Consider the following 54053-nt stretch of genomic DNA (forward strand, 5'->3'; position numbering starts at 1 on the left):
GCTAGCGCGTCTACCAATTCCGCCACCTGGGCAATTTAAATTTTCTTAAGCAAAGAAGCACCAAAATATTTGGTGCCCAGGAGAAGACTCGAACTTCCACGCCCGTGAGGACACTAGCACCTGAAGCTAGCGCGTCTACCAATTCCGCCACCTGGGCTTTGCTTTATTCTTCAATTTAAGGTAGAGTTGACTACCTGAACTGCGAAGAAGCAGCTATTATATATTTTAAAAAAAGAATGTCAACTATCAAAATGAACAAAAATACTAAATCTTTAAATTTACGAGAAAAAGACCCGTATTTGGAGCGGGAGAAACAACGTTACGCTCATCCGTTGCCCAGCCGTGAATGGGTCATTGAATTATTGGAACAAAAAGGTGTGCCGACTAAAATTGAAGCGTTGGCACATGAATTGTCGATTACAGAAGATGAATATGAATTCTTCGAGCGTCGTCTGAAAGCGATGGCGCGCGATGGTCAGGTGTTGATCAATCGACGTGGTGCGGTATGTGCGGCAGAAAAATTGGCATTGGTTAAATGCCGTGTTGAAGCGCATAAAGACGGTTTTGGTTTTGCTGTGCCGCTAACGCCGACGGGCGAAGGTGATTTCGTTTTGTATGAGCGTCAGATGCGCGGCGTGATGCACGGGGATATTGTTACCGTGCGTCCTGCCGGTATCGACCGCAGAGGCCGTCGTGAAGGTACGGTTTTAGATGTGGTGGAGCGTGCGCAGTCTAAAGTGGTCGGCCGTTTTTATATGGATCGCGGTGTGGCTATTTTAGAGGCAGAAGACAAGCGTTTGAGCCAAAGTATCGTGTTAGAGCCTGAAAGCGTGGCGCACTTTAAACCGCAATCTGGTCAAGTGATTGTGGCTGAAATTGAGACGTATCCTGAAGCGCATCGTCCTGCAGTAGCTAAGCTGATTGAAGTGTTGGGCGATTATGCCGACAGCGGTATGGAAATCGAAATCGCTGTACGCAAGCACCATTTGCCTCATCAATTCAGCGAAGCATGTGCCAAAGCTGCGAAGAAAATTCCTGATCATGTGCGTAAAGCCGACTTGAAAGGGCGCGTGGACTTACGCGATTTGCCTCTGGTAACCATTGACGGTGAAACTGCACGGGACTTTGACGATGCGGTTTTTGCTGAAAAAGTCGGCCGCAATTACCGTTTGGTGGTGGCGATTGCTGACGTCAGTCATTATGTCCGCCCTGATGATGCGATTGATGTGGATGCTCAGGAACGCAGTACCAGCGTGTATTTCCCACGCCGCGTGATTCCGATGCTGCCGGAGAAGTTGTCCAACGGTATCTGCTCGCTCAATCCTGATGTTGAACGCCTGTGTATGGTGTGCGATATGGTGATTACCTATGCCGGCAATATCAAGGAATACCGTTTCTATCCGGCAGTAATGCGTTCGCATGCGCGACTGACTTACAATCAAGTTTGGGATTGGATTTCAGACGGCCAGGATCATCCGTTTAAGCAGCAAATCGATACTCTGTATAAGTTATTTAAAATCTTGCAGAAAAAACGTTTTGAGCGTGGCGCGGTTGAGTTTGAGAGCGTTGAAACCCAGATGATTTTTGACGACAACGGTAAAATCGACAAGATCGTTCCCGTTGTCCGCAATGATGCACACAAATTGATTGAAGAATGTATGTTGGCGGCGAATGTTTGCGCGGCAGAATTTTTGCTGAAGAACAAACATACGGCTTTATTCCGCAATCACTTGGGTCCGACTCCCGAAAAATTGGCTACTTTACGCGAGCAGCTTGGTTTGCAGGGGCTGAATTTGGGTGGCGGCGATAATCCGACGCCGAAAGACTATGCTGCGCTTGCCGAACAATTTAAAAACCGTCCGGACGCGGAATTGTTACAAGTGATGATGTTGCGTTCTATGCAGCAGGCGGTTTATGAGCCGCATTGCGACGGTCACTTTGGTTTGGCTTATAGCGCATATACACACTTTACTTCGCCTATCCGCCGTTATCCCGATTTGACGGTACATCGTGCCATTAAGGCTGTGTTGAACGGACAAACTTACCAGCCCAATAAAACCTGGCAGGCTTTGGGTGTACATACCTCTTTCTGCGAGCGCCGTGCCGATGATGCCAGTCGCGATGTGGAAAACTGGCTGAAAACTTATTATATGCGCGACAAAGTTGGCGAAGTCTTCAGTGGTAAGATTTCGGGCATGACCAGTTTCGGCATTTTTGTAACCTTGGACGATATTCATATCGACGGTTTGGTACACATCAGCGATTTAGGAGAGGATTATTTCAACTTCCGTCCTGAAATTATGGCAATTGAGGGTGAACGCAGCGGTGTCCGTTTCAACATGGGCGATACGGTCACTGTAAAAGTTGCTCGTGCCGATTTGGATACCAGCAAGATTGATTTGACCTTAATCAGCGGCGGTTCAGTCGGTAAGAAACGCGGCGGAAGAAAAGCGAAATCTGTGAGTAAGCCGACAGCTGCTGACAAGCCTGTCGAAAAGCGTAAGCGTAAACTTTCGGCTAAAGAAATTGATGAAGAGTTGGCTGCTCCCGCGAAGGCAAAGAAGGCCAAGGTAAAAAGTAAACCTGCTTCCAAACCGGCCAAGCCAAGCAAACCTAAAGCCGCAGGTAAGAAAAAAGCGCAGGCGAAAACAGCCTCTGTTAAGGCCGGGCGTAAAAATAACGCTCAAGGCAAAAGCGTGAAGATTAAAGTGAAGAAAGCTGCTAAGAAATAAGCAGCATTCAATTCAGGCCGTCTGAAAGGTTTCAGACGGCCTGAATTTGTGATTTCATGAATAAAACTTAAGGATAAATAAGATGATAAAACTATACGGTATTCCCAATTGCGATACGGTTAAAAAAGCGCGTAGTTGGTTGGCGGAAAATGGAATTGAGTTTGAGTTTGTAGATTTTAAGAAAAACGCCCCAACTCCTGATTTGATTGATGGCTGGCTGGAGCAGGCAGCTTTGGAAATTTTGCTTAATAAAAGAGGTACGACTTGGCGCAAGCTGGATAAAGATGCGCAAGAATCTGCCGCCACAAAAGAAGGTGCGATTGCTTTGATGGTGGAGAATCCCAGCATCATCAAGCGGCCTGTGTTGGTCAAAGAAGGGCAGGTTCATGTCGGATTTTCAGTAGAAGCGTATCAGGAAATGTTCGGATAAGGCATTTTTAGGTTTTTAGGCCGTCTGAAAAAGCAAGCCTTGAAAAAATACGTTACAATACGCGCTTTGAGCCTGTTTTCAGGATTTTAAGATTTTTGCGGCAGCATTTTGCGTCTGCCACGCCAAACTTTTCTTTCGGATAAATATGTTCCATATTGTTGAAAAATATAAAACACCCGCCCAGATTGTTTTAGGTATCATCGGTCTGACTTTTATCGGATTCGGTGCCAATAATTTGTCTTCGCCGGGTTCTGATTACATTGTTAAAGTCGGGGATGAGAAAGTCAGCGAACACGCTTTACAGATTGCGATACAAAACGAGCAGGCTGCCGGCAATAATGCGCCTTCGCGTGATGCTATATTCCAATCTTTATTGCAAAGAGCTTACCTGAAGCAGGGTGCCAAGCTGATGGGCATCGCTGTGTCTCAGGAACAAATCAAGCAAGTTATCGTGGATGATCCGAATTTCCATGATGCTTCCGGCAAATTCAGTCAGGATTTGCTCAAGAAGTATTTGGATCAGCGCAAAATGACGGAGGATCAGTTTGTTGAAGACATCCGCGAACAGTTCCAATTGCAAAATCTGTTGAATTTGGTGCAAAACGGTGCGTTGGTCAGCGATGCGCAAGCGCGTCAGTTAATTAACCTGACTCAAGCAACGCGTACCATCCGTTCATTTACGTTCAGCCCTGAAGCATTTGCGGCACAAGTAAAAGTAGATGATGCGGCTTTGCAAAAGTATTATGAAGCGCATAAGAAAGATTACTTGATTCCTCAAGCCGTTAAGCTGGAATATGTGGCTTTGAACATTAAGGATTTGGCTGACAAACAAACCGTCAGTGCGGAAGAAGTACAAAAAGCTTACGACAGCAAAAGCGTAGATTTATCGCCAAGAGCCGAAATTGCGCATATTTTCATTCCGGTTATGCCTAACGGAGATGAAGCAAGCAATGCGGAAATTAAAGCCGAAGTGGACAAAATGGCTGCGGAGCTTAAAGCACATCCGGATTCGTTTGCCGAGCTGGCGGCCAAGTACTCCAAAGATTTGTCCAGCAGCAACAAAGGCGGCAATTTGGGCTACCTGAGCAAAAGCGGCGGCAGCGGCTTTGGACCTGAATTCGATAAAGCGGCATTTGCATTGGGTAAAGGCGAAGTCAGCGATACCGTAAAATCATCTTTGGGTTATCACGTCATTAAAGTCTTGAATGTCGAAGCTGAGCCGACTTTGGAGCAAGCCAAAGCGCGTATCGAAGCAGCCTTGAAACTGAAAAAAGCAGCTTCTGCCTTTAATGCCGCTAAAGAAAAATTGGGTGAAGATGCCTTCAATGATCCATCTTCTTTGGCAAAAGCAGCCGCCAATTCAGGTTTGAAAGTGGAAAACCTGGATGAATGGGTAACCAAAGCGGGTGCGAAGGAAGCCGGCTTGCCTGAAGCATTGATTAATGCCGCGTTTAGTGATGATGTACTGAAGAAAAAACACAATTCTGAAGTGATCGCCATCAACAACGATACCGTTTGGGTCATTCGTGCGAAAGAAGTGCGCGAAGAGAAAATCGCACCATTTGCGGAAGTCAAAGACACTGTCCGTGCAGCATATCAGCGCTCTGAAGCCGCCAAACTGGCAGAGAAAAAAGCCCAGGAAACTTTGGCCGCATTGAAAGCCGGTAAAGCTGCCGACGTTCAATGGTCGCCTGTTTCTCAATTGAGCGCGCAAGATGCACGTAAAACTATGTCTCCGGAGGCTTATGCAGCTTTGCTGAAAGCGCGTCCTGTCGGCGGCAAACCTGCGTATACATTGTTGGAAGGTATGCCTGCGCCGGTGATTATGGAAGTTCAGAGCGTTTCTGCTCCTGAAAACGCCGATTCACAGATTCCGGCTGCCAAACAGGCTTTAGTTCAGCAGCTTTCTGCCAATGTGTTCGATAATTTACTCCAGTATTTGGGTAAGAAAATTGATCGTACACAAGGTGCACAGCAAGTTAATAATGCTGCCGAATAAGCAGAGTATTTGAGTAGGGCAGCCGGATGAATTCCGGCTGTTTTCTTATTTTTATCTATCTTTTTAAAGGCCGTCTGAAATCATGAGTAAAAATCCTGATGCCTTTGTCCGCTTGATTAATGCATTAAAAATCCTGCCCAATGTCGGCCCGAAATCCGCACAACGCATGGCTTACCAGCTTTTACAGTACAAACGCGAAGAAGCGCAGGAGTTGGTGGATGCTTTGCAGTTTGCCTTGAGGCAGGTGCAGCATTGTCGGCTGTGTAACACATTTTGCGAAGGCGATTTGTGTGAAATTTGTGCGGACGAAAAACGTGAGAAAAGCCGTTTGATGATTGTGCATATGCCGGCGGATGTTTCCAGTATGGAGGCGGCTAATTGCCATGATGGCCTGTATTTTGTTTTGATGGGGCAAGTCAGTCCGGCGCAGGGCATGGATATTTCGGCAGTGGCATTAGATAAGCTGGTTGCCCGTTTGCAGGCGAGTAATATTGAGGAAATTATCATTGCCACCAACTTCACAGCCGAAGGCGACGCGACAGCGTATGTATTGGCGGAATTGTTTAAAAATCTTCCTTATAAAGTCAGCCGGTTGGCAAGGGGAATCCCTTTGGGCGGCGAGATGGAATATGTGGATGCCGGTACTTTGGCACAGGCTGTTTACGATAGAAGGAATATCCAATCTTAAATGGCAATGCAATATAAAAAGGCCGTCTGAAAGTCTTTCAGACGGCCTTTTCATTGATTAAATCAGATTATTTGCAGCTGACGCCTTGAATTTGAGGCGTATCACCGTTGCCAACTTTGAATGCGCATTTGGTTGCGCTGCTGCCGGATACGGTAACAACACCGTTTCCGCTGTTGAGGCTGACAGGTTCTTTTACGCCCATGCCAACAGCAGTAGCTGCCAGTTTTTGAACATCGGCGTCGGAGTAAGCGGTATTGTTTGAACTGATTTTGATTTCTTTGGCGGCATATGCATTGAGGCTGAATGACAAACCTACAGCTACGGATACGAGAGCCAAGAATTTTTTGCTGTTCATTAGTGTATTTCCTTTTTGATGGTGACAAAGTGTGTCACAGCTTCAGAATAAGGGCGATTGGCAGATTGTGCAAGTTTTTCGGCGGAATTTACGGGAAGATACATGGTTTTACACACACTTTATCCCTGGATACCACATCAGTCGAGCAATCGGACGACCTGTCGGTTTTACGGTACAATAAGCCTTTTTTGACAAACGAATGAGGCATTTTTGAATGGCTTCTTTAGAAACTTGGATAGGCCTGCGCTATTTGCGTGCGAAAAAACGCAACGGCTTTATGTCATTTATTACCATGATTTCAATCGCCGGTATCGCCTTGGGCGTAACGGCGCTGATTGTGGTGCTATCCGTAATGAATGGATTTCAGAAAGAGATACGAGGTCAATTGTTGAACGTCGCACCTCATGCAGAAATCGGCTATTACGATGTCGGCAGTGCGCCGGGTTGGCAGAATTTGCGCGAATTTGTAAAAGGCAAAAAGGAAGTATTGGCTAGCGCGCCTTATGTTTCCGATCAAGCTTTGCTTGCCAATGCAGGAGAAGTACGCGGTGTACAGATACGCGGTATCTTGCCGTCTGAAGAAAAAAATGTCGTTGATTACGGCAAGGATATGCCGGCCGGCAGTTTTGATGATTTGAAGCCGGGCGAGTTTGATATTATTTTGGGTCAAGGGCTTGCTGAAGCATTGGGCACGGAGATTGGTGGCAAGGTTACAGTGATTACGCCAGAGGGTAATGTCACGCCTGCCGGCGTAGTGCCGCGCTTGAAGCAGTTTAATGTAGTCGGTGTGGTAAAAACAGGTGTTTATGAAGTCGATAACACATTGGCCATGACGCATATCAAGGATGCACAAGTCTTGTATCGACTGGGAGAAAATGTCGGTGGGCTGCGTTTGCGACTGGCTGATCCTCAGAATGCGCCGTCTTTCATTGCCAAGTTGATTCCTGATGCTAAAAAAGATGAAGTATGGGTGCGCGACTGGACGTTTAACAACCGCAGCTATTTTGAAGCCGTTGAGTTGGAAAAACGCATGATGTTCATCATTTTGACACTGATTATCGCAGTTGCTGCGTTTAACCTTGTCTCTTCTTTAGTAATGGCAGTAACGGAAAAACAAGCCGATATTGCGATTTTGCGCACGTTGGGTTTATCCCCGAGCGGCGTCATGAAGATTTTCTTGGTGCAGGGTGCTTTTGCGGGATTCTTCGGTACGCTTGTGGGCGTGGTATGCGGTGTATTGCTGGGTTGGAATGTCGGCAAGATTGTCGCATTTTTTGAAGACTTGTTTGGCGTGCATTTGATTAACTCACAGGTTTATTTCATCGATTACCTGCCTAGCGATGTGAACTTAAAGGACGTCGCCGTTATTGCCTGCATTTCGCTTGGTTTGGCATTTATTGCCACACTGTATCCGAGCTGGCGTGCTGCAAAAACCCAACCTGCGGAGGCTTTGCGTTATGAGTAAGACAATTTTGAAATGTACCAGCGTTGGCAAAAGCTATAATGATGGCGCATTGAATGTACAAGTGTTGAATCATTTGGATTTTGAAGTTGCCGAAGCGGAAAGCGTGAGTATTATTGGTTCGTCAGGCAGCGGTAAATCTACGTTGCTGCACCTTCTTGGTGGCTTGGATATGCCGTCTGAAGGCAAGGTAATACTGATGGATCAGGATTTGGGTGGTTTGAGCCAAAAACAATTGGGCGAATTGCGCAACCGTTATTTGGGCTTTGTGTATCAGTTCCACCATCTATTGCCTGAGTTTTCTGCTTTGGAAAATGTCATGATGCCGCTTTTAATCGGTAAAATGCCCAAGGCGATGGCTGAGGAGAAGGCTGTCAATATGCTGAAAAAGGTTGGCTTGGACAAACGTATGCTGCACCGTCCGAGCGAACTTTCCGGCGGTGAGCGTCAGCGTGCGGCGATTGCCCGTGCTTTGGTTAATGAGCCGAAATGCCTGTTGGCAGATGAACCGACGGGGAACCTTGACCGTAAAAATGCGCAAAATGTGCTGGACATGATGCTGGATTTGAAACGCGAATTAAACACCAGCCTGATTGTGGTGACCCATGATGACGAGCTGGCTGAGCGTTTCGACCGGGTAATGACCATGAAAGACGGCAGCCTGCAAGTGCTGCAATAAGGTTATTATTTCAGGAAAATATTTTATGCTTTGAACGGTATAATAGAGGCCGTCTGAAAATAGGTTTTCATTTATGGAAACGCTGTTTTTCAGACGGCCTTTCTTTTGTCCGTATCAATCAAGCATAAACCATGAATCCAACCGACTCTATCCTTTCCTCTGCCGCAGATGCGGCCATAGCGTTTTTCCGCCGCCACGAAGTACAGGGAGCATCCGTTATTGAGCCTTATGTGGTTCGACTGTTTGCAGCCTTGCAAAACGGGCATTCGTTTATTTACTTGGATAAAGCGGATGTTGATGCCTTAAGCAACTTGCCGAATTTGGTCGGCAATGAGGATAAACCGCTTATCCTGCAAGGCCGGAAATTGTTTTTAGGGCGGATGTGGCAGTTGGAGCATGATTTGGCTGTTGAAATTAAACGGCTGGCCAGTGCCGAGGCGGAAGAAGTGAATTTTATGGCGGCTTCAAAAAGCCTGAGCGATTGGTTTGATACTAAAGACAGCAAAGAGCAACGGGATGCTGCGGCTTTGGCCTTGCTGCAAAACTTTATGCTGATTACCGGCGGGCCGGGTACGGGGAAGACGACGACCGTCGCAAAGCTTTTGGGTCTGATTTGCAATAACAGTACGAAGCTGCCCCGTATCGCGTTGGCGGCACCGACGGGCAAAGCGGCTGCGCATATGGCACGGGCTTTGCAGCGTGCTTTGGACGGTTTTGATTTGTCTCCGAGCATTAAAGCGCATTTGGAAAACTTGGAAGGGCAGACCGTCCATCGATTGTTGAAACTGCGGCCGCCGCAAATGCGCCCTGCGTTCAATCATGAACATCCGCTTGCATTGGATGTTTTGGTAGTAGATGAGGCTTCGATGTTGGATTTGCCACTGGTGTTGGATTTATTGCGCGCCGTGCCGACCGGCTGTCGTCTGGTATTGCTTGGCGATGAAAACCAGTTGCCGTCGGTTGGGTTAGGAGCCGTATTGGCGGCATTGTCACGTCCGACGGCTTTGGATAAAGAAACCGCTGAAAAGCTGGAAGTGTACCTGCCCAATCATGGCTTTGAGATTAAAGAGCGACCACAGGCTTTATCGCAAAACAATGCCAAATTGACGTTCAGCCACCGTTTCGGTGCAGACAGCGGTATCGGCTGTTTGGCAAGGGCGGTGGTGTCCGGGGAAAAGCAAACTGCGGTCGAACAGTTTGATAAGTTCCCCAAAGAATTGGAAATGAAATCAGGCCGTCTGAAAGAGCAGGTCGCTTTGCTGTATCAAAAGCAACAGGATTATTGGCAGGCTATGGCAAAGAATAATGTTGCACTCGCCTATGGTCATGCGGCCGATGTGGTGGTATTGGCGGCTTGGCGGCAGGATGCTGATTATTTGAATCAGGCTTATCAAGAATACTTGCAACGGCAAGGCAAGGTTTCGGGCGAAACGCCTTGGTTTGCCGGACAAATCATCATGATTACGCACAATGATTACATGCTGGAAGTATTTAACGGCGACATCGGTCTGATTATGAAAGATGAAGAATCGTTGAATGGTTTGTCTGCATTTTTTCCTGAGAAAGATGGATTCAAAAAAATTGCCATCAGCCGTTTGCCTGATTTTGAATCGGCTTTTGCCATGACGGTGCATAAGAGCCAAGGTTCGGAATATCGGGAAGTATGGCTTTTACCGCCGTCAGTACCTGCAACGACGGAGAGTGAAGAAGAGGCCCGAGGTTTGGATAAGGCTTTGCTTTACACAGCCATTACCCGTGCGCGTGAACGTTTTGTATTTTGGGGAAATGCGGAGGAATTATGTAAAGCTGTGGAATGCCATCAAAAACGCAGGACAGCATTGGCCGATGCCTTGAAATGGCAGTTTGAACAGCCTGATGAGCAGGCTTCCGTTTGACCTGAATCAAGAGGCCGTCTGAAAGAGGATAAAGCGTTTAAATCTGCTTGACTGATTACACTAATTTACATACGATAAAAATAATTAGTAAATAAAATGAATAATTTATACGAAATTCATAATTTTGTACGCTTTATCGAATACTTCACTTTCAATACCTTCTTTTGGAGAGTCGGCATGAAATTTCAAACCAAACTGATTGCAACCTGTATTTTATTGGCTTCATCATCTTATTCTTTGGCAGAGAATGCTGATGGCGGACGTGATGCGGCGGCTTTGGCCACCACCAACGATTACGTCAATTCCGGCAGTATTATTCGAAAAGACGACGATAAAATCAGTATTTTCAATGATTTGTTGACTGTAAATGGTGGTTTGCGCGTGCGTGCGGATACCAAAGACATCAATGCCAACAACAGCGGCATCAATCCTACGCCTGAAGATACCAATGCCAACTTCAATGCGGAGTTTTGGTTACGCGCAAAACTGTATAAAGATTGGAAATTGGTTGCGCAAATCGAGCCGAATATCGATTTGGAAACCGGTAAGTTCAACGGCGATCATGATGTGCCGGTGAATAAACTGTATGCCGAAGGCACTTTGTACAACAATATTAAAGCGCGTGTCGGTAAATTTGGCGCGTTCTCTTCATACGGTCGCGTATGGGATACTGAAGTAACCGGCGGTGAAATCTTCTTCGACAATAAAACCCTGCCTACCAAAATCTATGCAGGCCGCCGCACTGGCAATTTGAACGACAACGCATGGGGCATTGGCGGCCGCCGCAGACATTTTGCCGCGGTTCAAAGCGTGTTGCCTGTGAATGAGAATATCAACGTCGGCGCAACCGTCAGCTACATGAAAGACATCGATGTACGCGGTGCGAAGAAAAATGCAGTCTTCGGGGAAATTGGTACGGACATCAAATTTAATGACGATTGGCATTGGATGGCTGCAGTCAGCAAGTCCAATATCAAAGCCTATAATGATGCCGGCCAAAAAATCAAAAATGATGGCGTGTTCACTGAAGTGCGCTATAAATCAGCCGACTGGAACGTCCGCAATTCTTACGACGTATTCTTGAACTACCGCCGTGTCGGTTCGTTGTCCGGTGTCTCTTCCGTTGAGGATTACAGCAAAAACGTCCAAGGCGTGCAAATCGGTGCGACCTATATTCCTTGGAAAAACTGGAAACTTAAAGGCTTTTATTTGGCCGGCAAACAGGTTACGCCTACCGTCGGCACAGATAAGCAGGACGTAAACGTTATTCGTGGTCAGTTAGAATATAAATTTTAATCATCACAAATAAAAAACAGGCAGGATGTCCTGCCTGTTTTTGGTTTTCAGACGGCATGGATATAGGGCCGTCTGAAACAATGGATGAAACGCTTTACCAGCTATCGCGCTTCATACGGTCAAGCTGGCGGCGGTCGCGTTTGGTTGGGCGTCCGTCCGGATAAGCGGCACTGATGCGGCTGGCTTGGTCGAGCTGTTTTTGAGCTTCGCGTTCGGCAGCCGTTTTTATGTCTTCTTCGTAGAGTAAACGCGCTTCCGGTGCCGGGCGGCGTTGATGATTGAGCGCGGCAACTTTGAATTTGTAGGGTAGGGAGTTCAAAGTCATGTCGATGGTGTCGCCGGCAGAAATATTTTTGCTGTTTTTCACCTTCGAGCCGTTTACCAAAACCCTGCCCAGCTCAATATGTTTTTGTGCCAGCGCGCGGGTCTTGAAAAAGCGCGCGGCCCAAAGCCATTTGTCCAAGCGCATGGACGAATTGTCATGATCGTTTTTCATAGCCTGTTTGAAATGATTGAACTGAATTGAAGTTTATCATAAGATACGGCACTTCATTCATTTAGTGCAGATATACTATTTTTCTTTGTTAAAGGCCGTCTGAAAGATTTTTTATTGCAAAAGATGGCAGTTTCCCTTTGAGAAATGCTGTCAAATACGTCTGATTAGCGTATCATGTCAGCAACCGTTACCGAGAGCTTTGTTTTATGAAACCCGTTTTTTTGGACTTCGAACAACCCATCGCCGAATTAACCAATAAAATCGATGAGTTGCGATTCGTACAAGACGAATCTGCCGTTGATATTTCCGACGAGATTGCCAGACTGCAAAAGAAAAGCAGTGAGTTGACCAAGTCGATTTTCAGCAAGCTGACTCCGGCTCAAATTTCACAAGTGTCCCGCCATCCGCAACGACCTTATACTTTGGACTACATCAACGGTATTTTTACCGATTTTGAAGAGTTGCACGGCGACCGCCATTATTCTGACGATCATGCCATTGTCGGCGGTTTGGCGCGTTTCAACGGCCAAAGCGTGATGGTTATCGGTCATCAAAAAGGCCGCGATACCAAAGAAAAAATCCGCCGTAATTTCGGTATGCCGCGTCCTGAGGGTTACCGTAAAGCACTGCGCTTGATGCAGACTGCCGAAAAATTCAATATTCCGGTCATGACCTTTGTCGATACCCCGGGTGCGTATCCTGGCATTGGCGCGGAAGAACGCGGCCAGTCTGAAGCCATCGGCCGTAATTTATACGAACTGACCCGCCTGCATGTGCCGGTATTGTGCACCATTATTGGCGAAGGCGGTTCGGGTGGTGCGTTGGCAGTGGCTGTCGGCGACTACGTCAATATGCTGCAATACTCGACTTATTCGGTGATTTCTCCCGAAGGTTGTGCCTCTATTCTTTGGAAAACTGCTGAAAAAGCAGCAGATGCCGCGCAGGCATTGGGTATTACCGCCAAACGCCTGCAAGAATTGGATGTCATCGACAAAGTGATTGATGAGCCTTTGGGCGGTGCACACCGTGATTTTGAAACCACGATGAAAAACGTTAAAACTGTTTTGGAACAGCAATTAAGCGAAGCGCAAAGCATGACCATGCCTGACTTGCTTTCTCGCCGTTTCGACCGCATCATGGCTTACGGTAAATTTACCGATAAATAAGTTTGACTGCTGAAAAAGCAAGCAGATGTCGCTGCTTGCTTTTTTTGTGTTCTATTTTTGAGTCATTCACAATTTCAGGCCGTCTGAAATGTCGCAAGTATCCCCTGATTCCCTATTTAAAAGTTTTCAAGCAGCTTTTCCTGATTTGCCGAACCATACTGTTTTTGAAGTTGGCTTGAGTGGCGGATTGGATTCTGTCGTCCTGCTGCATCTTTTGCATCAGATGCGCGAATTTCGCCATTTTGATTTGCGTGCCGTCCATGTTCATCATGGTTTAAGCACCAATGCCGACAGTTGGGCTAAATTTTGCCAGGATTATTGTCAACGTCTGAATGTTGCCTTGCGGGTATGCCGTGTCAATGTGGAAAAACAAGGAAAAGGTTTGGAAGCGGCGGCTAGGGCTGCACGATATAAGGCATTTTCAGACGGCCTGAAGAAAATTATTGTTTTGGCACATCACCGCAATGATCAAATCGAAACATTTATGCTGTCGGCTGTGCGCGGTGGCGGATTGCGCGGTATGGCGGCCATGCCGGTATGGCGTGATTTAAATGAAGAGATTCAAATTTGGCGACCGCTTTTGGCATTTTCCCGTCAGGAACTGGCTGAGTATGCGCAACAATGGGGATTATCTTTTGTTGAAGACGAAAGTAATGAAGACTCCGGCTATTTACGCAATTGGATGAGAAATCAGGCTTTACCGCAATGGCAGCAGCGTATTCCGAATTTTGAGCGGCAAATTTGTGCCAATGTTCGATTATTGCAGGAAGATTTGCAGCTTTTAGATGAATTGATTGAGTCTGAATATCAGCGCATCAGTCCAAACGGAATATTCAGCATCAGTCTGTGGCGGAAATGTACGCCGCTTTTGCGTCGTCGGCTGCTTTGGTATTTTTTGCGAAAACAAACAGAATCATTGCCTTCTTATCACAGTATTGCCGATTTTGCCCGAGTATTGGAAACCGCTGATCAGGCGCAGTTGAATTTGCCAGATGGGGAACTGGTCGCATATCGAGACAAGCTGTTTGTTTGTCAGGAAAGTGAGTTTCAAAAACTGCCTTGGTGTAATGGCAGGGAAGTTCAAGGCCGTCTGAAAGATATTTTACTCGAAAATGGTTTTGTTTTATTACCGTTTAAGGGAGGTTTGTCGGAAGAGGAGTTGGAGAAGCCGGCGGTACTTAGAAGTGTGGCCAAAAGTGATGTGATTCAGTCGGGAGGGAGGGAAAAATCAGTCGAAAAACTATTGCAAGAGTGTCATATTGTGCCACTCGTCCGTAAATATTGGCCGATTATCCTAAGTATGGGCAACAAGTGCCTTGCAGTTGTTAATCTTCGGGTGGGAAGCGATGTTCAAATAGGGGAAGGCTATCTGCCTGTTCATGAAAAGTTGGTCAAATATATAGCAGAAAAGCAAAGAGACTAACTGTAAATTTAGTAAGTATTAGTAATTTAACTACTTGTGCTAAGTGTATATATAATAAGCAATACAGCTTATGTTAGAGCATCTGCACGAATAAACTTTTGCGATTATAATGTAATCTTGTGGAACTATTTCAAAGCGATGCTGTCTTTATTGTGCACAGCACGCTTTACTATTTTTGGTTTAAAGCAGTAAAACGATTAAAGGTTGGGTATGAACGATCGCCAAATAGATCAAGTTTTGGTAGAGCGCGCGCAGAAAGGTGACCATAAGGCATTCGAGATGCTGATGTCCAAGTATCAGCGTCGGCTAAACAGACTGATTTCCCGTTTCATTCAGGATGAGCACGAAGTACACGATGTAACCCAAGAGGCAATGATTAGGGCTTATCGTGCATTGGCAAATTTTCGTGGAGAAAGTGCATTTTATACATGGCTGTACCGTATCGGTATCAATACGGCAAAGAATTTTCTGACCACTTCGGGTCGCCAGTTTTTTGTCAGCTCGGAAGCAGCCAATGAGGAGGGAGATGTTCTCGATTTAACCGATCAGATTGCGGATTATCATACGCCGGAAGCTGAAATGATGAATCGGGAAATCTTGCAGACCGTCGAAGCAAGCATTGCGCAACTGCCAGACGATATGCGTCAAGCCATTACGCTTAGGGAAATGGATGGCTTGTCTTACGAAGAAATAGCTCGGGTAGTGGATTGTCCGATAGGTACTGTACGTTCGCGTATTTTCAGAGCGCGTGAACTGATTGCAAAAGATTTGCGGCCGCTGTTGGATACTTCTGAAGATCAAAGGTGGTAATAAAAATGAACGACAAAACAAATAAAGCATTGGAGTATGTGTCTGCATTGATGGACGGTGAAGCATTGACTGATGAGATGCTGGATGCCGTATTGGCAGACGAGGAAGCTATGCGCGCTTGGCATGAGTACCACATTATCGGCGACTGTATCCGTCAGGGTGCGGCGGCGAGTGTTGCCGGTGAAGCCATGCAAAGCAAAGCATTTACAGTGCCTCAAGCCGAAGCTGAAGGCAAACAGGAAAAATATGCTCAGCGTGAAGCGGCCAATAGCGGCTTCTTCAAATTTTTCGCGGCCGCTGCCAGCGTGTGTGCGATTGCTGTTGCAGTATGGCAATTTACACCGCAATCTTCTCGTGACGCTATGCCGGTTGCAGAGAAGTCTAATACTCAGCCTGCCCAAAATATCATTCCAGTGAGCGGTACGCCTAGTGATAAAGCAGCTTCAGAGCTTGGCGAGACTGTTGTGCCGAATGCGGCAAAAGACGGCAAAATTGAAAACCGTCCGACTGTCCGTACCGAGCAAAAAAATGAGCAGCAGACTGTTGTGCAGTAAAAAATGAAATCATGCAAAACCCTTGCTTTATTGTAAGGGTTTTTTATTTTCGTAGCAAAACCGTCAGGCCGTCTGAAAGCATAGCTTCAATGAAGTCAAAACAGTTATAATGCGCCTCATGAAACTGATTACCTCTGCTCAAAACGAACAGCTCAAACATTTATTCCGTCTGCTGACGCAGGCCAAAGCAAGGCGTGAAAGCGGTGAAACCGTATTGGAAGGCGTACATCTGCTGCAAACTTATTTACAAAGCGGCGGTACGCCCAAACAGGTTTACCTGCCTGAAAAGAAACAGCAACATCCTGAAATTCAAGAAATTACGGCGCAGTTGGATGAGGGATTGATTACTTGGGTTGGTAACGAAGCACTGTCTAAAATCACCAGCCTGACCGATGCCGATGATGTGATGACTTGGATTGATATTCCGAAACAGGCAGGCTTGCCTTCAGACGGTGATTGCGTGGTATTGGAGCGGGTACAAGACCCAGGCAATGCAGGCACGATTTTACGCAGCGCGGCGGCGGCCGGAGTCAAGAAAATCGTGTGCGGCAATGATTCCGTGGATATCTGGTCGCCCAAAGTGTTGCGGGCGGGGATGGGCGCGCATTTTCTGCTGTCTATTTTCAGCCGAGTGGAATTATCCGCTTGGATGGAAAGGTATCAGCATCAAATTTGGGCAACTGCCTTGGGCGGTCGCAATATCGGGTTGTATGAAATGGACCTCAGTCAACCTTGTGCTTGGGTGTTTGGCAACGAAGGCAGCGGCGTGAGCGAAACGGTAAAAGAGAAGGCTGATGCCTGTGTCAAAATCCCCATGTTGGGACAAACGGAATCTCTGAATGTCGCGATGGCGGCAACGGTTTGTCTGTTTGAACAAATGCGGCAGCGTATCCATGCCCAGGCCGTCTGAAAACAATAATACGATTTTATTTTAAGGAACAAAAATGCAAATACTGACTTTTGATGAAGCGGCACGCAGCCGGTTGATGGAATTGCTGGATGCCAAATCCGAAGCCCACAACACCATGCGTTGTGATGAGGTTCAAGGTTTTATGATGGCTTTATTAAGCGGTCCGGATGCTTTGAACCCGACCAACTGGCTGCCTGAGATTTTAGGTGAAGAATCTTTGTTTGATGCCAAAGAGCGCACTGAAATCGAGCGTTTGGTCATGGCAATGGCCGCCGATATGCGCATGAAGCTTAACGAGAAAATTCTGCCTGATTTGTGGTTTTATGAAGATGAAGCCGGCAATCCGGATTTCTACACTTGGTGTAACGCCTATCTTTACGCACTGGATATTGTGCCTACCGATTGGTTTGAAGCAGTCGATCAGGAAGAGTTTGAAGATTTGTTCTATCCGATCATGGCTTTGGGCGGCATCTACGACGAAGAGGAAAACGGCGAAGTTATCTTGCATCTGAATGAAAAAGAGCTGACCCAGTTGGAATCTGATTTGTCGCATGTCCTGCTTGATATTTACTGGTACTGGCAGGCCATCATCAATAAGCCGCAAACCGTACGCCGCGAAGGCGAAAAAGTAGGTCGCAACGATCCTTGCCCGTGTGGCAGCGGTAAAAAATACAAAGCCTGCTGCGGCAAATAAACAGTGAAATGAAAAGGCCGTCTGAATGCTTGAAATTCAGACGGCCTTTAATGTTTTGTCTTAGAACAACGAGGCCAACCAAACAAACAGGATGGTCAGTGCGATGGTCAAGGCGCAGCCGATTTTGGCTACGGTGCCGATGATGAAGCCGATAAACGTACCGATACCGACTTTGCCTGCCTGCCAAGTGTCTTTGCGTGCCATAAATTCGCCGATGGCCGCACCGGTCAACGGGCCGAGCAACAAGCCGGGAATGGAAAAGAATGCGCCGACGATGCCGCCGATAAATGCACCCCAAACTGCGGTTTTGCTTGCGCCGGTATATTTTGCACCCAATGCGCCCGCCACATAGTCCATTGCAGTACCGAATACGGCAACGATAGCCAAAAAGGTCAGCGTACCCGAGCCAAACACTTGATAATCGCCGGCATAACCCAACAGCCATGCACCACCAAACATCAAACCCAATCCGGGCAAGGCAGGATAAATAGTGCCTAAAATACCGACAACAATGGCGATCAAGCCGAGAACGATGAGAACAGCAGTCATGAGGTTCCTTTTGAATTTAAGAGTGTAATAATGGCAGTATTATGGGCACGTTTTGTTATATTTTCATGAGAGATTGTGCAATAAAATGAAAAATTATCCAGAGGAGCGCTCAATTAAAATCGATGGATAAATATTTGAGCGAATTATTGTGAATCACGCTCTGAATGATTGAATAAATTTCTATTCAAATATAAAAGCAGGCCTACCAATACGGCTAAGTACACTGCAACCCAATACGCATTAGTATAACCAATAGCCTTTGCCAGCTGCAGGGCGACGAAACCGGCCGCGTAACTGCCGAGCAGAACCACGGAAAATTGCAGGCTGCTGTCGAGTGCGGCGGTGGCACGGTTGGATTTGTCCATCACCAACGCCAGTATCACCGGCAACAGCAGCGTGTAGCTCAGGCTTAGGGCAATGATTTGAACGGGCGGCAGCCAAGGGTGGATGCGGGCGAGCGCGTCGATGGCGGTCATGGACGCCAAAAGCGGCAGTTGCAGCGCGTAGAGTAGGAAAACGAGTTTGCGGCGTGGATAATTGCGCGAAAACCAGCCCGACAGCGGAGTCACAATCAGGCAGGCAACAGGAATGCCCACCGCCAGAATCCCGCCCGTCTGCTTCGGGTTGAAGCCCAAATCCGCCAGCCTGGGCACAAAAGTTGCCGCCATAAACGCATACGGTGCGGCAACGGCAAACAGCAAAACCAGCCACAGCCAGCCTGTTTCAGGTTGCTGCCAAAAAGAAACCAGCCGTGCTGCCAACGCCGTCCAACTGCCTTGCGCAGTCGGACTTTCCGGCTCGCGGTAGTACAAGAGTTGCAGCAGCATCAGCAGGCTGAACGCCAGCATAAAGCCGGCCGCCGCCGTCTGTCCGTATTCCTGATACAGCCACAATACCAGCGCGCCGCCGATCATCTTGCCGCCGCGTGCCGCCATCGTTTGAATCACGCCGCCGAAACCGCGTTCGCGGTGCGGCAGGACGATGCACGACAAACCCAGCATCGCGCAGCCGTACACCGCCGACATCGCCGAGAGCAGTACGCAGCAGGTCAAAAGCAGCGGGAAGTTCTGCGTGATGTCGGTACAGGCCATCAGCCCGAACACCGCCGAAAGCCCAAGCGTCGCCGCCAGCAGCCAGCCGCGAAACCGTCCGAACCGCCCCGCCGGCCGCCGCTCCATCAGCGCGGCAAACAATACCTTCGCCGCTTCGATACCGCCGATCAAATGAATCCAGCTTAGTTGGTTTAGGCTGTAACCGTGGTTTTTCAAAATGGCCACCAGCGCGACCAGATAAAAACCGGTCAGCGTGAATTTGTAGGTGCTGCCGCCGATAAGCAGCAGCCAGTCGCGTGAGTTTGGGGAAGTCTGATTGTCGGACATCACATGATTCTTTTGAAGATGAGGCAAATAAAGGGACAAGGCCGTCTGAACATATTGGTTGACAATACTTGATTTGTATTTAAATAGGTTTAGTATCTTTTCAGACGGCCTTCAACGCTTCTTCTGCGCGAAGCAGGGCGGTTGTTTCATCTGCTTCGACGATGTAGTTCACGCCCAGCGCGGGGCCGAGTTTGGACGATTGTTCGCGGAAGAACGCCAGTTGCGCCGCGTCGGGTTCGATAAGGAGCATGGCGGCGCAGCGTTCGGACAGTTGCGGCCGATGTGCCTTTATCCATTCGATGTAAGTTTTGCGGTCGGCAATGCGCTGTTCATCGCTTACCTGCCGCCGCATCGGGGTGCAGGCGGTGGCAAAGCGGGGGTTTTGGTTTAACAGGGTTTCGAATTCGGTCAGCCAGTCGGAAAAGTCGGCGACGTGGGTTAGGTCGGTCAGGTAGATGGTGCCTTCGGGCAGGGTTTTGGCAGGGGTGAAGTAGTGCATGGGATTCCTTTGGGTGTTTTGGAGGAATAAACGGTAGGTCGGGCATAAATGTCCGACCTATGTTTTTTCAGACGGCCTTCATCATTTCAGCTTCATTTAAAACTTCCATTCCGCGCTCACGCCCACGCTTCTGGGGCGTTGGTAGAGCGCGTCTTGGCGGTCGGCGCTGGAAATGAATATGGGTTGGCGGCGGTTGAACACGTTGTCGGCGTAGAGCGAGACGCGGCCTTGTTTGAAGTTGTAGGCGGTGTAGAGGTTGACTTGGTTGTATGCGCTGATTTTGCCTGATTCGGCATTGTCGGCAGCGGAGTAGTAGCCGCCGTAGAAACGCACGTCGCCGCCGGCTTCCCAGCCTTTGTCGTTCAGGTATTTCACGCCGATGTTGGCGGTGTATTTGGGCGCGCGGCCGAGTTTGTTGCCTTCGATGCCGCTGTCGGGATAGCTTTTGATTTTGGTGTTGAGCAGCCCCAGTCCGGTAGTAAGTTTCAGGCTGTCGGTCGCCTGCCAGTCGGCGGCGAGTTCCGCGCCGTAGGTATGGACTTTTTTGGCGTTGCGGATGACGACGGAGTTGGTGCCGAGATAGAAGGGGAGCTGCATGTCGCGGTAGTGGTTCAGAAACAGGTTGCCGGAGAGTTGCAGGCGGCGGTCGGCGCTGCGCCAGCGGGTGTACCACTCGTAGTTGTTCACATATTCGGGTTCATAAGTGTAGGTTACGACAGGACGACCGAAGGTGATGCCCGCGCCGCCGGGGTTGTAGCCGCGTGCGGCTTTGATGCCGTTGAGCCATTGGTCGGTGGGTTTGAAGGCGATATCGATTTTAGGCAGGAACACGGTCTGGCCTTTGTCTAAATCAAGGTGCAGTGCGCCGCTGCCGCCGCTTCGTTTGTGCGTTTCTTTTTCAATGCGGGCGGAGGCCGTGATGTCCCATTTTTCGCTGGGGCTGTATGTGGTTTCGGCAAATAGGGCGCGCACGCTGTTGCGGTCGTCAAAGGTGTTGCGGCCGCCGATGCTGCGGATATCCACCCATTCATCTTGTTTGCTGCGGAAGTAGTGCAGCCCGGCAAGGCCTTTCAGACGGCCTTTGTTTGAAAAATGCAATACCGGCTCCCATTGCAGCTCGTGGCCTTTGAGCTCGGCGGGCACGCCTTGCGGGCTGACGGTCATCGGCAGATGCAGCCGCTCGTTGTGGTAGCGGCCGTAAACCAGTTTGTTTTCCAGTTTCAGATAGTCGTTAAGCTGCCACGATACGTCCCAGATGCCCGATGTCGAGCCGGTTACGAACACGGGCTTTTCTTTTAAGAAACGGCGGCTGGCAGTGTTGCCCATGATTTCGTTTTGCGGCGCGCGCGAACGGATGTGGTTCAGCGTCAGGCGGCTGTAAAAATCGGGATGGTTTTCGGGCGTGAGCAGGAGTTTGAAGCGCACGTTGTTGTTTTCCACGCGGCGCGGGTTGCCGGTCGGCTCATAGGACACGAACGGCTCGTAGCTTTCGCGCTGCTGCCGTTCCGCGTTCAAGCGGAAGGCAAGGTTGTTTTTCACAATCGGACCGGACACTACGCCGGCGATGTTGCGCGTTTTCTGGTTGCCTAAACCCAAGCGCAGCGCGCCTTCCCATTCGTCGGTCGGGTCTTTGGAACGCATCACCACCGCGCCAGCCACCGCGTTCTGCCCGCGCACATGGCTTTGCGGCCCGCGTAAGACTTCCACCTGCTGCATGTCCCACAGCGACTGCGTGCCGAAGGCGTATTCGTTGTAAGTGGCGGAGCGGCCGTCTATAGAGAGGTTCAGGCGCGGCCGCGTGCCCGCAAAGAACGCCACCGCACCGACGGCGGGGCCGGAGCCGTCCACGCCGCGCACGGTCGGTAAATCGTTGCCGCTGCCCAAGTCCACCGTGTTCACAGTCTGTTTGAGCAGGTCGGTTGCGGAAAGATTGTGGCCGCTGCGGTCGATGTTCGGCGTGGTGAAAACGCGGTTGGATGTGGCGGTTTCAAAGCCGCTGCGGTTGGTGCGTTCGCCGGTGACGACAACTTCTTCCAACTGCACCTGTTCCGCATCTTGCATCGCATCGGCGGCATAAATCCATTCGGAGGCAAAAGCGGTGGCAATCAATAGGGGGAGGCGGCGGAGGATGTGTTTCTGCATTTCCTTATCCTTTCAGACGGCATACGTCGGGGTGGATTGAACATCAGGAAATCCAATTGCTCCGTCAGTATGCAAATATTTGTGTTTACATATTTACATAAAACAAACTATTAATGTAAAGTATAAGAAATAAGAAACAGGAATGCAAGTGTTTATCATTCACTTTACTTCCCTCTTATCTTGTGAATCGTCCAAAAAAATCCCTCTCCTATTTTTGGGAGAAGGTTGGAGGAGGCAGATTCTGTAATCTTCATGAATTTGGCCTGCCAAGCATCCGATAGCCCTCATTCGTAGGGCGGAGCGGAGGGATAAGGAAAGAGGTCGTCTGAAGGCCGCCATATTGCCATTGCCGCCGTGGGGAAATATGATGAGTATCCGACTTGCGGATAACTTTAGTGAAAACCCTTTATTAACAAAATCAAAACCTTCCTACCGTCATGACTGCCAGCAAACAACAAACTATCGCCGACACCGCCCGCCGCTCATTCCGCGAACATGGCTTTTCCGCCGTATCCGTAGGCAGCATCTGCGCTGAGGCCGCCGTCAGCCGCGTTACTTTTTACAAATATTACAGCGGTAAAAACGCACTCTTGCAGGCAATCGTTACCGAGCAGAAAAACCGCGTCCGTGCCGAATTTGAAAATCTGCTTGCACGGCAATGCAGCCTGCGCGAAGCCGCCGAGGCTGTGTTTGCCCTGCAAAAACAATCGTTTGAAGAACTCTATTCCGCCGCTTTCCTGCGCGACATCGAAGAGAACACCGATTTGGAGCTGGAGCGGTTTTTCCACGAATTGAACGAAGAAAAATACGCCTTTATGCGCGCTTTTTTCCACACCCTGCAACAACGCCGCCTGATTCAGCCCGATTTGCCGGTGGAACTCATCGACCTGTTCATCCGTCAGGCGGATATATTGATGCGCCATCCGCAACTGGCCAAGCTTTATGCCGCCGCGCCGCAAAAGCTGCCGCAAGACGTATTGGGATTGCTGCTGCACGGTTTGTCAGGGAAAGAATAGATAAAAAAGAATAGAAAAAATCTCAAATATGAATATTCAGACGGCCTTTCAGTAAATAGCTACCGAAAGGCCGTCTGAATGTCTAAACGCGGTTACATACCGCAGGTTTTGGGTTTGTTTGCCAAAATATTGATGACTTTGCGTTCGGCTTTTTGCGGTTCGATTTTGATTTCGCTTTCGTCTTCTTCGCTGCCGTCGGAGAAACGTTCCGGCATTTTTTCGCTGTCAAACGCCAAGTCGCCGCCGTGTTTCAGGTTTTGACCGCGTTCCAAGCCGACAAAGTCGAAGAGTTCGGTATCGGCCAAATGCGAAGGAACGACGTTTTGTAGGGCGGAGAACATGGACTCGATACGGCCGGGGAAGCGTTTGTCCCAATCGCGCAGCATGTCGCCGATGACTTGGCGTTGCAGGTTGGGCTGAGAGCCGCAGAGGTTGCATGGAATAATTGGGAATTGCTTCATCTCGGCATATTTGATCAAGTCCTTCTCTTTGACATACGCCAGAGGACGGATGACGATGTGTTCGCCGTTGTCGCTTACCAGTTTGGGCGGCATGGCTTTGAGTTTGCCGCCGTAAAACATATTCAGGAACATGGTGGCAAGAATGTCGTCGCGGTGGTGTCCCAAGGCGATTTTTGTGCAGCCCAATTCTTTTGCAGTGCGATATAGAATACCGCGGCGCAGGCGGCTGCACAGCGAACAAGTCGTTTTGCCTTCGTCCAATACGCGTTTAACGGTGGAATAAGTGTCTTCTTCAACAATTTTGTAGGGAACGCCGATGCTTTCGAGATAGGTCGGCAATACCTCTTCGGGGAAGCCCGGCTGTTTTTGGTCGAGATTGACGGCGACCAGTTCAAAATCAATTGGCGCGCTGGCTTGAAGCTGGCGCAGAATGTCTAAAAGGGCGTAGCTGTCTTTGCCGCCGGAAAGGCAGACCATGATTTTGTCGCCCGGCTCAATCATATTGAAATCGTTAATGGCATCGCCAACGGCGTGGCGCAGGCGTTTGCTGAGTTTGTTGTTTTCTAATTCTTGCTTGGTTTTTTTGGACATGGCTGTTTGTGCTTTGAAATAATAGAAAAATTTAAGGGCGGTATTGTACCGCAAAAGAATAAAGGCCGTCTGAAAAACTGCGCTTGCTTGGTTGAAGCTGCGTTTTCAGACGGCCTGATATTTGTGCTTTATTTGATTTGAAGGGCGGTAATTTTGATTTCAACCTTCCAGTCAGGCGAAGCCAGTTTCGCCTCTACGCAGGCGCGGGCGGGAGCGCGTTCAGGGGCTGTCCATGCGTCCCAGGCTTCGTTCATGGCGGCGTAGTCGTTCATATCGGGTAGATAGATGGTGGCTTCTAAAATATGGGCTTTGTCGGATTGGCATTGTGCGAGCCATGAATCGATTTGCGCCAAAACATTTTCAGTTTGCGCTTTGGCATCGGCTTCAGGATTTTCGGGAACCATGCCGGAGAGGAAAACCAAGCCGTTGGCTACGACGGCTTCCGAATAGCGTTTGCTTGCACCAAGATAGCGGATGTCCATGTTGTCTCCTGATTTCAAAAAGAAGGTATGGTAACATTGTGACTGTTTACGTTCCACATTTAAGAGGGGCCGTCTGAAAAGGATGGCGGGAAACAACCCATGAGTAAAGCAGAATATCCGGTTACGCAGGCAGTACGCTTTTTACGCAGTAAAAAAATCGATTTTGTCCCTTATGTTTACGCGTATGAAGAACATGGCGGTACGGCGCGTTTTGCCGAGTGCACGGGCAAGCCTGAGCATCAAGTCATCAAAACAATCGTCCTGCAGGATGAACACAAAAAAGGCTTGGTTGTGTTAATGCACGGCGACAAACATATTTCCACCCGCAATCTGGCGCGTGAACTGGACTTGAAACACATCGAGCCGGCAACGGCGGATCAGGCGGCGAAATGGACAGGATATTTGGTCGGCGGGACATCGCCGTTCGGTATGAAAACCGCGTTGCCGGTTTATGTGGAAGAAAGCATTTGGGCTTTGGACGAGATTTTTATCAATGGCGGCAAACGTGGGTTTATCGTGGGCATAAAACCTGAAAACCTGCGGACGCTCAATCCGAAAGATGTTCATGTTGCAGTCGATTCATAAAGGATAGGAATACAGATGGAACAATTAAATTTATACGAAATCTTGGGTGTATCTCAGGATGCAGATATCAACGTTATCCGCGAGGCTTACGGCAAATTGGTTGCCAATCCGGATATTCAGAAAGATGCGGAGCGTTTTAAAGCCATCGGACAGGCGTTTGAAGTATTGTCTCATCCGGAAAAACGTTTGGCTTATGATGCGGCGATGCAGTATGAGCCTCAGGAAGTCCAAGACAACGGCTTCAATGATACGGCGGCCAATCACACGGCAAACTATAATACAGGGAACAATAATATGGGGGGCAATATGGTCAATACGTCCAAATCCGAAGTGAAAAACTATGTTTTTATTGCCTATGTCACATATGCGTTGGGCTTGTTTATTTGGTTTACACCCGTCGTCGGTGTGATTTTGGCGTTTATCAAACGCGATGAAGCGCAAGGCAGCATTTACGCCAGCCATATTGATTATCTGATTAAGACATTTTGGGTGTCTTTGATTGGTATGGTTTTAGGGATGCTGACCATACTTATCTTAATCGGTTGGCTGATTTTGGCAGCAACCGGTATTTGGCTCATTTATCGCGTAGTCGTCGGACTGATCAAACTGAATGAAGATAAGCCTGTTTCCACTCAAGGATGGTTTTAAAGCATGGCATATTTATTGACAAGTATCGTTTGCAGCGTGTTGGTTTCCGTATTGCTGAAAGTGGCGCGCAAGCAAAAAATCAATATCGAGCAGGCGGTAGCAGTGAATTATATCGTTGCCGTCACTTTGACCATGCTGGTGTTAAAACCTGATTTAAGCAATCCGCAGGTATTTTTGCCGACTTGGTGGCTTTTTGCGGCCTTGGGCATCTTGCTGCCAACTGTGTTTGTCATTATGGGCAAATCCGTAGATGCGGCAGGTATCGTCAAATCGGATGCGGCACAGCGCTTATCGCTGTTTTTGCCCATTATCGCTTCATTCACGCTTTTTCATGAACAACTGACCGAAGGCCGTCTGATTGGTTTGGTATTGGCATTTACAGCATTGTTTTTCTTGCTTTGGAAAAACGATGGCGGTAAGAAATCCGGCGGTTTCGGCACGCAAGTGATGCTGCTTTTGGGCGTTTGGTGTGGCTACGGCATCATTGATATTCTGTTCAAACAAGTGGCGAAAAGCGGTACCGCGTTTGCCGGTAATTTGCTGGTAGCATTTTGTTTGGCCGGTATCTTGATGTTTGGCTACCTGTTTGCCAAAGGAAGCAAATGGACCAAAGAGGGTATAGTGGGTGGTATGATTTTGGGTTGCCTGAATTTTTTGAATATTGTTACCTACATCTCGGCACACCAAATCATGAAGGATAATCCGACCTTGGTGTTTGCCGGTATGAACATCGGCGTAATTGTTTTGGGTACGCTGATTGGTGCGGCAATGTTTAAAGAAAAAATCAGCAGCATTAATGCAGCCGGTATCAGTATTGCTATTTGCTCGATAGCCTGTCTGTTTTATTGGCCGCAAATTCGAAGCTTGGTAGGTTAAAAATACTTATGCCGTCTGAAAAATTTCAGACGGCCTTATTTTTATTATAAAATAGCCATTCATGCGCCGATTTGGCCGTATGGGAATTATTTTGCGCTTACGGGCGTTTCTATGTTAAACAATAAGTTGAACTCACACAATAATATCGATAGTTACATCATGAAACATATTAAAAAACACATTCAATGCGCCGTTCTCGGCATGCTGGTATTGTCCGGTTGCCAATCGTATCAGGAAGATCAAAGCCGCCGCAGTAAAATGGCACAATTTGCGCTTAACCATCCCGTGGCCGCCCAAGTCATCGGTATGGAGGATGAAGGCTTAATCAATATGACCAGTAATGCCACGCGCTTTGCCGAGCGTACAGGTTTGGATGACAAAGCAAACGGCGACAGCAGGGGAACACAGGTCAATGCCGTACGCCAAGCATTATGGCAGGCGGCAATTGCTTCTAAATTCGACAGCATTATTGCCGAAAAAGCAGGTAATGCGCGCCTGACGGATATGGAGTTGCGTGAAGGTAAAGACGACTACTTCAGCCGTTACCTTGCCGACCAGGCAGTCGATCAACGTAACAACCGTATCGGCCGCAGTATCGGCAGTGCCAAGCCCGACAGCGATATGAAGACGCTGGCGGCAAGCATTTTGTTCTACTACAACAAAGTAGGATTATGGACGGCTTCCGAAGTGAACAACCGTTGGCGCATCAAACAGGAAAAACTTTCAGACGGCCAATATGCCGAGGCATTGAAAAATATCGCCAAATTGGATCAAAACGGTATGACCGAGCAGGAACGTAATAGTTATAAAACCGGTACGCTCAGCGAAATCAAACGTTCGGTCAAAGCCATACGTCAAGTCGAAGACTGATTTTAAGACTTCATTATTGAAAGGCAATTGTTATGAATTTCCCTCCGCGTTATGTCTCAAACACCCGTATGCGCCGTATGCGTAAAGACGATTTTTCACGCCGTCTGATGCGCGAGCATACTTTGACGGCAGATGATTTAATCTATCCGGTTTTTGTATTGGAAGGTCAGAACCAGGAAGAGGCAGTGCCGTCTATGCCCGGCGTCAAACGCCAAAGTTTGGATAAATTGTTGTTTACCGCTGAAGAAGCACTGAATCTCGGTATTCCTATGCTGGCTTTGTTTCCCGTGGTAACGCAAAACAAAACCGAATTTGCGGAGGAGGCTTATAACCCGGAAGGCTTGGTACCGACAGTAGTGCGAACCCTGCGCGAGAAATTCCCAGAGCTGGGGATTATGACCGACGTTGCCTTAGACCCTTATACAATTCACGGCCAAGACGGTTTAACCGATGAAAATGGCTATGTCCTCAACGATGAAACCATTGAAGTTTTGGTAAAACAGGCTTTGTGCCATGCCGATGCAGGCGCACAAGTCATTGCCCCGTCAGACATGATGGACGGACGTATTCTTGCCATCCGTGAAGCCTTGGAAGATGCCGGACACATCCATACACGCATTATGGCGTATTCGGCAAAATATGCTTCAGCATTCTACGGCCCGTTCCGCGATGCCGTCGGCAGCTCTGGCAATTTGGGTAAGGCAGACAAGAAAACCTACCAAATGGACCCTGCAAATACTAACGAAGCCTTGCACGAAGTCGCATTGGATATTCAAGAAGGCGCAGACATGGTAATGGTAAAACCGGGTTTGCCATATCTGGATGTCGTCCGCCGAGTTAAAGACGAGTTTGGCGTACCGACTTATGCTTACCAAGTTTCCGGCGAATATGCCATGCTTCAAGCTGCCATTCAAAATGGCTGGTTGGATGGTGAGAAAACCATTTTGGAAAGCTTATTGGCATTCAAACGCGCCGGCGCCGATGGTATTTTGACTTACTACGCGATTGAAGCGGCAAAATTGTTGAAGAAGTAAAATAAAGAAATAAATTAAAAAGCGGCAAACAGTGTTTATCCTGTTTTGCCGCTTTTTTGTATTATTTAATTTTGGGATAATTACTTAAATTCTTCTATTTTTTCTGGTTATCGATTTCTTTTTGTAGTATCCTGTTACAAAAAATGTTACTGACACAGGTCCTCCAGTCCATCCTTTCCATTTCCTACCTAGAAAAAATCTTAGGTTTCATCCTGTCATCTATCCGGATCTGACTGAATTGAAGACTGTTCGATTTTTCCTACTTAAAGACAAAGCCTTTAAAAAACTTTGATCAAAATCTGCTTGATGGTTGATTATCTACCAAGACTGTATTAGAAACAAAAATAATTCCTCTTATATCTGATTTTCAATTTTTATGTGGCTAAGCAGGATTTAGAAGCCAACACTCTAAGGTCTAGTATCCTTTATTCAAAATATGAAATAGGTCATCTCTTAAAACGATTCCATCATCTTCTATTAAATAAGCGATATGTTCCCAGAATGTTAACTCTTGTTCAATGGGCTCTTCCAAATCTGCCACTTTATTCATCAGATCTGTTGCAATTTCCTCTGCTTGATAAGCCTGACTCTTATAGAATTTTGATTTTAAAAGAAAGACGGCAGACATAAATAGAGAATAGGAAGAAACAAAAGCCTGTAAAGAATGATTGACAAAAATTCTTGGCTTTTGAAATACTTCTACTCCTTCCGGATTGCAAATTAAGAAGATCTGGTTCTTTTGGCTAATCACAAAATAGCCTAAAAAACACTGTCCGAAAAGAGTATATCTGTCAAGCTCTTTCCTTATTTCCAATAGCTCATTGCCTGCTTTTACAAAAGAGAATCCCATCTTGGAATAATCCTCTAAATAAGCAAAGAGATTGAAACGAATCTCATCAAAGCTGAGTTTTCTCTTTTTTACGGAGGTGTGAACTCCTTGTTCCTTCAATGAATCATCTATATTTACTTTCATCTGTTTATCCTATTTTCTAGGCTATTTTTACCAAGCATTTTTAACTTTCAAACCTTGATGATTGCCTTTTTTCTTAGTTATATGAAAAGGCTTACTTATTTTAAGACTTTCTCTTTTTTGTATCTCTAAGAACTCATATACGAGGATGTATTTCAAGAAAATATGGGTATACAAGCATATGGATAGACACCATAACTCGTTTTGCAAGCCGCTTCTTCGAATGGAATCCAGATAGCCTTATAAAGGAAATGACAGATGCAACAGAGCATAAACCCATTATAAAAAAGGATAATTCCTATATTTTTTCAATTTATTATCAATATAAGTGGATTGAATTCTTAGTTTTCTTTAGAGTTTGAATAAGGTTTATTTTGGAAATCTGAAGAGTTTTGTATATTAAACAAAGGCCGTCTGAAAAAAACAGTCTACTGATTTTTCAGACGGCCTTATATGATTTAAACCATCAGTGATGGCTGCAACCGCCGTGGGTTTCACGCAAAGCTTCGGCTGCTTGTTCGTCTGCGTGGTAGCTGGAGCGGACCATTGCACCGATGGCGGCATTGGTAAAGCCCAATTCGTATGCTTCTTTTTCAAAAACTTTAAATTGGTCAGGCGTTACATAGCGTAGGACGGGCAGGTGGCCGTCTGAAGGTTGCAGATATTGGCCGATGGTAATCATCTCGATATTGTTGGCACGCATATCGCGCATGATTTCGCGTACGTCCTCGTCTGTTTCGCCCAAGCCGACCATGATGCCGGACTTTGTCGGGATATGGGGCATCATTTCTTTGTAACGGCGCAGAAGCTCGAGGGAGTGTTGGTAATTGGCACCCGGACGGGCTTTTTTATACAGGCTTGGATGGGTTTCTAAGTTGTGGTTCATCACGTCGGGCGGTGTTTCTGCCAAGATTTCCAGTGCGATGTCCAAACGGCCGCGGAAATCGGGAACAAGGATTTCGATTTTGGTATTCGGGCTGGTTTCGCGGATGGCTTTGATGCAGTCGGCGAAGTGTTGGGCGCCGCCATCACGCAGGTCGTCACGGTCGACGGAAGTAATCACGACATAGCGCAGGTTCATGGCTTTGACGGATTCTGCCAAATGTTTAGGCTCGTCAGGATCCAGCATATTCGGGCGGCCATGGCCAACGTCGCAGAATGGGCAGCGGCGGGTACAAATATCGCCCATGATCATGAATGTGGCCGTACCCTTGGTAAAGCATTCGCTGATATTGGGACAAGATGCTTCTTCGCACACGGTATGCATTTTTTGTTCGCGAAGAATGTTTTTGATTTCAAAGAATTTCTTGCCCGGTAATTTGGCGCGGATCCATTCGGGCTTTTTCAATTTTTGTTCCAATGGAACAACTTTAATCGGAATGCGTGCAGTTTTATCTGCGCCTTTCAGTTTGATGCCGCGTTTTGGGTCGTTTTTTACTTCTTCACTCATGGTGATGTGTTCTTTCTGTCGTTATAAAGGCCGTCTGAAAAGCTTATTGTAGTCTTTATGAACTAAGGGCTTGTGGGTTCAGAGGGGCAGTTAAAAGATGGTGTTGGGGTCGAATATTTTCAGACGGCCTTATGCCAGCTCTTTCTGTAAATGCTTGGTCAGTTTGTCTGAAACTTCTGCCAAGCCGGGTGCCGGAGAGACAAAGTCGGCAATTTGGGTCATTTCCATACCGGCATAACCGCAGGGGTTGATATGGGTAAACGGACTTAAATCCATGTTCACGTTAAGCGCCAAGCCGTGGTAAACGGAGCCGTCTTTGATACGCAGGCCCAGGGAAGCGATTTTACGCTCGCCGACATAAACGCCGGGACGTTTGGGGTCGGCGGCTGCTTCGATGCCGTATTCTGCCAAGGTGGCGATGATGCTGTTTTCAAGTGCGGAAACGATATGGCGCACACTGGTCTTACGGCGTTTGAAATTGATCATCGTATAAACGACCAATTGGCCAGGACCGTGGTAGGTAATTTGACCTCCTCTGTCAATTTGGACAACGGGAATATCGTCGCGGATGAGGAGGTGTTCGGGCTTACCGGCCAAGCCTTGAGTGAATACGGGCGGATGTTCGACCACCCATAATTCGTCTTCGGTATTTTCGTCACGCGAGGCATTAAATGCCTTCATGGCTTCGAAAGTCGGCAGGTAATCGACCAAGCCTTTGTGCACGATTTTCATTACAGCACCACTTTTACCAATTCGTGTGAAGTCAGGTCGCGGTAGATATTGTCGAGTTGCTCTTGATTTTCAACATTTACATGGACAGTCGCGCCGGTATAGTTGCCTTTGCTGCTTGGGCGCGTAGTAATGTGGTGCGGCTCGGTATCGGGAGCGTGTTTGCGCACGGTTTCCAAGATGGCGGATTCAAATTCCGGATGAACCACGCCCATGACTTTTACAGGAAAGGTGCAAGGGAATTCAATTAATGATTTTTTTTCGGTTGAGTCTGTCATGGTTTACTACCTTTTTTGGTTAGCCAGGGCCGTCTGAAAAGTTTTCAGACGGCCCAAAATCCGATATATTTTATCGTAAACGTCCATATCGGGCTATTAAAAATGATGTTTTAGAAAATAGGTGCGGATAAGCTGTTTTCAAGTCTTGAAATGGAGCGCTTCAGCCCAATTTTGAGCTACATTCTGATTTAACAATGATTGAGATTTCTAACTATGCCGACAAAAGACAAATATTTCGAGGAATACAGTGCGCTGGCTACCTTGCCTTTACGCGATGTCGTGGTGTATCCGCATATGGTATTGCCGCTGTTCGTCGGTCGTCCTAAATCGATTGCAGCCCTTGAGGCGGCAATGGCTAATGATGATCCGGTTTTCCTGTTGGCCCAGCTTGACCCTAATACAGAAGACCCTAAAGCTGAAGATTTGCACCAAACTGGTACGGTTGCCCAAGTTTTGCAGGTTTTGAAGCTGCCTGACGGCACCGTTAAAGTGTTGGTAGAAGGTATCCGTCGTGCGCGCGCATTGACGGTTGACGAAACAGGCGGACTGTTTTTATCCCATGTGGAGGCGATTGATGAAAACAGCGACAAGGACAATCCCGAAATTGAAGCCTTGCGCCGTACCTTGCTGACTCAATTTGAGCAATATGCGAAATTGAACAAAAAAATCCCTGCCGAAGTTATCAGTACCATCAGCAGTATCGATGACAACAGCCGTCTTGCCGATACTATTGCCGCGCATTTGCAGCTGAAATTAGAGCAGCGTCAATATGTACTGGAGACTGCCGGCATTGTTGACCGTTTGGAATTTCTGCTGGCGCAGTTGGAAGCCGAACTCGATATCATGCAGGTCGAGAAACGCATCCGTGGCCGTGTGAAACGTCAAATGGAAAAATCCCAACGTGAGTATTACTTGAATGAGCAAGTAAAAGCGATTCAGAAAGAATTGGGCGAAGAAGACGAGCGCGACGAGCTGGATGCGCTGGAAAACAAAATCAAAGAAGCAGGCATGAGCAAAGAGGCTGAAGAAAAATGTCTGTCTGAATTGAAAAAACTGAAAATGATGCCGCCGATGTCTGCGGAATCTACCGTCGTGCGCAACTACATCGATACTTTGCTTGAGTTGCCATGGAAGAAAAAATCCCGTGTCAGCAAAGATATTGCCAAGGCTGATTTGATTTTGAATGCCGACCACTATGGTTTGGAAAAAGTCAAAGAACGTATTTTGGAATATTTGGCTGTTCAAAAACGTATGGACAAGCTCAAAGGCCCGATTTTGTGTTTGGTCGGTCCTCCGGGAGTGGGTAAAACTTCCTTGGGCGAATCGATTGCCAAAGCTACAGGCCGTCAATATGTGCGTATGGCATTAGGCGGCGTGCGTGATGAAAGCGAAATCCGCGGCCACCGCCGTACCTATATCGGCTCTATGCCGGGCAAAATCCTGCAAAACATGGCAAAAGCGGGTGTAAAAAACCCATTGTTCCTGCTTGATGAAATCGACAAAATGGGCAGTGATTTCCGTGGCGATCCAGCCAGTGCATTGCTTGAGGTGCTTGATCCTGAGCAAAATAACAAGTTTGCCGACCATTATGCCGAAGTCGATTACGATTTGAGCGATGTGATGTTTATTGCCACTTCAAACAGCTTGAATATCCCGACTCCGCTGCTTGACCGTATGGAAATCATCCGTCTGTCCGGTTACACGGAAGATGAAAAAATCAATATCGCCATGCAATACCTTGTGCCGAAACAAATGAAGCGCAATGGTGTGAAAGAGGGTGAGTTGGTGGTTGATGAAAGTGCGGTGCGCGATATTATCCGTTACTACACTCGCGAGGCCGGCGTCCGCTCGTTGGATCGCGAAATTGCCAAAATCTGCCGCAAAGTAGTAATGCAGGTTACCTTGAATGAGGATAAGAAAAAAGCGTCCAAATCCAAAACAGCAAGCAAGGCCAAGCCTAAAGCAATTAAAGTTACTGAGAAAAATCTGCATGACTATCTAGGCGTGCGCCGTTTCGACTATGGCGTGGCCGAAAGCGAAAACCGCATCGGCCAGGTAACCGGTCTGGCTTGGACTGAAGTCGGTGGCGAGTTGTTGACTGTTGAGGCGGTTGCCTTGCCGGGTAAAGGTACGATTCAATGCACCGGCCAACTGGGCGATGTGATGAAAGAATCAGTATCGGCCGCATGGTCGGTTGTCCGTTCCCGTGCCGAATCAGTGGGTCTGGCTCCTGATTTTTACGAGAAGAAAGACATTCACGTCCATGTGCCGGAAGGTGCGACGCCGAAAGACGGTCCGAGCGCAGGTATTGCCATGACTTTGGCGATGGTTTCTGCCTTTACCAAAATTCCGGTGCGTGCGGACGTAGCGATGACCGGTGAAATCACTTTGCGTGGCGAAGTGTTGCCGATCGGCGGTTTGAAAGAAAAACTGCTGGCTGCTTTGCGCGGTGGCATCAAGCATGTATTGATTCCGAAAGACAATGTCAAAGATTTGGAAGAAATTCCTGAAAATGTCAAAACCGGTCTGACCATCCATCCGGTCAAATGGATTGATGAAGTGTTGGCTTTGGGTCTGGAAACTCAGCCTGAGCAATGGGTTGCCGAATTAGCAGTTGCCGAGACCGTGCAAACTCCTAAGACAAAGTCAAGAACAAAAGCAACCAAGCATTAAGTTGGCCGTCTGATGTTGCAAAAAATGTGGTTTTGCCCTGAATGCCCCAAAAATAGGGCAATTCCACATTTTTTACTTGACATGATAATTTCAGAATTGCTATAAAGTGCGTATGTGCTTTGAAAGCGCTCAAGCCCCGAGTATTCGGGCATTTCATCATCTTTATACGATAGGAAGGGACTAATTGTGAACAAGTCTGAATTGATCGAAGCAATTGCTCAAGAAGCCGGCATTTCCAAATCTGCTGCGCAAAAAGCTTTGGATGCTACTACTAATGCCGTAACCAACGCACTGAAAAACGGCGACACTGTTACTCTGGTCGGTTTCGGTACTTTCTACGTCGGCGAACGTGCCGAACGTCAAGGCCGCAACCCTAAAACTGGCGAGCCTCTGACTATTGCTGCTGCTAAAACTCCTAAATTCCGTGCCGGTAAAGCATTGAAAGACGCTCTGTAATTTAGAGCCTTTCCCTGAATGGGAATAAAAAACCGATTTGATTCGGTTTTTTATTTTGAAGGCCGTCTGAAAGTTTTCAGACGGCCTTTAGTTTATTGAGTGTATAAAAAGGCTGAAATCCTAATGATAAAAGGATTTCAGCCTTTTTAGTTTATCTTGAGACCTTTGCAAAATTCCCCAAAATCCCCTAAATTCCCATCAAGACATTTAGGGGATTTTTCATGAGTACCTTCTTCCAGCAAACCGCGCAAGCTATGATTGCCAAACACATCGACCGCTTTCCACTATTGAAGTTGGATCAGGTGATTGATTGGCAACCGATCGAACAGTACCTGAATCGTCAAAAAACCCGTTACCTTCGAGACCACCGCGGCCGTCCCGCCTATCCCCTGTTGTCCATGTTCAAAGCCGTCCTGCTCGGACAATGGCACAGCCTCTCCGATCCCGAACTCGAACACAGCCTCATCACCCGCATCGATTTCAACCTGTTTTGCCGTTTTGACGAACTGAGCATTCCCGATTACAGCACCTTATGCCGCTACCGCAACTGGCTGGCGCAAGACAACACCCTGTCCGAATTATTGGAACTGATCAACCGCCAACTGACCGAAAAAAACCTAAAAGTAGAGAAAGCATCCGCCGCCGTCATTGACGCCACCATTATTCAGACCGCCGGCAGCAAACAGCGTCAGGCTATAGAAGTTGACGAGGAAGGACAAGTCAGCGGACAAACCACACCGAGTAAAGACAAAGATGCCCGTTGGACAAAGAAAAACGGCCTCTACAAACTTGGTTACAAACAACATACCCGCACCGATGAGGAAGGCTATATCGAGAAACTGCACATCACTCCCGCCAATACCCATGAGTGCAACCACCTGTCGCCTTTGCTGGAAGGAATAGCCAAAGACACAACCGTCTATGCCGACAAAGGCTATGACAGTAAGGAAAATCGGCAACATCTGAAAGAACATCAGTTGTTAGACGGCATTATGCGCAAAGCCCACCGCAAACATCCGCTGTCGGAAGCGCAAACCAAACGTAACCGGTATTTGTCGAAGACCCGTTATGTGGTTGAACAAAGCTTCGGTACGCTGCACCGTAAATTCCGCTATGCGCGGGCAGCCTATTTCGGGCTGCTCAAAGTAAGTGCGCAAAGCCATCTGAAGGCGATGTGTTTGAACCTTTTGAAAGCCGCTAACAGGCTAAGTGCGCCTGTTGCTGCCTAAAAGGCGGCCGGATGCCTGATTAATCAGGTATCCAAGGGGGATTAAGGGGGTATTTGAGTCGAATCAGGAGTGATTTGGGATGAAAACAGCTGAAAATCTTTGTTTTGGTTTCGGCTGTTGGGGGAAGGACTTTTTTGCAAAGGTCTCATCTTGTTACATTTGATTTTTACATTAATAAGATTTATCATTAGCAAAGAAAATAACAATACTTAAAACAAACCGCACTTATTGAAAGAAGTAGCGAATAGCCACTCATAACCAACCTTTCAAATGTGCCACACATTCGTCAGCACTTCTCACATTTCTAATAATCTGATTTTTTAAAACAAATGAAAAGAGAGGCTTATGTCTGCCATTCCTTTGTCGCGTCTGAAAAAAGGCGCAGTCGTACATATTGATTCCATTGCTCCCAATCCTGTTTTTGGTGATTTGGATACCTTGGTAACCCGTCGTCTTGCGGATTTGGGTTTTTCCAGCGGAATGCCGTTGCAAGTGATTGCCGTGGGCGGTTTTGGAAGAGGACCGTTTGCAGTACGCTTGGGCAATCAATCCCAATTTTCCCTGCGTTCGGAAGAGGCCGGGAAGATTATGTGTCGTATCGTTGAGGCCGTTTAAGGCCGTCTGAAAGAATAAGGAAAAATGATGGAACTAAGCTATTTTGCCTTGATTGGCGCGCCAAACTGCGGCAAAACCGTTTTGTTCAACGGTTTGACCGGCTCACATGCCAAGGTTGCCAATTATCCGGGCGTAACTGTCGATAAGCGCGAGGGCGCCTTCCTCGACGACGAGGCCGTCCGCATTATCGACCTGCCGGGCACATACAGCCTACGCACGACCAGCCCCGATGAAGCGGTGGCGAAAGATGTAATGGTAGGCAAGATGGGCATTCCGCCCGATGCCATTATTGCCGTTGCCGACGCGACCAACCTGCGTATGACCCTGCGCATGATTTTGGAACTGAAAACGCTGGGACTGCCTATGGTGGTGTCGCTGAATTTGAGCGACGTGGCCCGCAAAAGGGGCTTGAATATCGACGCGGCCAAACTGAGCGAGTTGTTGGATGCACCTGTTTTGGAAACAGTTGCAGTGAGCGCGTCGGGCGTACAGGCTGTACGCGAAGCCGTGGCGAAGCTGCCGCGCAAACGCTCTTTTCCCGCAAACCCCGCCTCTGCCGAACGCACGCTCGATGCGCTGGATAGCGACAAACTTTATCAAGAAGTCGAATCGATTTTGGCACAAGTGGTACGCACCCAGATGACGCTGCCCGCATGGCACAAAAAACTCGACGACATCGTGCTGCACCCCGTCTGGGGCATGATTATGCTGCTGGTGATCCTGTTTATGGTGTTCCAAGCGGTATACACTTGGGCGGCACCGATTATGGACGCCATTGAAGGTGGTTTTACCGCACTGGGAGAATGGATAGGCGCGAACATGGAACCGGGCATCCTCAGCGACTTGCTCGTCAACGGCGTCATTGCCGGTTTGGGCAGCGTGTTGGTGTTCCTGCCGCAGATTACGATTTTGTTTGCCTTTATCCTGCTATTGGAAGACTCAGGCTATCTGCCGCGTGCAGCCTTCCTGCTGGATAACGTCATGGCGAAAAGCGGTTTGTCCGGCCGTTCGTTTATTCCCCTTTTGTCCAGCTTTGCCTGTGCCGTTCCTGCCGTGATGTCGGCGCGTACCATTAACGACCCGCGCGAACGCCTTGTTACCATCGCGGTTGCGCCGTTGCTGACTTGTTCCGCACGTTTGCCAGTGTATGCGCTGATTATCGCCGCTGTTATTCCTGACCGTACAGTGGGTGGGATTTTCAACCTGCAAGGCCTGACATTGTTTATTCTTTATATCGTAGGCATTCTGTCGGCTGCATTGGCAGCGTATATCATGAAACGCTTGGCGCGGATGAAAGGCAATGTGCAACAATTCCCACTTTTAATGGAATTGCCGACTTTCCGTACGCCTAACTTCAAACACATCATGACCAGCTTGTGGGATAGGGTAAAAGCCTTCCTGAAACGCGCGGGTACCATCATTTTTGCGTTGGCCGTGGTTCTGTGGGGCTTGGTAAGCTGGCCGCAACCGCCTGAAGGCGCAACCGGTGCCGCCATCGATTACAGCTTGGCAGGTACGCTTGGTCATGCTATTCAGCCGTTTTTTGCACCTTTGGGTTTTACTTGGGAAATGTGTATCGCCATGATTCCGGGTATTGCCGCGCGCGAAGTGGTCGTTGCCGCATTGGGTACCGTTTATGCCGTCAGCGCGTCGTCTGAAGATGCCGTACAAAACGCATTAATTCCCATCATACACAACAACTGGGGCTTGCCGACCGCCTTTGCCTTCTTGGCTTGGTATGTGTATGCTCCGATGTGTGCCGCGACTTTGACCGTGATTAGACGCGAAACCAAATCCACGAAAAATATGCTTATGATTACAGGCTATTTGTTCCTGATGGCTTATTTTGCCGCATTCGTGGTTTACCAAATTTCTTCAAGGATACTATCATCATGACTCAATATATTATCGTCGGCTTGATTATGCTCGCCTGCGTATTCTTCCTCTTGCGAAAATTCGTGTTCAAACCGAAAAAACGCGACTGCAGCAGCGGCTGTGGTAAATGCGGCGGTTGCGGTTAAATAAAGAGGGTTAGGTAAAAGTAAAAGGCCGTCTGAAACTATTTCAGACGGCCTTTTTTGTATTTCATGCTATGTAAACTGACGAGGTATATTTGCTCTTTATCGTTTCAGATTAATAGGTACCTAGGATTTGGTGCTAAGGTTTATCGAACGGGAAGCCTGTAATGTCCGGTAATGGTGTAGCGGTAGAGGATGTCGTTTTCACGGGTTCCTGAACCGATATTATGAATAATCAAGGGCCTGTCGCCGATTTTTCGATCGGAGACGATGCCGATATGGGGACGGTTGCCTTTCAGTTCCCAAGTTACAATATCGCCAGCTTGATAGTTTGTATCTCGAACTGCCCAGCCTTGACGCGTGAAATAAGTCATTAGGTTAGGTACGCGGCGGTGGTCAATATTGGTATCAGGTTGTTTCAAACCCCAGCGTTTCGGATAGACGGAAAAGTTGCGGCTCATGTCTTGATGAACAAGCTCTTGCAAATCGATATTTTGGTCGCGCAAGGCACGGATGACCACGTCTGTGCAAACGCCTTTTTCCATAGGTACATCGCCCATTGGATATTTGAGCTTGGTGTAAGCAGGGTCGTAACGAAGGGTTTTGCCAATTTGGTTTCGCGCAGATTGTACGATTTGCGGTGATGGTCCTTCGGGTTCGGTAATCTTCTGTTGTAGGAAATTGGTATTAATACTTGGGATAGAGTTGTGATGACGGGCAAAAAATACCGCTGTTGTAATCAGAAGGATGGAAAGCGCAATACTGAGAACTATGGGCTTAAAGGTAGTTTTGTGTTTCATGATATATGTACGGCTTAGATGTTGTCTGTATTATTATCAGATTTTGGGGAGGATTGGCAATGCATAATGGAAAAATGGTCTTGAGCAAGTATGTATGGGCAAATAATAGATGAGTGTTATTTGGGTATTACCAAAACATTTTTCGTAAATATAGATTTTAAATTGGCATATGATAAAAGGCCGTCTGAAAACTTTTCAGACGGCCTTGGTTATTGGAGAAGGCTTATTTCAAGGCTTCCAGCAGTTTTCCGTGAATTCCGCCGAAACCGCCGTTGCTCATGACCAAAATATGGTCGCCTGCTTCGGCATTTTTCATGATTTCGGCAACGAAGGCATCGAAGTCTTTGCCGACGTGTAGCTTGTCGCCTAAAGGCGCGAGGGCTTCGGCGACGTTCCAGTCCACACCGCCGGCGTAGCAGAACACTTGGTCGGCACCTTTGAGGCTTGCGGGCAGGGCGGCTTTCATGGTGCCGAGTTTCATGGTGTTGGAGCGCGGCTCGAGGACGGCGAGGATGCGGGCATTACCAACGCGCTGGCGCAGACCTTCGATGGTGGTTTCGATGGCGGTTGGGTGGTGGGCAAAGTCGTCGTAAACAGTGATGCCGTTTACCGTGCCTTTAATTTCCATGCGGCGTTTGACGTTTTTAAACGCGCTCAAGGCTTCGCAGGCCGTCTGAATATCGACGCCGGCATGACGCGCGGCAGCGATAACGGCGAGGGCGTTCATGCGGTTGTGTTCGCCCATCAGTTCCCAAGCGACGTGTCCGACCGTTTCGCCATGATGGCATACGTCAAACGAGCCGTCGGCATGGACGGTACCAACCTGCCAGCCTTGTTCGGTACCAAATTTTTCTACGGGCGTCCAGCAGCCTTTGTCCAAAGTATCTTGCAGGCTTTGCTGCTGGCCGTTGCAGACGATGAGGCCTTCAGACGGCACGGTGCGTACCAAATGATGGAATTGTGTTTGAATGGCGCCTAAATCGGCAAAAATGTCGGCGTGGTCGAATTCCAGATTGTTCAAAATGGCGGTACGCGGACGGTAGTGTACGAATTTGGAGCGTTTGTCAAAAAAGGCGGTATCGTATTCGTCGGCTTCGATAACGAAAAACGGCGATTTTGAGTTAGGGTCTTGGCGCGGAGTTTGCGGCAGACGGGCGGAAACGCTGAAGTTTTCCGGTACGCCGCCAATCAGGAAGCCCGGTGCGAGACCGGCATATTCCAAGACCCAGGCAAGCATGGAGGCGGTAGTCGTTTTGCCGTGTGTTCCGGCTACGCCGAGTACCCAGTGCTGGTGTAATACGTTTTCAGCAAGCCATTGCGGGCCGGAAATATAAGGCAGGCCGCGGTTTAAAATCGCTTCAACCACATCCATGCCACGTTTGGCAACATTACCGATAACGTAAATATCGGCTTTAAATTCGTCCAATTGAGCGGCATCAAAACCTTCATGTACGTCTATGCCCAAGGCTTCAAGCTGGGTGCTCATCGGCGGATACATCTTTGCGTCGCAACCGCTGACTTTAAAACCTGCTTCTTTGGCAATAGCCGCTACGCCGCCCATAAATGTGCCGCCGATACCGATAATGTGGATGTGTTTCATGATAAGACTGTCTTTGGATAAATTAATTTTAAAGCCGTCATTATAACGGAGTTTGGATAAAGAAAGGGGTCGTCTGAAAAGTTAGACAACAATAAGAATAGGAAAAAATACGAGGGATTTGATTTTAAAAGGAGGGCGTTGAGGTTTTGCAAGTATGGGATTGGGTAAGCACTACTTTAGAAAGAGTTATTTGATACGGTAAAGTCGTTCCTGAGGGTCAGGAGAAGCATTGCCTCGAATTTCTCCATGCTTGATAGCGTGAGGTTTTCGATAATAGGTTTACTTGGATAGGCTTTAGAAAATGGGGGGTATTCAATTAATGCCGTCTGAAAAATAAGTCCTGATTAAAACAAGTCATGACTTTTTTCAGACGGCATTTGCATTCTGTATTTTGCGATTTCTATTAAAGCGCTGCTTCCGAGCGTTCACCGGTACGGATACGGATAGCTTCTTCAACCGGATAAATGAAGATTTTACCGTCACCAATTTTGCCGGAATGCGCAGTTTCTAAAATGGCATCCACAGCCTGATCGACTTTATCGTCAGCCAATACCAATTCGATTTTTACTTTAGGCAGAAAATCGACTGCGTATTCTGCGCCGCGATAAATTTCCGTATGGCCTTTTTGGCGGCCGAAGCCTTTAACTTCGCTGACTGTCATGCCGGTAATGCCGATTTCAGTTAAGACTTCACGCACATCGTCGAGTTTGAAAGGTTTGATAATAGCTTCGATTTTTTTCATATTGAGTCTCCTTGTTTGCAAAAAGGCCGTCTGAAACATTCAGACGGCCTTTGTTCCATCAAGTTCGTTCAAATTTTATTTGAGTGAACTTATTTCTTTTTCTGAGCAGGCAGGTCGGTACATACGCCCAATGCCACTTCAGCAGCCATACCGATGGATTCGCCCAGTGTTGGGTGTGGGTGGATGGTTTTACCAATATCGGCTGCATCACAGCCCATTTCGATGGCCAAGCAGACTTCGCCGATCATATCGCCGCCGTTAGGACCAACGATACCACCACCGATGATGCGGCCGGTTTCAGCATCAAAAATCAGCTTAGTGAAACCATTGTCGCAACCGTTGGCAATCGCACGGCCGGAAGCAGCCCATGGGAAGTTGGCTTTGGTGATTTTGCGGCCGGAAGCTTTGGCTGACAATTCGGTTTCGCCAACCCATGCCACTTCAGGAGAAGTGTAGGCAACGCCCGGAATAACGCGCGCGTCAAAGTAGGCTTTGTGGCCGGCACAGTTTTCAGCAGCAACGTGGCCTTCGTGAACGGCTTTGTGTGCCAACATCGGTTGACCGACGATGTCGCCGATAGCGTAGATGTGCGGCATGTTGGTGCGCATTTGTTTGTCCACTTCGATGAAGCCGCGATCAGTTACAGCAACGCCTGCTTTTTCGGCACTGATGAGTTTGCCGTTAGGCGCACGACCGGCAGCCACCAATACGGCATCGTAACGTTGCGGCTCTTTAGGTGCATTTGCACCTTCGAAGGTAACGTAAACGCCGTCTTCTTTAGGCTCAACAGCAACAGTTTTGGTGTTGATCATAATGTTGTCAAAACGGTATTCGTTTTGTTTTTGCCATACTTTAACCAAGTCGCGGTCTGCACCTTGCATCAGGCCGTCCATCATTTCAACAACATCCAGGCGAGAACCCAGAGTGCTGTAAACCGTACCCATTTCGAGACCGATAATACCGCCGCCGATGATCAACAGTTTGCCCGGTACTTCTTTCAGAGCCAGTGCACCGCTGGAATCGATGATGCGTGGATCTTCAGGAATGAAAGGCAGTTTGGTTACGCGGCTACCTGCTGCAATGATACAGTTTTTGAAGGCAACGATTTTTTTCTCGCCGGTAGGAGTCGCTTGCTCGTACACGTCGCCGGTAGTCAGCGACACTTCCAAGTGGTGCGGATCTAAGAATTGGCCGTCGCCTTGGATAACGTCTACTTTACGGCCTTTGGCCATGCCTGCCAAACCGGTAGTCAAACGGGAAACCACGCCGTCTTTGTAAGCACGCAGCATGTCGATATCGAGTTCAGGCTCTGGGTATTTGATACCGTTGGCAGCCAAGTGACGCACTTCATCGATAACGGCAGCATTGTGCAACAGGGCTTTGGAAGGGATACAGCCAACGTTCAAGCAAACGCCGCCCAAAGTTTTGTAACGCTCGACGATGGCAACTTTCAAGCCTTCGTCAGCAGCGGCAAATGCAGCAGAATAACCGCCAGGGCCGCCACCCAATACAACTACGTCGTATTCGGCATCGGCAGAACCGCCGAATTGAGCAGCTTGAGGAGCAGGAGCGGCTGCTTTAGGTGCTTCTTGCGCAGGAGCAGCTGGTGCTTCGGCTTTAGGAGCGGCAGCCGCACCTTCGGCTTCAACGACTGCAATCAAGCCGCCTTCGGAGATTTTATCGCCGACTTTAACTTTAACTTCTTTAACGACACCTGCAACTTCGGCAGGTACGTCCATAGTGGCTTTATCGGTTTCCAAAGTAATCAGGGTATCGTCCACAGCAATGGTGTCGCCTACATTTACTTCAACCGCAATAATATCTACGTTTTCGTGACCGCCAATGTCGGGCACTTTTAATTCAACTAAGCTCATGTCTAATCTTTCTGAATGATGTTCGGACTTCTTTTTTCAGACGGCCTGAGTAAAAAGGCCGTCTGAAAATGCTCGGATTACAGAGTAATGCGGCGGAAGTCTTTCAACAGGTTAGCCAGGAATACGGTAAAGCGCATACCGGCGGCACCGTCGATGACACGGTGGTCAAAGGACAGGCTCAACGGGCACATCAGGCGAGGAGCGAATTCTTTGCCGTTCCAAACCGGTTTGATTTGAGATTTGCACACGCCCAAGATGGCAACTTCAGGAGCATTCACGATTGGCGTGAAGCCTGTACCGCCGATACCGCCCAAGCTGGAAATGGTAAAGCATGCGCCTTGCATTTCTTGTGGTTTGAGCTTGCCTTCGCGGGCTTTTTTAGACAATTCGGTTAGCTCTTGGCTGATTTGTTTCAAGCCTTTTTGATCCACGTCTTTGATTACTGGAACAACCAAGCCGTTTGGCGTGTCTGCTGCGAAACCGATGTTGAAGTAGTTTTTCAGCACCAAGTTGTCGCCATCCAAAGAGGCGTTGAATTCAGGGAAGGCTTTCAGCGCAGCAACAGAGGCTTTAATGATGAAGGCCAATGGAGACAGTTTCACGCCTTCGCGTTCCCATTCTTTGTTCAGCTGTTTGCGGAATTCTTCCAATTCGGTCATATCCGCTTCCTCGTGTACGGTAACGTGAGGAATCACAACCCAGTTGCGAGACAGGTTTTGACCAGAGATTTTCTTAATGCGAGACAGTTCTTTAACTTCGACGCTGCCGAATTTAGAGAAGTCAACTTTAGGCCATGGCAACAAGTCCAGACCACCGCCCAAAGAGGCAGCGGCAGGTTTGCCTGCACCGCTTTGCATAACGGATTTAACGAAGGCTTTAACGTCTTCGCCCATGATACGGCCTTTCAGACCGGTACCTTTAACTTGACCCAAATCTACACCCAATTCGCGCGCCAGTTTACGTGCGGAAGGACCTGCATGGGCTTTGGCAAAAGCAGCTTCGTCAATTTTGGCAGCTGCAGGTGCAGCTGGAGCAGGCGTAGCGGCTGGTGCGGGAGCAGCAGGAGCCGGAGCAGCGGCTGGTGCAGGTGCGGCAGCTTGAGCGGCAGGAGCAGGAGCAGCTGCGGCGGAACCGGCGGTTTCTACTTCGATAATGGCAGAACCTTCAGATACTTTGTCGCCAACTTTTACAAATACGGCTTTAACAACACCGGCTTCTGTACATGGTACGTCCATAGTGGCTTTGTCGGTTTCCAGAGTAATCAGAGTGTCGTCAACGGCAACAGTGTCGCCAACTTTAATTTCAACGGCAATAATGTCTACATCTGTATGACCGCCAATATCCGGGACAACAACTTTTACAGTTGCCCCGCCTGCAGGGGCTGCGGCAGTAGCGGCAGCGGGAGCTGCAGGAGCTTCAGCTGCAGGAGCCGGGGCTGCATCGGCAGCGGCGGCATCGGTTTCAACGGTCAGAATAACGCCGCCTTCAGAGATTTTATCGCCAACTTTAACTTTAACTTCTTTCACGACACCGGCTGCATCGGCAGGTACGTCCATAGTGGCTTTGTCGGTTTCTAAAGTAATCAGGGTGTCGTCAACGGCAATGGTGTCGCCTGCTTTAACTTCTACAGCGATGATGTCGACGTTTTCATGACCGCCGATATCAGGGACTTTGATTTCTACGATACTCATTTGAGTTCCTTTAATATTTTCAGTTTGATGCCGTCTGAAAACTGTTTCACACGGCATCGGTACAGTTTGTCTGTTCAAACCATTCAAACATTTGGTTTTCAGACGGCCTAATGTTAACAGGCCGTCTGAAACATCAATTAGCGTTTCCAGCTAGGAGCTGCATCGGCTTTAATACCATATTTTTCAATGGCTTGTTGAACGGTTTCTTTGCTGACTTTGCCCTGTTCGGCCAGAGCGCTCAATGCAGCAACGGCAACGTTGTAGCGGTCAACTTCGAAGAAGCTGCGCAGGTTGGCACGGCTGTCTGAGCGACCGAAGCCGTCAGTACCCAAAACGTGGTAGTCGTTCGGGATATAGGCGCGGATGCGGTCAGCATAGCTGCGGATGTAGTCGGTAGCGGCAATAACCGGACCGTCATGACCTTGCAGTTGAGAAGTAACAAACGGTACTTTTGCAGTTTCCAATGGGTTCAGACGATTGAAGCGTTCCACTTCGATGGCATCGCGGTGCAGCTGGTTGAATGATGGGCAAGACCAGATGTCTGCTTCTACGCCGAAGTCGGCTTTCAATAATTCGGCACCGGCAATTACTTCTTGCAGGATGGTACCGGAACCCATTAATTGGACTTTTTTATCGCCTTTGCCGCTGGCTTTCAGCAAGTACATACCTTTCAGGATGTCTTGTTCTACGCCTTCAGGCATGTCTGGATGGGTGTAGTTTTCATTCATCAGGGTGATGTAGTAGAACACGTCTTCGTGGTTAACATACATGCGGCGCAAGCCATCGTGTACGATAACGGCTACTTCATATTGGAATGTCGGATCGTAAGTTACACAGTTTGGAATCAAGTCTGCTTGAATGTGGCTGTGGCCGTCTTCGTGTTGCAAACCTTCGCCATTCAGTGTTGTACGGCCGGCTGTACCACCCAGCAGGAAGCCGCGTGCATGCATATCGCCTGCTGCCCATGCCAAGTCGCCAACTCGTTGGAAACCGAACATAGAGTAGTAGATGTAGAAAGGAATCATGGCAAAGTCGTTGTTTGCGTAGCTGGTCGCAGCAGCAATCCAGTCAGCCATGGCACCAGGTTCGTTAATACCTTCTTGCAAGATTTGACCGTCAACAGATTCTTTATAGAACATCAGTTGGTCTTTATCTTGAGGAGTGTATTGTTGGCCTTTAGGGTTCCAAATACCGTATTGACGGAACATACCTTCCATACCGAACGTACGGCTTTCATCTGGAACGATAGGCACCACGCGTTTGCCAATTTTTTTGTCTTTCAGCAAAGTAGACAGGATGCGGACGAAAGCCATGGTGGTTGAGAATTCACGGTCACCGCTGGATTTCAGTTGAGTCTCAAATGCTGACAACTCAGGCACTTCCAGAACTTCTTGGGTAGGTTTGCGTTGAGGCAGGTAGCCACCCAAAGCTTCACGGCGTGCATGCAGGTATTTGTATTCTTCGCTGTCGGGAGCAAAAGTCAGGTAAGGCAGGTCGCCGCTGTCGATTTGCTCGTCAGTTACAGGAATGTCAAAGCGGTCACGAAATTGTTTCAGAGACGCTTTGTCCATTTTTTTGGCTTGGTGGGCAACGTTTTGACCTTCGCCGGATGCACCCATACCGTAACCTTTAATGGTTTTCGCCAAAATGACAGTAGGTTTGCCGTCAGCGTGGTTCACTGCGCGGTCATAAGCGTTGTACACTTTTTGAGGATCATGGCCGCCGCGGTTCAATGCCCAAATTTGCTCATCGGTCATATCGGCGACCAATGCTTTCAGTTCAGGCGTATTGAAGAAGTGTTCACGGACGTATGCACCGTCTTTGGATTTGTAAGTTTGGTAGTCACCGTCCAAGCACTCTTCCATACGTTTACGCAGGATGCCATCTTTGTCTTTTGCCAAGAGGCGGTCCCAACGACGACCCCAGATGACTTTCACAACATTCCAGCCTGCGCCGGCAAAGTTGCCTTCCAGCTCCTGAATGATTTTGCCGTTACCGCGTACTGGGCCGTCCAAACGTTGCAGGTTACAGTTGATGACGAATACCAAGTTGTCCAAGCCTTCGCGTGAAGCCAGAGCAATAGCACCTTGGCTTTCAGGTTCGTCCATTTCGCCGTCGCCACAGAATACCCATACTTTACGGCCTTTGGTTTTAGCCAGGCCGCGAGATTCCAAGTATTTCAGGAAACGGGCTTGGTAAATCGCCATCAATGGGCCAAGACCCATAGATACGGTTGGGAATTGCCAGAAGTCAGGCAACAGGTGAGGGTGAGGATAGGAAGGCAGACCATGACCGGCAACTTCTTGACGGAAGTTGTTCAATTGGTCTTCAGTCAGACGGCCTTCAACGAAAGCGCGTGCGTAGATGCCAGGGGCAACGTGGCCTTGGAAGAATACCAAATCGCCTTCTTCGCCTTCGCCTTTGGCTTTCCAGAAGTGGTTGAAGCCGACTTCGTACATAGTGGCGGCTGATTGGAAAGATGCAATGTGCCCACCCAATTCCAAATCTTTTTTACCCGCGCGCAAAACGATAGCGGCAGCGTTCCAACGAACGAACGCACGGATGCGGTGTTCGATGTTTTGGTCGCCAGGGATGCCTTTTTCGTCTTCAACGGAAACGGTGTTCAAGTATGGAGTAGTGGTACCGTGAGGCATACGGATGCCTTTGTCACGGCTGTATTTGACCAAACTTTCCAGCAGATACTGGGCGCGTTCGCTGCCTTCATATTCTAAAACAGAGCTTAACGCGTCTAACCATTCTTTGGTTTCAATTGGGTCAACATCGTGTAATTGGGTGGACATAATATCTATCCTTGTGTTGAGTGTTTTTCAATGACGGAGTATTACTCCGATATTTTCGTTTGTGAACAAATACGGCTTATAAACGAAAATTCCAAGAGTCAAATTCGAAAAAATTTTAATTATTTAAATATTTTCAATACGTTATATGAAGCAATGAAAATTCTGAAAAATTAAAATTTTTTGCAAACTGGCTAACCTGCAAATGCTATCAGTAATTGGGCAAACTGGCAAATCGCGCTGTTGATATTAATAGGAGGGTAGAGGTTGAATTGATGATTTTTAAAAGTGTCCTTATGATGGTTTTAAAATTAGAATATTAAACAGACACGGTAAAAGTCTCTGTTGTTTGGATTAAAAAATTCGAATACGAAAATTAATTTTCAAAATTTGTCTAAAATCGAAAATTAAATTTAAACTTTGAGTTTGAAAAAGAAAGTTCAGACTGTGTTATTTTTTACAAGCGAATGGGCCGTCTGAAGATTTTGGAAGAGGTTAAGAAAGAGTGAAATTTTAAGAGGACGATGATTGAGGAAGGGAAAATTAAAAAATGACATGCACAGGCTAGTTGAATAGCTGGGCATGTCATTTGTTAGTAGTCTGAGAATTTCAGACGGCCTTTAAGCGGCAGAAGCTTTTTGAGCGAACTGCTTCCATTGAGCCAAAAGCTCTTTGAGAACGTCTTGCTGTTCATGTCCATGTTGGATAGCTTCTTGTAGCCAGAAACAAGCATTGTTGATGTCTTTTTCTACGCCCATACCGTGATAATACAGACAGGCAAGATTATATTGAGCCATCGTGTCTCTTTGTTTGGCCGCTGCTTCAAACCATTTTGCAGCTTGGGCATAGTCGACAGGTACACCTTGTCCGCTGTAATACATCATGCCAAGATTGGTTTGTGATTTACTGTGTCCTCGTTCTGCAGACTGAAGGTATAGCTCCAGTGCTTCAGCATAATTTTGTTGGCGTTTTAAACCATAGTGGGCCGCGAATGCCAGTTTGTATAGGCGCTCGGCCTCTTGACGTTGAAGGGCGATTTCTTTGGTTAACTCGTAGTTTTGCTGGTTATTCAACGCACTGTCAGATAGAAGTTTTTGGTAAGCGACAAGATTGCCTAAGTCGGCTGCGCGTTGATAATACTGACGGGCAGTGTCTGCATCAACTGCTCGTCCCAATCCGTAGCGATGGATATCTCCTAAAAGGCGCAAGCCTTCCGGGTCATTTTGATCCGCAGCAAACTTAGCGTGTTGATAGGACTTTTGAGGGTCTCGCTCGGTGTTTTTACCCAGAAGATAGATTTCGGCAAGTGCTACATGCGCATTGCTGTCACCTTGTTCTGCCGCTTTTTCAAACCATTCTAATGCCTCGGCAGGGTTTGATACTGACAAGAGTTCTGCAAGAGAGGTTTGCGCTGGAACAATGTCGTAATCGGCGGCAATACGCAAATGTTCGATTGCTTTTTCAGGGTTTTGTGCAACACCTTGCCCAAATTTGTATTGAAGGCCGAGTTGCCAGTGTGCCGCAATAAATCCCTGTGCAGCGGATTGCTGATAAAGTTTATGGGAATATTCCAAATCAGGAGAGCTGGAATATTGGTAATGCTGGGCTAAGAAGTATTGTGCCTGAGGATTTTGTTGTTCGGCAGCTTTCAGTGCCCATTTGACTGCTTCTTGGTCATTGCCATTGTCTGCATATAAACGCATCAGGCGCAGTTGGGCAGGAGCCAATCCTTCTTCGGCAAGCTCTTGATAGGCTGCGATGAGCTTTTCTACTTCTATTCCATTATTTTCTTGTAATTGGAGAAGATTATAGCGGGCGTATGGATGACCAGCTCTTGCAGCTTGCTTTAAATATTCAACTGCAATTGCTAAATCTTGCGCATTTTCGTGGTGTTCGATTAGGCATCCTGCCAGCTGAAATGCAGCCTCAATATGCCCGGCTTCTGCTGCTTCGCAGAGCAAAGGGATGGCTCGTGCAAAGTCAGGTGGGTCTTGAGTGATTAATTTTTCTGCTAGCAGAAAAGATTCTTCATATTGTTGAGCATTCATCGGTTTGCTTTTATATTTTGTGAAGGATTAGGAATAAAATAATCGGCCGACAGGGTGCGGCCGTTATGATTTTGTAATTTTGAGGTTATTTACAAAAACAGGCAACCGTATTTGTATTTTTATACTTAGAATAATGGAATAATTTATTTTATGCTGCATAAATACAACAGAAGGATATGATAAAGTGGGTTGAGAAAATACTTCTGCTGTTTATTCAGTTTAAATTATTCGTTGTCCGGTTTTTTGCGCCACAAAACAAGTAATTTACCAATATGTTGCACCAGTTGGGCACCCAGTGTTTCACACAGGGCATCACAAATTTCAATACGTTCAGCACGATCATCGCCAAAAACACGGACTTTAATCAATTCGTGCGCTGTCAATGCTGCATCGGTTTCTTTGATAACCGAGTCGGTCAAGCCTTGTTGGCCAACCATAACGACAGGGTGGAGGTGGTGTGCTTGGGCTTTCAAGGCCAAAATTTCTTTGGTGCTTAATTTGTTGTCGCTCATATTAATAAGTATCCAATTAAAAAGAATAATGGCTATATTGTACGCGATTTAGAACATTTACGGGGGAAATAACGTACAATGCTGATTTTAACTTAAGCATTTCAAATCAAGATGGCTGTACGCTCAAAATCTTCAAAAGCATGGCTGCATGAGCACGTCAACGATCATTATGTCCATATGGCACAAAAGGACGGATATCGTGCCAGGGCGGCTTATAAATTATTGGAAATCAATCAAAAAGACAAATTAATCAAGCCAGGTACGGTTTTGGCGGATTTGGGCAGCGCGCCGGGAAGTTGGTCACAGGTGGCGGCCAAGCTGGTCGGTAAAACAGGAGCAGTGTTTGCTTTGGATATTTTGCCGATGGAAGCTATTGAAGGTGTGTCGTTTATTCAGGGCGACTTTAGGGAAGATGCCGTTTTGGAGCAGTTTGAAGCTTTATTGGATAATCGTCCGTTAGACCTTGTAATCTGTGATATGGCACCCAATATGTCAGGCAATGCCGTAACCGACCAGGCACGCAGTTTTTATTTGTGTGAACTGGCTTTGGATTTTGCCTTCCAACATTTGAAAACCGGAGGCAGTTTTTTAGTGAAGGTGTTTCAAGGCGCGGGTTATCAAGAGTATACGGCGGCTATGCGTGAAATTTTTGCCAGTGTACAAACCCGAAAGCCGGATGCTTCCCGCAATCGTTCCAGTGAGATTTACCTATTAGGTAAAAATAAACGCTGACAATGTAGGGTGGGTGCTTTAAAATTCTTTCCCTTGATTTTATTTATTTTGTAACCATGGAGCCTGTTCAGTGGGGAATACCATTAAAAACATATTAGTCTGGGTAGTGGGTGGTGCTATGCTTTTAGCAGCATTCAATGCGCTCAGCGATAAGCAGGAAGATAAACAGCAAATCGAATATTCTCAATTTATTCAGCAAGTTAATAGTGGCGAAGTATCCAATGTCAATATTGAAGGATCTGTTGTCAGCGGCTATCTGATTAAAGGTGAGCGCACCGATAAAACTGCCTTCTATACCAATGCGCCTTTGGATGACAACTTGGTTAAAACACTGTTGGACAACAAAGTACGCGTCAAAGTGACTCCGGAAGAAAAACCAAGCATGCTGGCCAGTCTGTTTTACAGCCTGCTGCCTGTTTTGTTGTTGATCGGTGCATGGTTCTACTTCATGCGCATGCAAAGCGGCGGTGGCGGTAAAGGCGGCGCATTCTCTTTTGGTAAGAGCCGTGCACGTTTACTGGACAAAGATTCCAATAAAGTTACTTTTGCCGATGTTGCCGGTTGTGATGAGGCAAAAGAAGAAGTACAAGAAATCGTGGATTACCTGAAATCGCCTAACCGTTACCAAAGTCTGGGCGGTCGTGTACCACGCGGTATTTTGTTGGCCGGTAGCCCTGGTACGGGTAAAACATTGCTGGCTAAAGCGATTGCTGGTGAGGCTGGTGTGCCATTCTTCAGTATTTCAGGTTCTGACTTCGTAGAAATGTTTGTCGGTGTCGGTGCGAGCCGTGTCCGCGATATGTTCGAGCAGGCTAAGAAAAACGCGCCATGTATCATCTTTATCGATGAAATTGATGCGGTTGGCCGTCAGCGCGGTGCCGGTTTGGGTGGTGGCAATGATGAGCGTGAGCAAACATTAAACCAATTGTTGGTTGAAATGGATGGTTTTGAAAGCAACCAAACCGTTATTGTGATCGCAGCAACCAACCGTCCTGATGTACTTGATCCTGCGTTGCAGCGTCCGGGCCGTTTTGACCGTCAAGTTGTTGTTCCATTGCCCGATATCCGTGGCCGTGAACAAATCTTGAAAGTACATGCTAAAAAAGTACCTTTGGATGCATCCGTAGATTTGACTTCTTTGGCACGCGGTACACCTGGTTTTTCAGGTGCAGATTTGGCAAACTTGGTCAATGAAGCTGCTTTGTTTGCCGGCCGTCGTAATAAAGTTAAAGTCGATCAAAGCGACTTTGAAGATGCCAAAGACAAAATCTACATGGGTCCGGAGCGTCGCAGTATGGTAATGCACGAAGATGAAAAACGTGCGACAGCCTATCATGAGGCCGGTCATGCAATCGTAGCGGAAAGCCTGCCGTTTACCGATCCGGTTCACAAAGTAACGATTATGCCTCGTGGCCGTGCATTGGGTTTGACTTGGCAACTGCCTGAGCGTGACCGCATCAGTATGTACAAAGACCAAATGCTGAGCCAGCTCTCAATCTTGTTTGGTGGCCGTATTGCTGAAGATATTTTTATTGGCCGTATTTCTACCGGCGCATCTAACGACTTTGAGCGTGCAACTCAAATGGCACGCGAGATGGTAACGCGTTATGGTATGAGCGATAAAATGGGTGTGATGGTTTATGCTGAGAACGAAGGTGAAGTATTCTTGGGTCGCAGCGTAACCCGTTCTCAAAATATTTCCGAGAAAACCCAACAAGATATCGATGCGGAAATCCGCCGTATTTTAGATGAGCAATACCAAGTGGCTTACAAAATCTTGGATGAAAATCGCGATAAGATGGAAACCATGTGCAAAGCACTGATGGATTGGGAAACCATCGATCGAGACCAAGTTTTGGAAATTATGGCCGGTAAACAACCTAGCCCGCCTAAAGATTACAGCCACAATGTCCGCGATGACAAAGTAGAAGAGCCTGAAGCGCCTGTTGCTGAAGCTACTGAACCTGTTGAGCAAAATGAGGTTCAGAATGCTGAGTCAGTAGAAGCAGACAAAACAGATAAACCTGTATAAGGCTTGAAACAGAAAACGGTAGCTTTTAAGCTACCGTTTTTATTTTGAAGATAATCTAAAGGCCGTCTGAAAAGTTTCAGACGGC

At 47.6% G+C, this 54053-nt stretch carries 48 protein-coding genes and 2 tRNA genes (1 of these 50 only partly in view); 28 read left to right on the forward strand and 22 right to left on the reverse strand.

Features of this window, described 5'->3' with window-relative positions; all coding sequences use genetic code 11:
* Together HMPREF2560_RS11345 and HMPREF2560_RS07170 are read right to left on the reverse strand one after the other, a co-directional pair.
* Nucleotides 1-32 (reverse strand) — tRNA-Leu (locus tag HMPREF2560_RS11345); it reaches 174 nt to the left of the window's first position.
* A gap of 38 nt (nucleotides 33-70) precedes the next feature.
* Nucleotides 71-157 (reverse strand) — tRNA-Leu (locus tag HMPREF2560_RS07170).
* A gap of 94 nt (nucleotides 158-251) precedes the next feature.
* Between HMPREF2560_RS07170 and rnr the strand changes: the two genes are divergently transcribed.
* The 4 genes from rnr (at nucleotide 252) to recR (ending at nucleotide 5849) form a co-directional block, all read left to right on the forward strand.
* A complete protein-coding gene (gene rnr, locus HMPREF2560_RS07175; protein WP_141748425.1) occupies nucleotides 252-2732 on the forward strand; it encodes a ribonuclease R in 2481 nt (826 codons plus the stop codon).
* A gap of 82 nt (nucleotides 2733-2814) precedes the next feature.
* Nucleotides 2815-3162, forward strand: a complete 348-nt coding sequence (locus tag HMPREF2560_RS07180) for an ArsC family reductase (RefSeq protein ID WP_070608284.1) — start codon at nucleotides 2815-2817, stop codon at nucleotides 3160-3162.
* Nucleotides 3163-3307: 145 nt separating this feature from the next.
* Nucleotides 3308-5161: a SurA N-terminal domain-containing protein gene (locus tag HMPREF2560_RS07185; protein WP_070608285.1), complete on the forward strand. Its 1854-nt coding sequence runs from the start codon at nucleotides 3308-3310 to the stop codon at nucleotides 5159-5161.
* Nucleotides 5162-5243: 82 nt separating this feature from the next.
* Nucleotides 5244-5849 (forward strand): recombination mediator RecR, encoded by a 606-nt coding sequence (recR, locus tag HMPREF2560_RS07190; protein ID WP_070608286.1) that lies wholly within the window; start codon nucleotides 5244-5246, stop codon nucleotides 5847-5849.
* Nucleotides 5850-5916: 67 nt separating this feature from the next.
* On the opposite strand, the gene HMPREF2560_RS07195 is transcribed toward recR, so the two are convergent.
* Nucleotides 5917-6204, reverse strand: a complete 288-nt coding sequence (locus tag HMPREF2560_RS07195; RefSeq protein WP_070608287.1) for a hypothetical protein — start codon at nucleotides 6202-6204, stop codon at nucleotides 5917-5919.
* A 214-nt stretch (nucleotides 6205-6418) separates the two neighbouring features.
* Here HMPREF2560_RS07195 and HMPREF2560_RS07200 point away from each other — a divergent pair, with 214 nt between their 5' ends.
* The 4 genes from HMPREF2560_RS07200 (at nucleotide 6419) to HMPREF2560_RS07215 (ending at nucleotide 11536) form a co-directional block, all read left to right on the forward strand.
* Nucleotides 6419-7669 carry a lipoprotein-releasing ABC transporter permease subunit gene (locus tag HMPREF2560_RS07200; RefSeq protein ID WP_070608288.1) on the forward strand — a complete coding sequence of 417 codons (1251 nt, stop codon included), beginning with the start codon at nucleotides 6419-6421 and terminating at the stop codon, nucleotides 7667-7669.
* Nucleotides 7662-8345, forward strand: coding sequence for a lipoprotein-releasing ABC transporter ATP-binding protein LolD (gene lolD / locus HMPREF2560_RS07205; RefSeq protein WP_070608289.1), 684 nt, complete (start codon nucleotides 7662-7664; stop codon nucleotides 8343-8345). The genes HMPREF2560_RS07200 and lolD overlap by 8 nt, the downstream gene beginning before the upstream one ends.
* A gap of 131 nt (nucleotides 8346-8476) precedes the next feature.
* On the forward strand, nucleotides 8477-10240 hold the full coding sequence (recD, locus tag HMPREF2560_RS07210) for an exodeoxyribonuclease V subunit alpha (protein ID WP_070608290.1): 1764 nt from the start codon (nucleotides 8477-8479) through the stop codon (nucleotides 10238-10240).
* A 96-nt stretch (nucleotides 10241-10336) separates the two neighbouring features.
* Nucleotides 10337-11536, forward strand: a complete 1200-nt coding sequence (locus HMPREF2560_RS07215; protein ID WP_070608291.1) for a hypothetical protein — start codon at nucleotides 10337-10339, stop codon at nucleotides 11534-11536.
* A 94-nt stretch (nucleotides 11537-11630) separates the two neighbouring features.
* Here the strand turns inward: HMPREF2560_RS07215 and HMPREF2560_RS07220 are convergent, their stop codons facing one another.
* The gene (locus HMPREF2560_RS07220) at nucleotides 11631-12032 is read right to left on the reverse strand and encodes an RNA-binding S4 domain-containing protein (RefSeq protein WP_070608292.1); all 402 of its coding nucleotides are present in this window, start codon (nucleotides 12030-12032) and stop codon (nucleotides 11631-11633) included.
* Nucleotides 12033-12238: 206 nt separating this feature from the next.
* On the opposite strand from HMPREF2560_RS07220, the gene HMPREF2560_RS07225 reads away from it, so the two are divergent.
* The 6 genes from HMPREF2560_RS07225 (at nucleotide 12239) to HMPREF2560_RS07250 (ending at nucleotide 17589) form a co-directional block, all read left to right on the forward strand.
* Entirely contained in the window at nucleotides 12239-13198 is a 960-nt protein-coding gene (locus tag HMPREF2560_RS07225) for an acetyl-CoA carboxylase carboxyltransferase subunit alpha (RefSeq protein ID WP_049333774.1), read from the forward strand.
* Nucleotides 13199-13421: 223 nt separating this feature from the next.
* Entirely contained in the window at nucleotides 13422-14621 is a 1200-nt protein-coding gene (gene tilS, locus HMPREF2560_RS07230; RefSeq protein WP_283116549.1) for a tRNA lysidine(34) synthetase TilS, read from the forward strand.
* A 210-nt stretch (nucleotides 14622-14831) separates the two neighbouring features.
* Nucleotides 14832-15431: an RNA polymerase sigma factor RpoE gene (gene rpoE / locus HMPREF2560_RS07235; protein ID WP_036493687.1), complete on the forward strand. Its 600-nt coding sequence runs from the start codon at nucleotides 14832-14834 to the stop codon at nucleotides 15429-15431.
* Nucleotides 15432-15436: 5 nt separating this feature from the next.
* Complete coding sequence (locus HMPREF2560_RS07240; protein ID WP_070608294.1) at nucleotides 15437-15985, forward strand: sigma-E factor negative regulatory protein; 549 nt, start codon at nucleotides 15437-15439, stop codon at nucleotides 15983-15985.
* Between the two features lie 118 nt (nucleotides 15986-16103).
* A complete protein-coding gene (locus tag HMPREF2560_RS07245; RefSeq protein WP_070608361.1) occupies nucleotides 16104-16895 on the forward strand; it encodes a TrmH family RNA methyltransferase in 792 nt (263 codons plus the stop codon).
* Between the two features lie 34 nt (nucleotides 16896-16929).
* Entirely contained in the window at nucleotides 16930-17589 is a 660-nt protein-coding gene (locus tag HMPREF2560_RS07250) for a YecA family protein (RefSeq protein WP_070608295.1), read from the forward strand.
* Between the two features lie 60 nt (nucleotides 17590-17649).
* Here the strand turns inward: HMPREF2560_RS07250 and HMPREF2560_RS07255 are convergent, their stop codons facing one another.
* The 4 genes from HMPREF2560_RS07255 to HMPREF2560_RS07270 all read right to left on the reverse strand — a co-directional run bounded on the left by HMPREF2560_RS07255 (nucleotide 17650) and on the right by HMPREF2560_RS07270 (nucleotide 22158).
* Nucleotides 17650-18138 (reverse strand): DUF456 domain-containing protein, encoded by a 489-nt coding sequence (locus HMPREF2560_RS07255; protein ID WP_004519724.1) that lies wholly within the window; start codon nucleotides 18136-18138, stop codon nucleotides 17650-17652.
* 143 nt (nucleotides 18139-18281) lie between these two features.
* Nucleotides 18282-19517, reverse strand: a complete 1236-nt coding sequence (locus tag HMPREF2560_RS07260) for an MFS transporter (RefSeq protein ID WP_070608296.1) — start codon at nucleotides 19515-19517, stop codon at nucleotides 18282-18284.
* Nucleotides 19518-19617: 100 nt separating this feature from the next.
* Entirely contained in the window at nucleotides 19618-20016 is a 399-nt protein-coding gene (locus HMPREF2560_RS07265; protein WP_070608297.1) for an extensin, read from the reverse strand.
* A gap of 96 nt (nucleotides 20017-20112) precedes the next feature.
* Nucleotides 20113-22158, reverse strand: a complete 2046-nt coding sequence (locus HMPREF2560_RS07270; protein WP_070608298.1) for a TonB-dependent receptor — start codon at nucleotides 22156-22158, stop codon at nucleotides 20113-20115.
* Nucleotides 22159-22595: 437 nt separating this feature from the next.
* Here HMPREF2560_RS07270 and HMPREF2560_RS07275 point away from each other — a divergent pair, with 437 nt between their 5' ends.
* Complete coding sequence (locus HMPREF2560_RS07275) at nucleotides 22596-23174, forward strand: TetR/AcrR family transcriptional regulator (RefSeq protein WP_070608299.1); 579 nt, start codon at nucleotides 22596-22598, stop codon at nucleotides 23172-23174.
* A gap of 92 nt (nucleotides 23175-23266) precedes the next feature.
* Here the strand turns inward: HMPREF2560_RS07275 and ttcA are convergent, their stop codons facing one another.
* Nucleotides 23267-24226, reverse strand: a complete 960-nt coding sequence (ttcA, locus tag HMPREF2560_RS07280; RefSeq protein WP_070608362.1) for a tRNA 2-thiocytidine(32) synthetase TtcA — start codon at nucleotides 24224-24226, stop codon at nucleotides 23267-23269.
* Nucleotides 24227-24354: 128 nt separating this feature from the next.
* Nucleotides 24355-24708 carry a RidA family protein gene (locus HMPREF2560_RS07285; protein ID WP_003683286.1) on the reverse strand — a complete coding sequence of 118 codons (354 nt, stop codon included), beginning with the start codon at nucleotides 24706-24708 and terminating at the stop codon, nucleotides 24355-24357.
* A gap of 99 nt (nucleotides 24709-24807) precedes the next feature.
* On the opposite strand from HMPREF2560_RS07285, the gene HMPREF2560_RS07290 reads away from it, so the two are divergent.
* The 5 genes from HMPREF2560_RS07290 (at nucleotide 24808) to hemB (ending at nucleotide 28721) form a co-directional block, all read left to right on the forward strand.
* Nucleotides 24808-25293, forward strand: a complete 486-nt coding sequence (locus HMPREF2560_RS07290) for an aminoacyl-tRNA deacylase (RefSeq protein WP_070608300.1) — start codon at nucleotides 24808-24810, stop codon at nucleotides 25291-25293.
* A gap of 15 nt (nucleotides 25294-25308) precedes the next feature.
* On the forward strand, nucleotides 25309-25941 hold the full coding sequence (locus HMPREF2560_RS07295) for a DnaJ domain-containing protein (protein WP_070608301.1): 633 nt from the start codon (nucleotides 25309-25311) through the stop codon (nucleotides 25939-25941).
* 3 nt (nucleotides 25942-25944) lie between these two features.
* The gene (locus HMPREF2560_RS07300) at nucleotides 25945-26817 is read left to right on the forward strand and encodes a DMT family transporter (protein WP_070608302.1); all 873 of its coding nucleotides are present in this window, start codon (nucleotides 25945-25947) and stop codon (nucleotides 26815-26817) included.
* 159 nt (nucleotides 26818-26976) lie between these two features.
* Nucleotides 26977-27687: a DUF6973 domain-containing protein gene (locus tag HMPREF2560_RS07305; RefSeq protein ID WP_070608363.1), complete on the forward strand. Its 711-nt coding sequence runs from the start codon at nucleotides 26977-26979 to the stop codon at nucleotides 27685-27687.
* A 32-nt stretch (nucleotides 27688-27719) separates the two neighbouring features.
* Nucleotides 27720-28721 carry a porphobilinogen synthase gene (gene hemB, locus HMPREF2560_RS07310; RefSeq protein WP_039863499.1) on the forward strand — a complete coding sequence of 334 codons (1002 nt, stop codon included), beginning with the start codon at nucleotides 27720-27722 and terminating at the stop codon, nucleotides 28719-28721.
* 415 nt (nucleotides 28722-29136) lie between these two features.
* Here hemB and HMPREF2560_RS07315 read toward each other — a convergent pair whose 3' ends face one another.
* From HMPREF2560_RS07315 to HMPREF2560_RS07330, 4 genes are all read right to left on the reverse strand, one after another.
* On the reverse strand, nucleotides 29137-29694 hold the full coding sequence (locus tag HMPREF2560_RS07315) for an immunity protein (protein ID WP_070608303.1): 558 nt from the start codon (nucleotides 29692-29694) through the stop codon (nucleotides 29137-29139).
* A gap of 463 nt (nucleotides 29695-30157) precedes the next feature.
* Nucleotides 30158-31141 carry a lipoyl synthase gene (gene lipA, locus HMPREF2560_RS07320; RefSeq protein WP_070460755.1) on the reverse strand — a complete coding sequence of 328 codons (984 nt, stop codon included), beginning with the start codon at nucleotides 31139-31141 and terminating at the stop codon, nucleotides 30158-30160.
* Nucleotides 31142-31270: 129 nt separating this feature from the next.
* Complete coding sequence (gene lipB, locus HMPREF2560_RS07325) at nucleotides 31271-31873, reverse strand: lipoyl(octanoyl) transferase LipB (protein WP_004519711.1); 603 nt, start codon at nucleotides 31871-31873, stop codon at nucleotides 31271-31273.
* Nucleotides 31873-32148 (reverse strand): HP0495 family protein, encoded by a 276-nt coding sequence (locus tag HMPREF2560_RS07330; RefSeq protein WP_004519710.1) that lies wholly within the window; start codon nucleotides 32146-32148, stop codon nucleotides 31873-31875. Before HMPREF2560_RS07330 ends, lipB begins: the two co-directional genes overlap by 1 nt.
* A 213-nt stretch (nucleotides 32149-32361) precedes the next feature.
* Here HMPREF2560_RS07330 and lon point away from each other — a divergent pair, with 213 nt between their 5' ends.
* From lon to HMPREF2560_RS10960, 6 genes are all read left to right on the forward strand, one after another.
* A complete protein-coding gene (gene lon, locus HMPREF2560_RS07335) occupies nucleotides 32362-34821 on the forward strand; it encodes an endopeptidase La (RefSeq protein ID WP_004519709.1) in 2460 nt (819 codons plus the stop codon).
* A 186-nt stretch (nucleotides 34822-35007) separates the two neighbouring features.
* A complete protein-coding gene (locus HMPREF2560_RS07340) occupies nucleotides 35008-35277 on the forward strand; it encodes an HU family DNA-binding protein (protein WP_003683413.1) in 270 nt (89 codons plus the stop codon).
* A 221-nt stretch (nucleotides 35278-35498) separates the two neighbouring features.
* Nucleotides 35499-36506 carry an IS5 family transposase gene (locus HMPREF2560_RS07345; RefSeq protein ID WP_070873797.1) on the forward strand — a complete coding sequence of 336 codons (1008 nt, stop codon included), beginning with the start codon at nucleotides 35499-35501 and terminating at the stop codon, nucleotides 36504-36506.
* A gap of 345 nt (nucleotides 36507-36851) precedes the next feature.
* Nucleotides 36852-37121, forward strand: coding sequence for a FeoA family protein (locus HMPREF2560_RS07350; protein WP_070850513.1), 270 nt, complete (start codon nucleotides 36852-36854; stop codon nucleotides 37119-37121).
* Nucleotides 37122-37148: 27 nt separating this feature from the next.
* Nucleotides 37149-39017, forward strand: coding sequence for a ferrous iron transporter B (locus HMPREF2560_RS07355; RefSeq protein WP_070608305.1), 1869 nt, complete (start codon nucleotides 37149-37151; stop codon nucleotides 39015-39017).
* On the forward strand, nucleotides 39014-39142 hold the full coding sequence (locus tag HMPREF2560_RS10960) for a FeoB-associated Cys-rich membrane protein (RefSeq protein ID WP_003683546.1): 129 nt from the start codon (nucleotides 39014-39016) through the stop codon (nucleotides 39140-39142). Before HMPREF2560_RS07355 ends, HMPREF2560_RS10960 begins: the two co-directional genes overlap by 4 nt.
* A 143-nt stretch (nucleotides 39143-39285) precedes the next feature.
* Here the strand turns inward: HMPREF2560_RS10960 and HMPREF2560_RS07360 are convergent, their stop codons facing one another.
* From HMPREF2560_RS07360 to yhbY, 8 genes are all read right to left on the reverse strand, one after another.
* A complete protein-coding gene (locus HMPREF2560_RS07360) occupies nucleotides 39286-39939 on the reverse strand; it encodes a DUF1287 domain-containing protein (protein WP_070873798.1) in 654 nt (217 codons plus the stop codon).
* Between the two features lie 223 nt (nucleotides 39940-40162).
* A complete protein-coding gene (gene mpl, locus HMPREF2560_RS07365; protein ID WP_070873799.1) occupies nucleotides 40163-41539 on the reverse strand; it encodes a UDP-N-acetylmuramate:L-alanyl-gamma-D-glutamyl-meso-diaminopimelate ligase in 1377 nt (458 codons plus the stop codon).
* Nucleotides 41540-41942: 403 nt separating this feature from the next.
* Complete coding sequence (locus tag HMPREF2560_RS07370) at nucleotides 41943-42281, reverse strand: P-II family nitrogen regulator (RefSeq protein WP_063069030.1); 339 nt, start codon at nucleotides 42279-42281, stop codon at nucleotides 41943-41945.
* Between the two features lie 89 nt (nucleotides 42282-42370).
* On the reverse strand, nucleotides 42371-44155 hold the full coding sequence (gene lpdA, locus HMPREF2560_RS07375) for a dihydrolipoyl dehydrogenase (RefSeq protein WP_070873800.1): 1785 nt from the start codon (nucleotides 44153-44155) through the stop codon (nucleotides 42371-42373).
* Nucleotides 44156-44232: 77 nt separating this feature from the next.
* A complete protein-coding gene (gene aceF, locus HMPREF2560_RS07380) occupies nucleotides 44233-45846 on the reverse strand; it encodes a dihydrolipoyllysine-residue acetyltransferase (RefSeq protein WP_070608310.1) in 1614 nt (537 codons plus the stop codon).
* Nucleotides 45847-45983: 137 nt separating this feature from the next.
* Nucleotides 45984-48647, reverse strand: coding sequence for a pyruvate dehydrogenase (acetyl-transferring), homodimeric type (aceE, locus tag HMPREF2560_RS07385; RefSeq protein WP_070608311.1), 2664 nt, complete (start codon nucleotides 48645-48647; stop codon nucleotides 45984-45986).
* 617 nt (nucleotides 48648-49264) lie between these two features.
* Nucleotides 49265-50692: a tetratricopeptide repeat protein gene (locus tag HMPREF2560_RS07390; RefSeq protein WP_070608312.1), complete on the reverse strand. Its 1428-nt coding sequence runs from the start codon at nucleotides 50690-50692 to the stop codon at nucleotides 49265-49267.
* 224 nt (nucleotides 50693-50916) lie between these two features.
* Nucleotides 50917-51204, reverse strand: a complete 288-nt coding sequence (yhbY, locus tag HMPREF2560_RS07395) for a ribosome assembly RNA-binding protein YhbY (RefSeq protein WP_070608313.1) — start codon at nucleotides 51202-51204, stop codon at nucleotides 50917-50919.
* Nucleotides 51205-51315: 111 nt separating this feature from the next.
* On the opposite strand from yhbY, the gene HMPREF2560_RS07400 reads away from it, so the two are divergent.
* Together HMPREF2560_RS07400 and ftsH are read left to right on the forward strand one after the other, a co-directional pair.
* Nucleotides 51316-51936, forward strand: a complete 621-nt coding sequence (locus HMPREF2560_RS07400; RefSeq protein WP_070608314.1) for an RlmE family RNA methyltransferase — start codon at nucleotides 51316-51318, stop codon at nucleotides 51934-51936.
* 70 nt (nucleotides 51937-52006) lie between these two features.
* The gene (ftsH, locus tag HMPREF2560_RS07405) at nucleotides 52007-53968 is read left to right on the forward strand and encodes an ATP-dependent zinc metalloprotease FtsH (protein ID WP_070608315.1); all 1962 of its coding nucleotides are present in this window, start codon (nucleotides 52007-52009) and stop codon (nucleotides 53966-53968) included.
* Nucleotides 53969-54053 lie beyond the last annotated feature (85 nt).

Origin of the sequence: Neisseria sp. HMSC078H04 (assembly GCF_001838135.1) — a bacterium.
Classification (GTDB): Bacteria; Pseudomonadota; Gammaproteobacteria; order Burkholderiales; family Neisseriaceae; genus Neisseria.

Coding starts and splice junctions, on each gene's coding strand:
- rnr (WP_141748425.1), top strand. CDS start 252: ATGAACAAAAATACTAAATCTTTAAATTTACGAGAAAAAGACCCGTAT.
- HMPREF2560_RS07290 (WP_070608300.1), top strand. CDS start 24,808: ATGAGTAAAGCAGAATATCCGGTTACGCAGGCAGTACGCTTTTTACGC.
- HMPREF2560_RS07250 (WP_070608295.1), top strand. CDS start 16,930: ATGCAAATACTGACTTTTGATGAAGCGGCACGCAGCCGGTTGATGGAA.
- HMPREF2560_RS07225 (WP_049333774.1), top strand. CDS start 12,239: ATGAAACCCGTTTTTTTGGACTTCGAACAACCCATCGCCGAATTAACC.
- HMPREF2560_RS07285 (WP_003683286.1), bottom strand. CDS start 24,708: ATGGACATCCGCTATCTTGGTGCAAGCAAACGCTATTCGGAAGCCGTC.
- HMPREF2560_RS10960 (WP_003683546.1), top strand. CDS start 39,014: ATGACTCAATATATTATCGTCGGCTTGATTATGCTCGCCTGCGTATTC.
- HMPREF2560_RS07350 (WP_070850513.1), top strand. CDS start 36,852: ATGTCTGCCATTCCTTTGTCGCGTCTGAAAAAAGGCGCAGTCGTACAT.
- HMPREF2560_RS07255 (WP_004519724.1), bottom strand. CDS start 18,138: ATGACTGCTGTTCTCATCGTTCTCGGCTTGATCGCCATTGTTGTCGGT.
- HMPREF2560_RS07185 (WP_070608285.1), top strand. CDS start 3,308: ATGTTCCATATTGTTGAAAAATATAAAACACCCGCCCAGATTGTTTTA.
- HMPREF2560_RS07195 (WP_070608287.1), bottom strand. CDS start 6,204: ATGAACAGCAAAAAATTCTTGGCTCTCGTATCCGTAGCTGTAGGTTTG.
- HMPREF2560_RS07300 (WP_070608302.1), top strand. CDS start 25,945: ATGGCATATTTATTGACAAGTATCGTTTGCAGCGTGTTGGTTTCCGTA.
- HMPREF2560_RS07345 (WP_070873797.1), top strand. CDS start 35,499: ATGAGTACCTTCTTCCAGCAAACCGCGCAAGCTATGATTGCCAAACAC.
- HMPREF2560_RS07245 (WP_070608361.1), top strand. CDS start 16,104: ATGAAACTGATTACCTCTGCTCAAAACGAACAGCTCAAACATTTATTC.
- lolD (WP_070608289.1), top strand. CDS start 7,662: ATGAGTAAGACAATTTTGAAATGTACCAGCGTTGGCAAAAGCTATAAT.
- HMPREF2560_RS07200 (WP_070608288.1), top strand. CDS start 6,419: ATGGCTTCTTTAGAAACTTGGATAGGCCTGCGCTATTTGCGTGCGAAA.
- HMPREF2560_RS07355 (WP_070608305.1), top strand. CDS start 37,149: ATGGAACTAAGCTATTTTGCCTTGATTGGCGCGCCAAACTGCGGCAAA.
- lon (WP_004519709.1), top strand. CDS start 32,362: ATGCCGACAAAAGACAAATATTTCGAGGAATACAGTGCGCTGGCTACC.
- HMPREF2560_RS07180 (WP_070608284.1), top strand. CDS start 2,815: ATGATAAAACTATACGGTATTCCCAATTGCGATACGGTTAAAAAAGCG.
- HMPREF2560_RS07265 (WP_070608297.1), bottom strand. CDS start 20,016: ATGCACTACTTCACCCCTGCCAAAACCCTGCCCGAAGGCACCATCTAC.
- HMPREF2560_RS07260 (WP_070608296.1), bottom strand. CDS start 19,517: ATGTCCGACAATCAGACTTCCCCAAACTCACGCGACTGGCTGCTGCTT.
- hemB (WP_039863499.1), top strand. CDS start 27,720: ATGAATTTCCCTCCGCGTTATGTCTCAAACACCCGTATGCGCCGTATG.
- HMPREF2560_RS07315 (WP_070608303.1), bottom strand. CDS start 29,694: ATGAAAGTAAATATAGATGATTCATTGAAGGAACAAGGAGTTCACACC.
- HMPREF2560_RS07220 (WP_070608292.1), bottom strand. CDS start 12,032: ATGAAAAACGATCATGACAATTCGTCCATGCGCTTGGACAAATGGCTT.
- HMPREF2560_RS07215 (WP_070608291.1), top strand. CDS start 10,337: ATGAATAATTTATACGAAATTCATAATTTTGTACGCTTTATCGAATAC.
- aceE (WP_070608311.1), bottom strand. CDS start 48,647: ATGTCCACCCAATTACACGATGTTGACCCAATTGAAACCAAAGAATGG.
- recD (WP_070608290.1), top strand. CDS start 8,477: ATGAATCCAACCGACTCTATCCTTTCCTCTGCCGCAGATGCGGCCATA.
- HMPREF2560_RS07305 (WP_070608363.1), top strand. CDS start 26,977: ATGAAACATATTAAAAAACACATTCAATGCGCCGTTCTCGGCATGCTG.
- lpdA (WP_070873800.1), bottom strand. CDS start 44,155: ATGAGCTTAGTTGAATTAAAAGTGCCCGACATTGGCGGTCACGAAAAC.
- recR (WP_070608286.1), top strand. CDS start 5,244: ATGAGTAAAAATCCTGATGCCTTTGTCCGCTTGATTAATGCATTAAAA.
- yhbY (WP_070608313.1), bottom strand. CDS start 51,204: ATGAGCGACAACAAATTAAGCACCAAAGAAATTTTGGCCTTGAAAGCC.
- lipA (WP_070460755.1), bottom strand. CDS start 31,141: ATGAGTGAAGAAGTAAAAAACGACCCAAAACGCGGCATCAAACTGAAA.
- rpoE (WP_036493687.1), top strand. CDS start 14,832: ATGAACGATCGCCAAATAGATCAAGTTTTGGTAGAGCGCGCGCAGAAA.
- HMPREF2560_RS07390 (WP_070608312.1), bottom strand. CDS start 50,692: ATGAATGCTCAACAATATGAAGAATCTTTTCTGCTAGCAGAAAAATTA.
- HMPREF2560_RS07270 (WP_070608298.1), bottom strand. CDS start 22,158: ATGCAGAAACACATCCTCCGCCGCCTCCCCCTATTGATTGCCACCGCT.
- lipB (WP_004519711.1), bottom strand. CDS start 31,873: ATGAAAATCGTGCACAAAGGCTTGGTCGATTACCTGCCGACTTTCGAA.
- aceF (WP_070608310.1), bottom strand. CDS start 45,846: ATGAGTATCGTAGAAATCAAAGTCCCTGATATCGGCGGTCATGAAAAC.
- HMPREF2560_RS07240 (WP_070608294.1), top strand. CDS start 15,437: ATGAACGACAAAACAAATAAAGCATTGGAGTATGTGTCTGCATTGATG.
- HMPREF2560_RS07330 (WP_004519710.1), bottom strand. CDS start 32,148: ATGACAGACTCAACCGAAAAAAAATCATTAATTGAATTCCCTTGCACC.
- ttcA (WP_070608362.1), bottom strand. CDS start 24,226: ATGTCCAAAAAAACCAAGCAAGAATTAGAAAACAACAAACTCAGCAAA.
- HMPREF2560_RS07360 (WP_070873798.1), bottom strand. CDS start 39,939: ATGAAACACAAAACTACCTTTAAGCCCATAGTTCTCAGTATTGCGCTT.
- HMPREF2560_RS07295 (WP_070608301.1), top strand. CDS start 25,309: ATGGAACAATTAAATTTATACGAAATCTTGGGTGTATCTCAGGATGCA.
- tilS (WP_283116549.1), top strand. CDS start 13,422: ATGCGCGAATTTCGCCATTTTGATTTGCGTGCCGTCCATGTTCATCAT.
- mpl (WP_070873799.1), bottom strand. CDS start 41,539: ATGAAACACATCCACATTATCGGTATCGGCGGCACATTTATGGGCGGC.
- HMPREF2560_RS07275 (WP_070608299.1), top strand. CDS start 22,596: ATGACTGCCAGCAAACAACAAACTATCGCCGACACCGCCCGCCGCTCA.
- HMPREF2560_RS07370 (WP_063069030.1), bottom strand. CDS start 42,281: ATGAAAAAAATCGAAGCTATTATCAAACCTTTCAAACTCGACGATGTG.
- HMPREF2560_RS07400 (WP_070608314.1), top strand. CDS start 51,316: ATGGCTGTACGCTCAAAATCTTCAAAAGCATGGCTGCATGAGCACGTC.